At 62.4% G+C, this 41,176-nt stretch carries 39 protein-coding genes and 1 tRNA gene; 30 read left to right on the top strand and 10 right to left on the bottom strand.

From position 1 onward, the window contains the following. Positions 1-187: 187 nt before the first annotated feature. Positions 188-1,765 (top strand): aminotransferase-like domain-containing protein, encoded by a 1,578-nt coding sequence (locus tag HBH1_RS23505; RefSeq protein ID WP_102664588.1) that lies wholly within the window; start codon positions 188-190, stop codon positions 1,763-1,765. Between the two features lie 217 nt (positions 1,766-1,982). Then, complete coding sequence (locus HBH1_RS23500) at positions 1,983-3,311, top strand: tetratricopeptide repeat protein (protein ID WP_102664587.1); 1,329 nt, start codon at positions 1,983-1,985, stop codon at positions 3,309-3,311. Between the two features lie 13 nt (positions 3,312-3,324). Here the strand turns inward: HBH1_RS23500 and HBH1_RS23495 are convergent, their stop codons facing one another. Continuing rightward, entirely contained in the window at positions 3,325-4,248 is a 924-nt protein-coding gene (locus HBH1_RS23495) for a sugar kinase (protein ID WP_102664586.1), read from the bottom strand. An 81-nt stretch (positions 4,249-4,329) separates the two neighbouring features. After that, complete coding sequence (locus tag HBH1_RS23490; RefSeq protein WP_102664585.1) at positions 4,330-5,622, bottom strand: amino acid deaminase; 1,293 nt, start codon at positions 5,620-5,622, stop codon at positions 4,330-4,332. Positions 5,623-5,783: 161 nt separating this feature from the next. Between HBH1_RS23490 and HBH1_RS23485 the strand changes: the two genes are divergently transcribed. The 4 genes from HBH1_RS23485 to HBH1_RS23470 all read left to right on the top strand — a co-directional run bounded on the left by HBH1_RS23485 (position 5,784) and on the right by HBH1_RS23470 (position 10,213). Further along, positions 5,784-6,668 carry a MurR/RpiR family transcriptional regulator gene (locus HBH1_RS23485; RefSeq protein ID WP_006712912.1) on the top strand — a complete coding sequence of 295 codons (885 nt, stop codon included), beginning with the start codon at positions 5,784-5,786 and terminating at the stop codon, positions 6,666-6,668. A gap of 1 nt (position 6,669) precedes the next feature. Next, positions 6,670-8,160: an N-acyl-D-amino-acid deacylase family protein gene (locus HBH1_RS23480; RefSeq protein WP_102664584.1), complete on the top strand. Its 1,491-nt coding sequence runs from the start codon at positions 6,670-6,672 to the stop codon at positions 8,158-8,160. 72 nt (positions 8,161-8,232) lie between these two features. Further along, positions 8,233-8,616, top strand: coding sequence for a RidA family protein (locus HBH1_RS23475; protein WP_006712914.1), 384 nt, complete (start codon positions 8,233-8,235; stop codon positions 8,614-8,616). Positions 8,617-8,860: 244 nt separating this feature from the next. Next, positions 8,861-10,213 carry a GntP family permease gene (locus tag HBH1_RS23470; RefSeq protein ID WP_006712915.1) on the top strand — a complete coding sequence of 451 codons (1,353 nt, stop codon included), beginning with the start codon at positions 8,861-8,863 and terminating at the stop codon, positions 10,211-10,213. An 80-nt stretch (positions 10,214-10,293) separates the two neighbouring features. Here the strand turns inward: HBH1_RS23470 and HBH1_RS23465 are convergent, their stop codons facing one another. Then, positions 10,294-10,818 carry a hypothetical protein gene (locus HBH1_RS23465; protein WP_102664583.1) on the bottom strand — a complete coding sequence of 175 codons (525 nt, stop codon included), beginning with the start codon at positions 10,816-10,818 and terminating at the stop codon, positions 10,294-10,296. A 214-nt stretch (positions 10,819-11,032) separates the two neighbouring features. On the opposite strand from HBH1_RS23465, the gene rpsO reads away from it, so the two are divergent. The 3 genes from rpsO (at position 11,033) to HBH1_RS23450 (ending at position 15,412) form a co-directional block, all read left to right on the top strand. After that, a complete protein-coding gene (rpsO, locus tag HBH1_RS23460; RefSeq protein WP_006712917.1) occupies positions 11,033-11,302 on the top strand; it encodes a 30S ribosomal protein S15 in 270 nt (89 codons plus the stop codon). Positions 11,303-11,632: 330 nt separating this feature from the next. Beyond that, complete coding sequence (pnp, locus tag HBH1_RS23455; RefSeq protein ID WP_102664582.1) at positions 11,633-13,771, top strand: polyribonucleotide nucleotidyltransferase; 2,139 nt, start codon at positions 11,633-11,635, stop codon at positions 13,769-13,771. 348 nt (positions 13,772-14,119) lie between these two features. Then, complete coding sequence (locus tag HBH1_RS23450) at positions 14,120-15,412, top strand: NAD(P)/FAD-dependent oxidoreductase (protein WP_102664581.1); 1,293 nt, start codon at positions 14,120-14,122, stop codon at positions 15,410-15,412. Positions 15,413-15,496: 84 nt separating this feature from the next. On the opposite strand, the gene HBH1_RS23445 is transcribed toward HBH1_RS23450, so the two are convergent. The 6 genes from HBH1_RS23445 to pxpB all read right to left on the bottom strand — a co-directional run bounded on the left by HBH1_RS23445 (position 15,497) and on the right by pxpB (position 20,941). Further along, positions 15,497-16,501: a DUF2891 domain-containing protein gene (locus HBH1_RS23445; protein WP_102664580.1), complete on the bottom strand. Its 1,005-nt coding sequence runs from the start codon at positions 16,499-16,501 to the stop codon at positions 15,497-15,499. A gap of 77 nt (positions 16,502-16,578) precedes the next feature. Beyond that, positions 16,579-17,565, bottom strand: coding sequence for a DUF979 domain-containing protein (locus tag HBH1_RS23440; RefSeq protein WP_102664579.1), 987 nt, complete (start codon positions 17,563-17,565; stop codon positions 16,579-16,581). Continuing rightward, positions 17,562-18,290, bottom strand: coding sequence for a DUF969 domain-containing protein (locus HBH1_RS23435; protein ID WP_102664578.1), 729 nt, complete (start codon positions 18,288-18,290; stop codon positions 17,562-17,564). Before HBH1_RS23435 ends, HBH1_RS23440 begins: the two co-directional genes overlap by 4 nt. Positions 18,291-18,505: 215 nt before the next feature. Then, positions 18,506-19,246, bottom strand: a complete 741-nt coding sequence (gene pxpA, locus HBH1_RS23430; RefSeq protein ID WP_102664577.1) for a 5-oxoprolinase subunit PxpA — start codon at positions 19,244-19,246, stop codon at positions 18,506-18,508. 10 nt (positions 19,247-19,256) lie between these two features. Continuing rightward, positions 19,257-20,291 carry a 5-oxoprolinase subunit C family protein gene (locus HBH1_RS23425; RefSeq protein WP_102664576.1) on the bottom strand — a complete coding sequence of 345 codons (1,035 nt, stop codon included), beginning with the start codon at positions 20,289-20,291 and terminating at the stop codon, positions 19,257-19,259. Beyond that, a complete protein-coding gene (gene pxpB, locus HBH1_RS23420) occupies positions 20,288-20,941 on the bottom strand; it encodes a 5-oxoprolinase subunit PxpB (protein ID WP_102664575.1) in 654 nt (217 codons plus the stop codon). The genes HBH1_RS23425 and pxpB overlap by 4 nt, the downstream gene beginning before the upstream one ends. 211 nt (positions 20,942-21,152) lie before the next feature. Here pxpB and HBH1_RS23415 point away from each other — a divergent pair, with 211 nt between their 5' ends. From HBH1_RS23415 to HBH1_RS23315, 21 genes are all read left to right on the top strand, one after another. Next, positions 21,153-21,680 (top strand): winged helix DNA-binding protein, encoded by a 528-nt coding sequence (locus HBH1_RS23415; protein WP_102664574.1) that lies wholly within the window; start codon positions 21,153-21,155, stop codon positions 21,678-21,680. A 27-nt stretch (positions 21,681-21,707) separates the two neighbouring features. Then, on the top strand, positions 21,708-22,685 hold the full coding sequence (locus HBH1_RS23410) for an NAD(P)H-quinone oxidoreductase (RefSeq protein WP_102664573.1): 978 nt from the start codon (positions 21,708-21,710) through the stop codon (positions 22,683-22,685). A 102-nt stretch (positions 22,686-22,787) separates the two neighbouring features. Beyond that, positions 22,788-23,537 carry a triose-phosphate isomerase gene (gene tpiA / locus HBH1_RS23405; RefSeq protein ID WP_102664572.1) on the top strand — a complete coding sequence of 250 codons (750 nt, stop codon included), beginning with the start codon at positions 22,788-22,790 and terminating at the stop codon, positions 23,535-23,537. A gap of 82 nt (positions 23,538-23,619) precedes the next feature. Next, entirely contained in the window at positions 23,620-23,994 is a 375-nt protein-coding gene (gene secG, locus HBH1_RS23400) for a preprotein translocase subunit SecG (RefSeq protein WP_102664571.1), read from the top strand. A 109-nt stretch (positions 23,995-24,103) separates the two neighbouring features. Beyond that, positions 24,104-24,188: transfer RNA gene (locus HBH1_RS23395), tRNA-Leu, on the top strand. Positions 24,189-24,307: 119 nt separating this feature from the next. Next, a complete protein-coding gene (locus HBH1_RS23390; RefSeq protein WP_006712939.1) occupies positions 24,308-24,667 on the top strand; it encodes an NADH-quinone oxidoreductase subunit A in 360 nt (119 codons plus the stop codon). Between the two features lie 3 nt (positions 24,668-24,670). Then, entirely contained in the window at positions 24,671-25,147 is a 477-nt protein-coding gene (locus HBH1_RS23385) for a NuoB/complex I 20 kDa subunit family protein (RefSeq protein WP_006712940.1), read from the top strand. Between the two features lie 9 nt (positions 25,148-25,156). After that, positions 25,157-25,753: an NADH-quinone oxidoreductase subunit C gene (locus HBH1_RS23380; RefSeq protein ID WP_039876418.1), complete on the top strand. Its 597-nt coding sequence runs from the start codon at positions 25,157-25,159 to the stop codon at positions 25,751-25,753. Next, entirely contained in the window at positions 25,753-27,006 is a 1,254-nt protein-coding gene (locus HBH1_RS23375) for an NADH-quinone oxidoreductase subunit D (protein ID WP_102664570.1), read from the top strand. The genes HBH1_RS23380 and HBH1_RS23375 overlap by 1 nt, the downstream gene beginning before the upstream one ends. 92 nt (positions 27,007-27,098) lie before the next feature. Further along, entirely contained in the window at positions 27,099-27,590 is a 492-nt protein-coding gene (nuoE, locus tag HBH1_RS23370; protein WP_006712943.1) for an NADH-quinone oxidoreductase subunit NuoE, read from the top strand. Beyond that, a complete protein-coding gene (gene nuoF / locus HBH1_RS23365) occupies positions 27,587-28,882 on the top strand; it encodes an NADH-quinone oxidoreductase subunit NuoF (RefSeq protein ID WP_006712944.1) in 1,296 nt (431 codons plus the stop codon). The genes nuoE and nuoF overlap by 4 nt, the downstream gene beginning before the upstream one ends. 83 nt (positions 28,883-28,965) lie before the next feature. Continuing rightward, positions 28,966-31,293, top strand: a complete 2,328-nt coding sequence (gene nuoG / locus HBH1_RS23360; protein WP_102664569.1) for an NADH-quinone oxidoreductase subunit NuoG — start codon at positions 28,966-28,968, stop codon at positions 31,291-31,293. Positions 31,294-31,295: 2 nt separating this feature from the next. After that, the gene (gene nuoH, locus HBH1_RS23355) at positions 31,296-32,366 is read left to right on the top strand and encodes an NADH-quinone oxidoreductase subunit NuoH (RefSeq protein ID WP_006712946.1); all 1,071 of its coding nucleotides are present in this window, start codon (positions 31,296-31,298) and stop codon (positions 32,364-32,366) included. Positions 32,367-32,387: 21 nt separating this feature from the next. Next, complete coding sequence (gene nuoI, locus HBH1_RS23350; protein ID WP_006712947.1) at positions 32,388-32,876, top strand: NADH-quinone oxidoreductase subunit NuoI; 489 nt, start codon at positions 32,388-32,390, stop codon at positions 32,874-32,876. 136 nt (positions 32,877-33,012) lie between these two features. After that, complete coding sequence (locus tag HBH1_RS23345) at positions 33,013-33,672, top strand: NADH-quinone oxidoreductase subunit J (protein WP_077235635.1); 660 nt, start codon at positions 33,013-33,015, stop codon at positions 33,670-33,672. 18 nt (positions 33,673-33,690) lie between these two features. Beyond that, on the top strand, positions 33,691-33,999 hold the full coding sequence (nuoK, locus tag HBH1_RS23340) for an NADH-quinone oxidoreductase subunit NuoK (protein WP_006712949.1): 309 nt from the start codon (positions 33,691-33,693) through the stop codon (positions 33,997-33,999). Between the two features lie 115 nt (positions 34,000-34,114). Next, positions 34,115-36,214: an NADH-quinone oxidoreductase subunit L gene (gene nuoL / locus HBH1_RS23335; protein ID WP_102664568.1), complete on the top strand. Its 2,100-nt coding sequence runs from the start codon at positions 34,115-34,117 to the stop codon at positions 36,212-36,214. 22 nt (positions 36,215-36,236) lie between these two features. Then, complete coding sequence (locus tag HBH1_RS23330) at positions 36,237-37,727, top strand: NADH-quinone oxidoreductase subunit M (RefSeq protein ID WP_102664567.1); 1,491 nt, start codon at positions 36,237-36,239, stop codon at positions 37,725-37,727. Positions 37,728-37,885: 158 nt separating this feature from the next. Then, a complete protein-coding gene (gene nuoN / locus HBH1_RS23325) occupies positions 37,886-39,394 on the top strand; it encodes an NADH-quinone oxidoreductase subunit NuoN (RefSeq protein ID WP_102664566.1) in 1,509 nt (502 codons plus the stop codon). 12 nt (positions 39,395-39,406) lie between these two features. Beyond that, positions 39,407-39,721 (top strand): DUF2818 family protein, encoded by a 315-nt coding sequence (locus tag HBH1_RS23320; protein WP_102664565.1) that lies wholly within the window; start codon positions 39,407-39,409, stop codon positions 39,719-39,721. A 115-nt stretch (positions 39,722-39,836) separates the two neighbouring features. Beyond that, entirely contained in the window at positions 39,837-40,412 is a 576-nt protein-coding gene (locus HBH1_RS23315) for an NUDIX domain-containing protein (protein WP_102664564.1), read from the top strand. 63 nt (positions 40,413-40,475) lie between these two features. On the opposite strand, the gene HBH1_RS23310 is transcribed toward HBH1_RS23315, so the two are convergent. Next, a partial coding sequence (locus HBH1_RS23310; protein WP_199181647.1) for an electron transfer flavoprotein-ubiquinone oxidoreductase occupies positions 40,476-41,176 on the bottom strand: 701 nt, incomplete at its 5' end.

The following is a 41,176-nucleotide window of genomic DNA, read 5'->3' as shown; positions in this document are numbered from 1 at the left end:
GGGGGTAGGCATGGCTTGCTCCGTCGTGGTGGGGATGAGTGCAGTCTAGGGAGTCGCCAGGCAGCGCAACAGGCACAGGAAAATTCGGGCTGCTGCGTAACAGCGGCCGTTTTTTTGCTCTGTTACCGTTGCTTTTCGAATACTCTGTATCTGTTCTGGTTGTTGCCGGAAGAAGATGATGACTGTTATGGATACCAGCCTCCACCTCCCCGATCTCAAGCCCGCGCTACCGCCGGCCATTCCTGAATCTGGTGCTGAATCTGGCGCCGATGTTGGCGCTGATGTTGGCGCTCATGCCGGCGCGCCCACGGTCAGCCCGGAAGGCGCCCGCCAGCCGCTGTACCGGCGCCTGGCGGAGCACTATCAGGGCGCGATCCAGTCCGGCACCCTGGTGGCCGGCGACCGCATGCCCTCGGTGCGCGACCTGATGCGCCAGCACCAGGTGAGCCTGTCCACCGCCTTGCAGACGCTGCGTCATATGGAGGAGGGCGGCTGGCTGGAAGCCCGTCCGCGTTCCGGCTATTTCGTGCGCCAGCCGCGCCGCTCGGCCATCCGCCCGGTGCAGGAGCCCAAGAGCCTGATGGCTATCGATCCCGAGCAGTACGCCGGCATCCATGAAAAGGTGTCGCAATACATCGCCCTGCGCCAGAGCGGTGCGCCGCGCATCGACCTTTCCGGCATGACCTGCGCGCCCGAGCTGTATGCGGTGGAAACCCTGAAGCAGGCCGCCATGCGTGCCCTGCGCGACCGCCCCGAGCTGCTCACCAGCGCCATGCCGCACAACGGCAATGCCACCTTCCGGCAGGCCGTGGCGCGGCGGGCGCTACACCATGGCATGCGCATCGATCACGAAGAAGTGGTGGTCACCCACGGCTGTATCGAAGCGCTCAACCTGGCCCTGCGGGCGGTGGCCGGCCCAGGTGACACCATCGCCGTGGAGTCGCCGACCTATTTCGGCCTGTTGCAGGCCCTGGAAAACCTGGGCATGAAGGCGCTGGAGATCCCGACCAGCCCGCATACCGGCATCTCGGTGGAGGCGCTGGAACTGGCGGTGCGCACCTACGGCAATATCAAGGGCGTGGTGGTGGTGCCCAACCTGCAGAACCCGCTGGGTTGCATCATGCCCGACGAGCACAAGGACAAGCTGGTGCGCCTGTGTGAAGAATTGCGCCTGCCGCTGATCGAAGATGATGCCTACACCGAGTTGGCCGATGGCAACGTGCCGCCGTCCAGTCTCAAGAGCCGTGATCGCAGCGGCAATGTGATCTATTGTGCTTCCCTCAACAAGGTGCTGGCGCCGGGCATGCGCCTGGGCTGGATGAATGGGGGGCGCTGGCATGAGCGGGTCAAGATGCTCAAGTTCACCCATACCCGCGCCAACGAGGAATGGACCCAGGTCACCGCCGCCGACTTCATCGCCAGCCCGGCCTACGACCGCCACCTGCGCCGCCTGCGCCAGTTGCTCAAGGAGCAGCGCGAACGCATGGCCGAATCGATTGCGGCCTATTTCCCCGAGGGCACGCGCCTGAATGTGCCCAATGGCGGCGTCGGCCTGTGGGTGGAGCTGCCGGTGCAGGTGTGCTCGCAGCAGATGTTCGAACGGGCGCTGGCCGAGGGCGTGGGGGTGTCGCCGGGAGCGATCTTTTCCAATTCCAACCGCTATGGGCATTTCCTGCGCATCTGCTGCGGTCATCCTTTTACCCGCGAACTGGACCAGGCGCTGCGCCGCCTGGGCAGCATCGGGCATAGCCTGGCCGGACAGTAGGGCCGTCGGCAAGGTGAAGGTGTCGTCAGGCCGCCCCGGGTGCGGTCCCGGGGCGGCCTTTTTGCATTCCGGGCCGGTGATGAGGCATGGATGGCAGAGAATCAGGCATTGCCCGAAAGGGCGGGCTGCGTCAGACTTGTAAAGAACATGTAAAGACGAAGGCTTGCATTCTCACGCGTGCCGCCTTGATCCGATGTCCTTTCCGGGAGACCAGTCCATGCCTGAACCCCAGCAGCAGACGCAGCACGCCCACCAGAAGCGTTTGCACGCGGCGATCGACGCCCACATGGCCGGGCGCCTGGACGAGGCCCGTGCCGTCTACGAGGCGGTGCTGGAAGAGGATCCCATCGAGCCGGTGGCATTGCACTTCTACGGCATCTGGCTGCATCAGGCCGGGCGCCATGAAGAGGCGCTGGACAAGCTGGAGCTCTCCAGCGCGCTGGAGCCCGACAACGCGGCCTGGCACAACGACCTGGGCAACGTGCTGTTTGCGCTGGGCCAAGTGGAAGACGCCGAGCAGGCCTACGCCGACGCGCTGGCGCTGACGCCGCAAGACCACACCGTCTGGAACAACCTGGGCGCCGCCCTGCTTCAGCAAGAGCGCCGGGAAGACGCCATGGCGGCCTTCGAGCGGGCGCTGGAAATTGCCCCCGAGTTCTTGCCCTCCCTGCTGCACCTGGGCAGCCTGCATGAAGCTGCGGGCGACAAGATGCAGGCCTCGCACTACCAGTGCCGCGCCTACGTGCTGCCGCCGATGGAGGGCAAGTCCTGGGAGATGGTGGGGATTTCCTTCTATTTCCTCGGCCGTCTGGAGGAGGCCGCGCAAGCCTATCGCGCCTGGCTGCAAGAGCAACCGGACAACCCGATCGCAGCCCACATGCTGGCCGCCTGCTCACAGGACGAGGTGCCCGCCCGTGCCTCGGACCGCTACATCGAATCGCACTTCGACCGCTACGCCGAGACCTTCGAGACCAACCTGCTGCAAAGCCTGGCCTATCGTGGCCCCAGCCTGATCGCCCAGGGCCTGGCGCGGCTGCTGGCGCCGTCACGCCAGTTCGCCACCGTCGACATCGGCTGCGGTACGGGTCTGTGCGCGGCCCAGGTGGCGCCGTTCTCGCATCGCATCATCGGCGTCGACCTGGCCGGCAAGATGCTGGAAAAGGCCGCCAGCACCGGGCTCTACGCCCATCTGGAGAAGGCCGAGATCGGCGACTACCTGGCGCGGCATCCGCAATCCTGCGACCTTGTCACCGCCGCCGACACGATGATCTACTTCGGCGACCTGGATCAGGTCTTCGGCGCGGTCGCCGGTGCCTTGCGCAGTGGCGGCTATTTCGCCTTCACGGTCGAGGCGCTGACGGCCCAGGACCCCGCCGAGGCCGGTTATTGCCTGCATGCCAGCGGTCGCTATCGCCACGGGCGCGATTACGTACAGCAGGTACTGCAGGCGCACGGCATGGAGGTGCTGCACGACAGCGACGAGATCCTGCGCGAGGAAGTGCGACAGCCGGTGGCGGGCATGCTGCTGGTGGCCCGCCGCCGCTGATCGGATCGGGTATTCAGGCCGCCGCGTGCAGTGCGGCTTCGACCTGCTTGCGGGTGGGGATGGGTTCCACCGCGCCATAACCGGTGGTGGACAGAGCTGCGGCCACGTTGGCGTAGCGCGCCGCCGCGAAGGGATCGCTGCCACGCATCAGCTCGGCCATGAAGGCGCCACCGAAGCAGTCACCGGCGCCGGTGGCATCCAGCGCCTGTACCGGATAGGGCGCCACCATCCGCCGCTCCTGGGGTGTGGCCACGTAGCAGCCTTCCTTGCCCAGCTTGAAGGCCACCAGTTGCACGCCATAGCCCAGCAGGCGATCCACGATGGCATCGCGGTCTTCCAGTCCGGTCAGCATGGACACATCTTCCCAGCTCGGCAGGCAGATATCGCACAGGCCGAAGGCCTGTTCCATCTTTTCACGGGCGCGCTCCAGCGACCACAGACGCAGGCGCAGATTGGTATCCAGCGAGGTCGGCACGCCGGCGGCACGGGCCTGGGCCATAGCGGCCAGGCCTGCTTCGCAGGCGCTTTCACTGATGGCCAGGCTGATCCCCGACAGGTGCAGGGCAGCCGCGCCGGCGATGCTCTCCAGCGGCAGGTCGGCCGTCTGATACTGGCTGGCCGCCGAGCCGGCGCGGCGGTAGTGGAACTGATGGCCGCTGTCGTCATGGGTGACGAAGTAGATGCCGGTGCTGGCACCCGGGCGCACGGCCACATGCTGCACGTCGACCTGCTCGCGCTGCCACAGGGCCAGCAGGTCCTGTCCGAAATGATCATCGCCGACGGCGCTGACATAGGCCGAGGCCGCTCCCTGGCGGGCGGCGGCGATGGCGAAGTTGGAGGTGTCGCCACCATATCCCTGCAGGAAATTGCGCGGCGACGCGATGCTCTGGTTGAATTCCACCATGGCTTCGCCATAGGCGAGGATCTGCTTGCTCATGTTGTGCTGAAACGAAGACGAAGTACGCAGGAACGAAAATGAATAAGAACCGGGAAGAAAACCCGGATGAACCGGGTGGCCTCAGAAGAAGGTCTGCACGATGTCGGTGACATCGAAGCGGGCATCCACCACCACCAGATGACGCCACTTGTCGAAGGTCAGGCAGGGGTGGGAGATGTCGAAGGCGATCATGTCGCCGACCTTGATGTCGTCGCCTGCGGCGATCTTCAGGTAGGCGTGTTGGTCCATCATGCCGGTCACTTCCCAGTGCGCTGGCGTGGCCTGCGGCTGGGTGTCATGGCCCGGACGGAAGCGCGTCACCGGCGCCGGCAGGCCGGCATCGAAGGCGGCGTCCCGCTTGCCCAGGGCGATGATGGCCTTGTCGCTTTCCGGGATGGATTGCACGTAGGCCCATAGCTGCAGCGCCGGCTGCAACTGGCTGCGCATGCTGTGCGCCACCGGATTGCGCACCTGGATCTGCGCCTGCGCGGCGCGGTAGATGCCCACATCGTGGGTCAGGTAGCAGCCCGGGCGCAGCACCACGTCCAGGGCCGCGCCGATATCGGCCTGGCCGAACTCTTCGGCCACCACGTCGTACCAGGCCGAACCGGCCCCGGTCAGCACCGCCGGACCGTGCGCCAGGCGGCGCGCCAGCTTGCCCTGCGCGGCCAGTTCGCCGATACAGGCCACGGCGCGCTGCAGGAAGCGGCGGATATCGACCTCTTCCTTGAGCACGCCTTCATACACTTCCACCCCGGCCAGGGCGAGGCTGTCCCAGCGTTCGATCTCGGCCAGCACGGCAGCCTGCTGGTCGGCATCGCGCACGCCGGTGCGACCGCCGGCCGGGCCCAGTTCCAGCAGGACGTTCAGGGTTTGCTTGCGTTCGGCGAAGAAGCGGCCGAGCTGCTCCACCAGATCGGCCGAATCGACCAGGCAGAAGAATTCGAATGAGGGGTCGGCCAGCAGCTCCGAAATGATGGCCATGTTGCGCTTGCCCACCAGCTGGTTGGCCATGATCACGCGGCGCACCCCGTGGTGATAGGCCGCCAGGGTCTGGTGCGCAGTGGCCAGGGTGATGCCCCAGGCGCCGGTGTCGAGCTGGCGCGCAAACAGCTTGGGCGCCATGGTGGTCTTGCCGTGCGGGGCCAGCTTGACCTGGTATTGGCCGACAAATTCCTGCATCCACTTCAGGTTGTGGGCGATCTTTTCTTCATACAACACCGCGGCCGGCAGGCTGATGTCCTCGTTGAGCAGGTTCCAGCGCACGCTGCCGGCCTGCTGCGGCGGCAGCGGCTGGGGCAGGGCGCCCAGACCCTTGTTGAGCGGGTCGACGATGCCTGGCTGGTAGGGTCCGTGGTAGTTTGTATCATTCATCGCATTAATTCCTGTGAAATTAGGATTGACGTAATAATAGCCTTGAATTTACTATGTTTATGCCGTGTTAGTAAATAACATAAATTATTTTCGCGGCTCTTTTTGGTGCATCCGGCGTGCGCTTTTTTGGGGCTTGCCGCCGGCCTGAACATTCCACTCCCATGGCGCAGACATTGGACATCATTTCCCGCATCAGCGAGCGTAGCAGCACCTTGCGACTGGCCGAACAGAAGGTGGCCGAGGCCATCCTGGGCGACCTCTCGGCCGCCGCCAGCGCCAGCATCGGTGAACTGGCCGAGAAGGCCGGGGTGTCGGTGGCCAGCGTGACGCGCTTTGCCAAGGCCATGGGTTGCCGCGACGTGCGTGAATTCAAGTTCCTGCTGGCACAGGCGGTGGCAGTGGGGCAGCGTTTCTTCGATGGCGCCAAGACCCTGCCGTCGGAACAGCCGCCGGAACTGGCCGACGTGGTCTATCGCGACATCCATGCGGTGCTGGAGCTGAACCGCGCCATGCTCAACCCCGACATGCTGATGCAAGCCGCGCACCTGCTGCAGGGCGCGCGCATGATCTACTGCTTCGGCATGGGCGGCGGCTCGACCATGATGTCCGACGAGGCGCGCTATCGCCTGGTGCGCCTGGGGCGACCGGTGGCGACCTACCACGACGCAGTGCTGCAGAAGATGGTGGCCGCCACCCTGGACAAGGAAGACGTGTTGCTGGTCTTCTCCACCACCGGCAGCGTGCCGGAACTGCTGGCCAGCTGCGAGGTGGCGCGGGAATATGGCGTCAAGCTGATCGCCATCACTGCCCTCGGTTCGCCACTGGCCAGGCTGGCCGATGTGCTCTTGCCCATCAAGACGCTGGAGACCGACCTGATTTTCAAACCGTCCTCGTCGCGCTACGCCATGATGGCGACGCTGGACATGCTGGTGCTGGAGCTGGCCCTGCTGCACAAGGAAAGCAGCCAGGAACGGCTGCGCCGCCTCAAGTACGTGCTCGACGCACATCGCGGCGGGGGCGACCTGCACCAGCCGCTGGGAGACTGACATGATATCCACCACCCATACCGAGGACGGGGAGCGTCGTTGCGACACCCTGTTCCGTCACGCCCTGGTGATCGACGGTTCCGGCGCCGAGCCCCAGGTGCTCGACGTGGCCGTCCACAAGGGCCGCATTGCCGCCATCGGCCAGCTCGACCACTGGCATGCCGCGCAGGAGATCGATGCCACCGGCCGCGTGCTTTCGCCCGGCTTCATCGACGTGCATACGCATGACGACACCAACGTCATCCGCACCCCGGAGATGTTCCCCAAGCTGTCGCAGGGCGTGACCACGGTCGTGGTCGGCAATTGCGGCATCAGCGCCGCGCCGGTGACGCTCAAGGCCGATCCGCCGGACCCGATGAACCTGCTGGGAAAATCCGAGGCCTTCCACTATCCGACCTTTGCCAGCTATGTCGAGGCCGTCAATGCCGCGCAACCGTCCATCAACGTGGCCGCGCTGGTCGGCCACACGGCCCTGCGCAACAACCATATGGACCGTCTGGACCGCGCTGCCACGCAGAGCGAAATCGACGGCATGCGCGCCCAGTTGCGCGAGGCGCTGGAGCACGGCGCGCTGGGCCTCTCTACGGGTCTGGCCTACGGCAATGCCATCAATGCGCCCACCGAGGAGGTGCTGTCCCTGGCCGAACCGCTGGCCGAATTCGGTGGCATGTATGCCACCCACCTGCGCAGCGAGTTCGCCGACATCCTCGATGCCATGGACGAGGCCTTCCGCATTGGCAAGCACGCCCGCGTGCCGGTGGTGATCTCGCACCTGAAATGTGCCGGCGTGGAAAACTGGGGCCGCAGCAGCGAAGTGCTGCAGGCGCTGGAGGCGGCGGCGCGGCACCAGCACGTGGGCTGCGACTGCTATCCCTATACCGCCAGCTCGTCCACGCTGGATCTGAAGCAGGTGACGGCCGACTACTACATCCAGGTCACCTGGTCCGAGCCGCATCCGGAGCAGGGCGGCAAGATGTTGAAGCAGATCGCCGCCGAGTGGGGTGTGGACCTGCATGCGGCGGCCGGGCGCCTGATGCCGGCCGGCGCGGTCTATCACTGCATGTCCGATGACGATGTCAATCGCATCCTCTCGCATCCGGCCACCGTGGTCGGTTCCGACGGTCTGCCCAACGATCCGCTACCGCACCCGCGCCTGTGGGGAGCCTTCCCGCGCGTGCTGGGCTATTACAGCCGCGAACAGAAGCTGTTCTCGCTGGCCACCGCCGTGCACAAGATGACCGGCCTGTCGGCGCAACGCTTCGGGCTGGACCTGCGCGGCTTCGTGCGGGTTGGCTATCACGCCGACCTGGTGCTGTTCGATGCGGACACCATCCGTGATGCGGCCAGCTTTACCGATCCGATGCAGCCGGCACATGGCATCGAGGGCGTCTGGGTCAACGGCCAGCTGGCCTATCGCGGCCAGGACAAGCAGGCCACCGCTGCACGCTCCGGTCGCTTCCTGGCGCGCAAATTGCAGAAGGAAGCCGCCTGAATACGGTGAAGCCGGGCTTAGGTTTTTTTCGGTTTTTCAAGTTTCAATGTGAATCAAAGTGAAGGAGCAGCAATGAGTATTCAACGATTTGGCGTGGAAGGCGGCAGCGGTACCGGTGGTCAGCATCTGCCATTCGCACGCGCAGTGGCCGCTGACGGCTGGTTGTACGTGTCGGGTCAGGTGGCCATGGAAAACGGCGAAGTCATCGATGGCGGCATCGTGGCGCAATCGCACAAGGCCATCCAGAACGTGCTGGCGATCCTGAAGGAAGCCGGCTACGGACCGGAACACGTGGTGCGCTGTGGCGTCTGGCTGGATGACGCGCGCGACTTCCAGTCCTTCAACAAGGTCTTCAAGGAATACTTCGGCGCCAATCCCCCGGCCCGCGCTTGCGTGGTGTCGAGCATGGTGGTGGATTGCAAGGTCGAGGTCGATTGCGTGGCCTTCAAGCGCTGATGGCCTGGCGGGCTGGCATCGGAGGGGTCGTCAAGTATCCCGATGCAGCCTGCTGATGACACAGGTGCAGCGAATGACCTGGGTCGTATAAATAATCCAAATAATCTAAATCATATAAATCATTTAAGTGATTTGGATGATTTTAAGGTTTCAAGAGTTCTGTTCGATTTGGCAGTTCATGTTTGCCGGCAGGGGTGTGGTATCGCCGGTGGGTGTCTTTTTACCTTCTGAAGAGGAGCAACAGATGGAGGCTGTACAAGGGAGTGCGCTACTGGTCTATGCACTGGTAGCGGTGATTGCACTGATCGTGCTGATCGCCAAATTCAAGATGAATCCGTTCATCGTGCTGATCGTGGTCTCGCTGCTGCTGGGCCTGTCCGTGGGCATGCCGATGGGTAACATCGTCAAGGCCTTCGAAACCGGCGTGGGCAACGCGCTGGGTCACATCGCACTGGTGGTGGGGCTGGGTACCATGCTGGGCAAGATGATGGCCGAGTCCGGTGGCGCCGAGCGCATCGCCAACACCATGATCAAGGCCTTCGGTGAAAAGAACGTGCACTGGGCCATGATGACGGTGGCCTTCATCGTCGGTCTGCCGGTATTCTTCGAAGTCGGTTTCGTGCTGCTGGTGCCGATCGCCTTCAACGTCGCCAAGCGTACCGGTACCAACATGGTGCTGGTGGGTATCCCCATGGTCGCCGGCCTGTCAGTGGTGCACGGTCTGATTCCACCGCACCCGGCCGCGCTGCTGGCGGTGACCGCCTATAGCGCCGATATCGGTCGCACCATCCTGTTTGCGCTGATCGTGGGTATTCCCACGGCCATCATCGCCGGCCCGATCTTCGGCAAGCTGATCTCCAAGGTGGTGATTCCCGATCCGGACAATCCGCTGATCTCGCAATTCGTCGATGACAGCAAGAAGGACCGTGAACTGCCGGGCTTCGGCATCACACTCTTCACCATCCTGCTGCCGGTGGCACTGATGCTCATCGGTAGCTGGGCTGACCTGTTCTTCGCGCCCAAGACCTTCGCCAATGACTTCCTGCGCCTGATCGGCAATTCGGTCATCGCGCTCCTGATCGCCACCCTGGTGAGCTTCTGGACCTTCGGTCGCGCCCGTGGTTTCGGCGCCGACCAGATCCTGAAATTCAGCAACGAATGTCTGGCCCCGATCGCCAGCATCACGCTGGTGGTGGGTGCGGGTGCCGGCTTCGGTCGCATCCTGATGGATGGCGGCGTCTCCAAGGCCATCGTCGGTATCGCCACCGATGCGCATCTGTCGCCGCTGATCCTGGGCTGGTTCGTCGCAGCACTGATCCGCGTGGCCACCGGTTCGGCCACGGTCGCCATGACCACCGCCTGCGGCATCGTCGCGCCCATCGTCTCCACCGTCGGTGGCGTGCGTCCGGAGCTGATGGTGCTGGCCACCGGTGCCGGTTCGCTGATCCTGTCGCACGTCAATGACGGCGGTTTCTGGCTGGTCAAGGAATACTTCAACATGACCGTGCCGCAGACCTTCAAGACCTGGACCGTGATGGAAACGCTGGTCTCGGTGCTGGCCCTGCTGTTCACGCTGGCGCTGGCCACCGTGGTCTGAGTCTGACCGATCGTCCTCGTGACAAGGCCGCCCGCTGCAGTGCAGAGCGGGCGGCCTTTTTCATGGCGGCAGCGGGTGGGTCAGAAGCGCGAGCGGGTGTCGTCGAAGCGCGGATCGGGGCCGTTCTCGACCTTTTCCACGATGCCCTGGTCGGTGAAGTAGACAGTCATCTGCGAATTCCATACGCCGCTTTCCTTGAAACCGTAGTTCCAGGCCTCGAAGGGGATGCGGGCATAGCGTGTCACTTCGGTGGGGCGGCCGACCCGACGCAGCACGTCAAGCTTGGTATCCTGCTTGGGGCGGATGGCGCGGAAGTTTTCGATCGTCCAGACTTGCTGGTAGGAAACCAGGCGATGATCAGGGCCGACGCGGGCCATGTACTGATACTGGCCGAAGGCGCCGGCAGCGTATTCGAAGAGGCGACTGTCGCCATCCGGATACACATTGCTGGGCGCGCCCAGGCGGGCGACTACCTGTTCTTCGCTCTCGCCGGGCGTCACGGGCGGCTGGAACAGCGAGGCACAGCCGCTCAGTGCGGCGCTGGCCAGCAGGGCTGCGGCCAGCAGCGGGCGGCCGCGGCGCAGGAGGGGGGAGAGTTGCTTCATGGTCAATTTCCTCTTGTTGTCATTCCGGTATCGCATCTTCGCCCGGGGATGGATGGGGCGTTCAGGTGTGATCCTGTCTGCGAATGTTGGTTGGAATGGCTTTTTGCTATATAATTTCGCGTCCGGCCGAGTTGGCCGGATTCTCATTTTTTGTTCACGGTATGCAGGGCACATCATTTGACGCTCCGCACACCGCTTGTGAAAGGTAAAAGCAATGTCCATCGAAAAAGCAGCCAAGGCTGCCATTATCTCCGAAAACGCCCGCGGCACGAACGACACCGGTTCTCCGGAAGTGCAAGTCGCGCTGCTGACCGCACGCATCAACGACCTGAACGGCCACTTCAAGGCCCACGTCAAGGATCACCACTCCCGTCGTGGCCTGATCAAGATGGTCAACCGTCGCAAGAGCCTGCTGTCCTACCTGAAGAACAAGGACGCCGACCGTTACCGCGCCCTGATCGAGAAACTCGGTCTGCGTAAGTAATTTGACTTCGCGTCTGGGTCTCCGGGCTCTGCCCCGGGACCACAATGAAATGCCTGCGTCACTCGTTGACGCGGGCATTTTGTTTTTTGCGATTCCGCAAGCTCAGGCGTAGGCCGGGGCGCAACGGAGCGCAACTCCCTCCGGGCAGGAATAGATCATTGTTTCATCGCGGCAGGCTGTTTGTCTGATCAATGCCGCGTTCGTCGTGAGTGACCGGTTTCGCCGGACACTGTGGTGAGGTGAACGACAGCGCCTGAAAATCTGTCGGCAAAAGGAAGTCGCGCACCGCGGACACAGTCGGGGCAGGCTCCATAAAAGAAAGGAAATACCGTGTTCAATAAAGTAAGCAAGACCTTCCAGTACGGTCAGCATCAAGTCACCCTGGAAACCGGCGAAATCGCCCGCCAGGCCTCCGGCGCCGTCGTGGTCTCGGTGGAAGACACCGTGATCCTGGCTACCGTGGTGGCCCGCAAGGAAGCCAAGCCCGGCCAGGATTTCTTCCCCCTGACGGTCGACTACATCGAGAAGACCTATGCTGCCGGTCGTATCCCCGGCGGTTTCTTCAAGCGTGAAGGCAAGCCCTCCGAAAAGGAAACCCTGACCTCGCGCCTGATCGATCGTCCGATCCGCCCGCTGTTCCCGGAAGGCTACCTCAACGAAGTCCAGGTCATCATCCACGTGCTGTCGGTGAACCCTGAAATCGATCCGGACATTCCCGCCATGATCGGTGCCTCGGCTGCCCTGTCGCTGGCCGGCATCCCCTTCAACGGCCCGGTGGGCGCCGCCCGCGTGGCCTACATCGACGGCCAGTACGTCCTGAACCCGACCCAGACCCAGCTGAAGTCCTCGCAACTGGATCTGGTGGTGGCCGGTACCGAAACCGCCGTGCTGATGGTGGAATCGGAAGCCGACCAGCTGTCCGAAGAAGTGATGCTGGGCGCGGTCGTGTTCGGTCACGACCAGTCCAAGGCCGTCATCGAAGCCATCCACGCGCTGGTGCGCGACGGTGGCAAGCCGGAAGTCCAGTGGACCGCCCCGGCCAAGAACGAAGCCCTGATTGCCCGCGTGTCGCAACTGGCCGAAGGCCCGCTGCGCGAAGCCTATCAGACCAAGGACAAGCAAGCCCGTACCGAGAAGCTGAAGGCCGTCTCGGCCCAGGTCAACGAAGCCCTGGTCGCTGAAGCCGCTGCCAACAACGGCGTGGCTGCTGACGCTGCCGAAGTCGGTTCCATCCTGTTCGACCTGGAAGCCAAGATCGTGCGTTCGCAGATCCTGGAAGGCGAGCCGCGTATCGACGGTCGCGACACCCGCACCGTGCGTCCGATCTCGATCCGTACCGGCGTACTGCCGCGTACCCACGGTTCGGCCCTGTTCACCCGTGGCGAAACCCAGGCCCTGGTCATCGCGACCCTGGGTACCGCCCGTGACGAGCAGAAGATCGACGGCCTCTTGGGCGAATACACCGACCGCTTCATGCTCCACTACAACATGCCTCCGTTCGCCACCGGCGAAACCGGTCGCGTGGGTACCCCGAAGCGTCGTGAAATCGGCCACGGCCGCCTGGCCAAGCGCGCGCTGATCGCCGCACTGCCGGCAGCTGACGAGTTCAGCTACTCGGTGCGCCTGGTCTCGGAAATCACCGAGTCCAATGGCTCCTCCTCGATGGCATCGGTCTGCGGCGGCTGCCTGGCACTGATGGACGCCGGCGTGCCGATGAAGTCGCACGTGGCCGGTATCGCCATGGGCCTGATCAAGGAAGGCAACAAGTTTGCCGTGCTGACCGACATCCTGGGCGATGAAGATCACCTGGGCGACATGGACTTCAAGGTGGCCGGTACTGCCAATGGCATCACCGCACTGCAGATGGACATCAAGATCCAGGGCATCACCAAGGAAATCATGCAGGTCGCGCTGGAGCAGGCCAAGGAAGGCCGCCACCACATCCTGGACAAGATGCAGGAAGCCGTCCCGGCCGGTCGTGCCGAGCTGTCCGACTTCGCACCGCGCCTGATCACTATCAAGATCAATCCGGAAAAGATCCGTGACGTGATCGGCAAGGGCGGCGCCGTGATCCGCGCGCTGACCGAAGAAACCGGCACCCAGATCGACATCAGCGACGAAGGTGTGGTCACCATCGCCTCCGTGGATGCATCGGCTGGCCAGGAAGCCAAGCGCCGTATCGAAGAACTGACCGCTTCCGTGGAAGTGGGCAAGGTCTACGAAGGTACCGTCCTGAAGCTGCTGGACTTCGGCGCCATCGTCCAGGTCCTGCCGGGCAAGGATGGTCTGCTGCACATCAGCCAGATCGCCAACGAGCGCGTCAATGCCGTGGCCGACTACCTGAAGGAAGGCCAGCAAGTGCGCGTGAAGGTCCTGGAGACCGACGACCGCGGTCGCCTGAAGCTGTCGATGAAGGCTGCCCAGGCTGAAGAGGGTAGCGAAGCAGCTGCTCCGCAAGACCCGCAGTAAGTCCAGGCTGCGCCGGCGCTGACAAGGCTGCCGGCGGGTCACCGACAGAGAAATCCCCCATGTCGCAAGGCGTGGGGGATTTTTCTTTGGGCGCATGCGCTTGCGTGCTTGCCGGCCGGGACAATCTGTCCCAGTGATTTCGAACCAAAAGTATGAGAACCTGTCCTTCTGCAATGAGGGACATCAAGCTTGCTGCAATGTCCCCGGGTGTCACGGCCGCAAGGGGAGCCGCGTGCCCGTCTGCAGGTGCATCCGAATAGAGAGTAGGGGACATCTGTAGTGCCTGATCCGGCGTGAGCCGGTGGGTACATACAGGCAGAACAACACATTACTTTTGAAAGGAAGGCGATGCCCCATGTCATCATCATCGGTTGTGGATTCGGCGGCCTGGCTGCCGCGCGCGAGCTGGCCAGTGCCGACCTGCGCATCACCATGATCGATCGCAGCAACCACCACCTGTTCCAGCCGCTGCTGTACCAGGTGGCGACGGCCGGCTTGTCGGCGCCGGCCATCAGCGCGCCGATCCGCGCCATCCTGGCGCACCAGAGCAATCTGACCACCCTGATGGCCGCAGTCACCGGCATCGATACCGCCGGCAAGAGCGTCACGCTGGAAGACGGCAGCGTGCTGTCCTATGACCATCTGATCGTCGCGGCCGGCTCCACCCACAGCTATTTCGGACATGATGAGTGGAGCGCGCTGGCGCCGGGTCTGAAGACGCTGGAAGACGCCTTCGAGATCCGCAAGCGCATCCTGATGGCCTTCGAGCGGGCCGAGCGCGAAACCGATGCACGGCGCCGCCAGGAGTGGCTGACCTTTACCGTCATCGGCGGTGGTGCCACCGGCGTGGAAATGGCCGGGACGCTGGTGGAAATCGCCCGGCATACCTTGTCTGGCGAATTCCGCAATATCGATCCGCATTCGGCGCGTGTGGTGCTGGTGGAAGGCTCGGAGCGGGTACTCGGGGCCTATCCACCGGACCTGTCGGAAAAGGCGCGCGAGCAGTTGCAAAAGCTGGGCGTGGATGTGCGTACCGGCTGTCGCGTGGTGCATATCGACGAGACCTGCGTGCGCTATGCCAATTTCGACGGCGAGCAGAGCCTGGCCACGCGCACCGTGATCTGGTCGGCGGGTGTCGCGGCTTCGCCGCTGGGCAAGCAACTCGGGGTCGAGGTGGATCGTGCCGGTCGCGTTCCGGTGTCGCCGGAGCTCAATATCGCCGGACATGAGGATGTGTATGTGATCGGTGACCTGGCGGCCGCGCAGTCCGATGGCAAGCCGGTGCCGGGCGTATCGCCGGCGGCCAAGCAGATGGGGCGGGTGGCGGCGCGCAATATCAGGCAGCGCATCGCGGGACAGAAGCCCGAGACCTTCGTCTATCAAGACTACGGTTCGCTGGCCACCATCGGTCGCAAGGCCGCCATCGCCATGGTCGGCAAGCTGAAGTTCTCGGGCTACCCGGCCTGGTTGTTCTGGCTGTTCGTGCACGTGTACTTCCTGATCGGCTTCCGCAACCGCATCATGGTGATGGCGGATTGGGCCTGGGCCTACTTCACCTTCAAGCGCAGTGCGCGGGTGATCTCGGCGACCATGCCCACGCAGGCCGAAGCGCCCTCATTGCGCAAGGAAGTGGCCGAGTAGTTTTCGCCGCCTCGCAGACACAACGCCCGCGTTTCCATGGCTGGAAGCGCGGGCGTTGTGCTATGTGGAGGTAGGATGTCGGCCTCAGTCTTCCAGCGCCAGCATGGCGAAGCTGGCCAGCCAGTGGCCGCCGCTGTAGTGGCTGCCGACCACCTGATCGATGGAGGCGCCGATGTGACGCTGTACGGAGCTCTCCATGGCAGGGCGTGCCGCGTGGGTGGCGGGCAGGTGTCGCAGCACGGTCTTCATGCACCAGGCGCGGGACAGGTTCAGACCATCCAGGTGGGCGATCTTGGGATCGGTGGGGTCCGAGACATGCGCCGGCTGCATGATCTGCGAGACCTCGGCCACGCGCGGCAGGTAGCGGTCGAACCAGGCGGGGAAGTCCGCTGTGGGAAGCGCCTTGCTCATCAGGAGCGCTTCGGTCAGCGCGCCGGAAATGTACTCGTCACCGCCCGGTTCATAGTGAGCGGGATAGTCGGTGTCCTTGCTGAAATACCGCAGGGCACTGTCTACGATGACCGTTTCCAGTTCGCTGTCCTGCACGTGGCGCGCATAGTCCAGCGAAAGCGCCAGTGCGAAGGCGGTGTTGTAGTGGGTACCCACGCGGATGGGATAGCTGAGCTTGGAGAGATAGTCCAGCAGGCGGCTGCGGATTTCCATGGTCAGCGGTGTCATGGCGCTGCGCCAGGCAGCGGCGCGGGGCAGGGCCGACTGTGCCAGTTCCTGGTCCAGCGCCAGGATCCAGCCGAAGCCATAGGGGCGTTCGAAGGGGCCGCGACCGCCGACGCGGAAGTAATCGGTCTCGCGTTCCATCAGTTCCCGTGTGAAGTGCTCATCGAAGATGTCTTCGATGTCGCTGCGTGCCGGCAGGGCCGGGAAACGTTGCACGCAGCGCAGCAGCAGCCAGAAGCCATGGACCGCCGAGTGCCAGTCGTAGCAGCCGTAGAACACCGGATGCATGGCGCGCGGCGAGAGCACGTCGGCTGCGCCATGGAGCACATGCATGATGTGGTTGGGATATTCCTGGCGCAGATAGGCCAATGGCATGCGGGCGAAGGCATCGGCCCGTTCGAGGGTGAGTTGCATGGGGACTCCTTGAGGCTAGGGGAGGCGACGCCGCCAGCGCCGATGGGTGCATGGCGGCGTCTTGCCCATCGCTGGGATCAGCGGAAGGTGAGGAAGTACATCAGGAACACGTTGACCGTCAGCAGTGTCAGGGCGGTCGGAATCTGTACCTTGATGACCTGGTACTTGTTCTTCAGTTCCAGCAGTGCTGCCGGCACGATGTTGTAGTTGGCGGCCATGGGGGTCATCAAGGTCCCGCAGTAGCCGGAGTACATGCCGATGGCCACCAGCGGTGCCGGGTCGGCATGATGGCCGACGATCAGGAAGGGCAGGGCGATGCCCGCGCTCATCACCGGGAAGGCGGCAAAGGCGTTCCCCATCACCATGGTGAACAGTGCCATGCCCACGCAATAGATCACCACCACCAGAAAGCGGTTGTCCGGATTGACGAACAGGCTCACCACCTGCTGTACCGAGGTGCCGGTCTTGGCGGCCACGAAGACGCCTCCCAGCATGGCCAGCATCAGCGGCAGAATGGCGGCCCAGCCGATCGAGTCCACCAGCCGGCGCGACTGGCGTACCGCCTGCAGCGGCGTGCCACGGGTCAGCACGCAACCGGCAATGAGGGCGCAGATACAGGCTACGCAGAGTGCGGCCAGGGTCAGTTGCTTCTGGTCCAGCAGCATCACGCCGCCAACCGATACGCCCTTGAGCAGCACGGTACAGGCCACCGTGATCACCGGGATCAGCACGGCCGGGAAGAACAGCCAGTTGCCCAGACGCTTGGCCGAGCTCACGCGTTCTTCGTAGCTCGAAGTGGCGTAGCTGCCCATGGAGAGCATGCCGGTGCCGGCGATGAGCGAGATGATGATGACGGTGGCGCCGATGATGCGGTGAGCCAGGGATTTGCCCAGGTTCTCCACCAGCAGGTCGCCGAACAGGAAGACGGCGCCGAACAGGAACCAGAATAGCGCCGTGCTGAGGCGCTTGGGGTTGCCCTTGTCGCGCAGGGTCATCACCACCAGCATCATGACGATGATGCCGATGAGGTAGTAGATGCGGTTGATGGAAATGAGCGTGTTCATGCGGCCACCTTGGCGGAGTCGGTTTGGCCGGCTTTCCAGGCATCCACGTCGCGGCGGATGGAGGCGTCCAGGCGGGTCAGGCGGAACATGTGGATCACCAGCGCCGAGAGAGCGGTGGGGATGGCCCACAGGCCGATGTGCAGCGGTTCGATGTTGGTGATGCCGTTTTCCTTGAGGAAGGCATCCATCAGCAGGACGGCGCCGAAGGCGATAAAGATGTCTTCGCCGAAGAACACGGCGATGTTGTCGCAGGCGGCAGCGTGCGCCTTGATCTTGTCGCGGATGGCTTGCGGCAGGTCTTCGCCATAGGCATTGACGGCGGCACCCTCGGCCATCGGCGCCAGCAGCGGACGCACGGTCTGTGCCTGGCCGCCGAGATAGATCAGACCCAGCGCGGCAGTTCCTTCACGCAGCAAAAAATAGAGCATCAGGATGCGCGCGGAAGTGGCGCTGGCAATGCCCGAAATCCAGGCTTGTGCACGTTCCTTCAGACCGTAGTGTTCGAGCAGCCCGATAATGGGCAGGATCAGCAGGAAGGTCGCCAGGGAACGGCTGTTGACGAACTTCTCGCCGAAGGTTTCCAGCAGCATGCCGAAATCCATGCCGACCGAGAGTCCGGTGGTCAGCCCCGCGACCGTGACCACCAGCAGCGGGTTGAAACGTAGTGCAAATCCGGCCACGACGATCGGTATCCCGATCAGCGGCAATAGTGTCGTGCTCTCCATGAAGACTCCTGGTTGTGAATGAGTTGAACCAGTCGCTGCAAGGGCCATGCCAGCCCGACCGCTGCCTGCCCTGCTGATCTGCGCTGATGGGCGCAGGCGTGGCGTGGCCGCGGTCTCATGGTCTCCCTGCTTCGACATTTTTAATTGTTATGGGGTACTGCAATTTGTCCGGAGGACCGGGCAATTCCTGAGGCGCGCTAGCGCCGATGAGCTATTCAGGCCGCGGCACGCACGGCGATGCGTTCTTCATGCAGGCGGGCGCGGATCTGGCGCGCAAAATCCAGTGCATGCGGACCGTCACCGTGCAGGCAGACGGTCTGGGCGTTCACGCTGACGAGGTTGCCGTCGATGGCCGTGACCTGCTTCTGCTTGACCAGCATGAGGGTCTGGGCGATGGCATCCTGATCGTTCTCGATCATGGCGCCCGGCTTGCTGCGCGCCACCAGACTGCCGTCGGCCTCATAGGCGCGATCGGCGAAGACTTCTTCCACTGCATCGAGGTCGGCATGGCGCGCGGCGGCGATCAGTTCGCTGCCGGCCAGGCCAACCAGGCTCAGTTCGGGATTGAAGGTGCGGATGGCGGCGCAGATGGCGTTGGCCAGTACGGCGTCCTTGGCGGCCTGGTTGTAGAGCGCGCCATGCGGCTTGACGTGGCGCAGGCGGCCGCCTTCGGCGCGCACGATGGCGTCCAGCGCACCGAGTTGGTAGAGCATGCCGCTGACGATGTCTTCGGGGGGCAGGTGCATGGTGCTGCGGCCGAAGTTCTCTCGATCGGGGAAGCTGGGGTGGGCGCCGATGGCGACGTGGTTCTGGATCGCCCAGCGCACGCAGCGGCGCATGGTGGCGGCGTCACCGGCATGCCAGCCGCAGGCAATGTTGGCCGAGCTGACCAGGGTCAGCAGCTCTTCATCGGTGTCGCAGCCTTCGCCGAGATCGGCATTCAGGTCGATGTGCATGGCGTAATCCTCATTTCTTGTAGAGCGTGGCGCGCGACCAGTCCAGCGCCGCCACGGTATCGCGGATGGTATCGAGATAGCGCTGCTGTTGCTCGGCCGCGAGCAGGGCTTGCTCCAGGGGGCAGGGCTCAAGCCGCAGGGTGGCATTGAGCGGTGCTTGTGCCAGCTTCCACAGGTCCGCGCCGATGACCACGCCGATCTTGGGATAGCCCCCGGTGGTCTGGGCATCACCCATCAGGATGATGGGCTGGCCCGAAGGGGGGACCTGGATCACGCCCGGTACCACGCCATGGGAGAGCATGTCGCGGGCGTGCTTGCGCTTGAGTTCTTCACCTTCCAGCCGGTAGCCCATGCGGTTGCTGCTGGGCGTGATGCGCCAGGGCGTGGACCAGAAGGCTTCGCGTGCGGCCTTGGTGAATTCCTCGATCTCGGGGCCGGGCAAGACGCGCAGCGTGATATGCCCGCCGCGCTGATGCGCTGGCAGGTCGCTGCGGCTCCAGTCGGGGGCGCGGACACCGAAGGCCGGGCCGCTGACTGCGCGCAGGGCGGCCTGGTCGTCGCCGACGGCGAGTTTGTCGCCACGCTTGAGGGCGCGTCCCTGATGCCCGCCGAAGCCGGCTTTCAGGTCGGTGCTGCGTGAATCCAGGACCACGGGCACATCGATGCCACCGGCCACGGCCAGGTAGCTGCGCATGCTGTGGCGCGCCGGGTGCTGCGGCAGGTCGGATGCCACCGGGGCCAGGCGCAGCACGCTGCCGGCGCTGACCGGCAGGCTCCAATAGGCCGATATCGGTTTGCCGTCGAGCGTGGCACCGATATCGTCGCCACCCAGTGCAATGCGGGTGGCGCGACCGAAGCGCAGTTCGCAGAGGCCCATGGTGATCTCGATGCCGGCGGCGCCGGGCGCATTGCCGACCAGCAGGTTGGCGCTGGCCAGGGCCAGTGCGTTGAGGGCGCCACCGGGATGGATGCCCTGGCTGCGATGGCCGGGCCGTCCGAGGTCTTGTACCGAGGCGAGCATGCCGGGTTGGAGGATCTCGATCATGCGTCGATCCTTTCCACGGTGAAGCGCACATGGTCGCCCGGACGCAGCAGCGTCGGCGGTTCCTGGGCCGGGTCGAACAGGTGCAGGGCGGTCTGGCCGATCACCTGCCAGCCGCCGGGCGAGGGCATCGGGTAGATGCCGGTCTGCTCGCCGCCGATGCCCACCGAACCGGCAGGAATGGTCATGCGCGGGGTGGTGTGGCGTGGCGTGGCCAGTTCCGGGGCCAGGCCACCCATGTAGGCAAAGCCCGGCATGAAGCCGAGGAAATAGACCACGTAGTCACCTGCGCTATGGCGGGCGATGACCTCCTCCCTGGACAGGCCGGTGTGGCGCGCCACGTTCTCCAGGTCCGGCCCGGCATCGCCGCCATAGACCACCGGGATCTCGACCACGCGACCCTGGTAGCGGCTGGCATGCAGGCCAGGCCAGGCTTGCGTGATGCGCTCGCGCAAGGTGTCCAGGTCACGCACCGGGCGGTGCAGGAACAGGGTCAGGTTGTTCATGCCGGGGACCACTTCGCTGACTTCGTCCCATTGGGCGGCCAGCTGGGCCAGGTTCCAGATGCGCTGCTGCTGGGGCAGGCTCGCAGGCGCGGGCAGGCTGCAGAGCAGCGCGCTGTCGCCTAGCGGATGAATCTTCGGGGGCTGCATGTTCTTGTTGTTGCTCGGTATGGATGAAGCGATCGGCCCATGGTGGCGTCGGCGCGTGAATCGGTGGCAGTTCTTGTCGGCTTGCAAATAAAAAGGGACTGCCTGGATGTCGATATTACCTTCCGCGCAAAATACAGACAATGTGTCGATAAATTATTTATTTTGCTTTGCGATATAGTGTTGCCATTTTGTCGTGACTGAACTTGCCCTGATGAACCAGCCCAACCCACCTTCCACCTCACCCCAGATCGTCTCTTCCCAGCATCTGGTTTCCGAGCGCAGTGCCGAGATGTCCGAGCTGGAATACGGACTGATCATGGCGGGCAACGCCTTCAACCGCTGGATGGTGCGCTGCATGTCGGCCGCCGGCGCCAAGGACATGACGGCCATTGAAGTCTCCCTGCTGCACCATGTGAACCACCGCGAGCGCAAGAAGAAGCTGGCCGACATCTGCTTCGTGTTGAACGTCGAAGATACCCACGTGGTCACCTATGCATTGAAGAAGCTGGTGAAGGCCGGTCTGGTGCAGAGCGAGAAGGCCGGCAAGGAACTGCTGTTTTCCACCACGCCCGAGGGGCAGGCTCTGTGCATGCGCTACCGTGAGGTGCGCGAGCGCTGCCTCATCGAGACCCAGGCCGAAAGCGGCGTCTCCAATCACGACATCGGTCAGGCGGCCCAGCTGTTGCGCAATGCCTCCGGGCTTTATGACACGGCTGCGCGCGCCGCGGCGTCGCTCTGAACCCACTATCGATCAAGGACAGGACCCATGCGAGCAATCGAAATCAAGGAATTTGGCGGCCCCGAGGTATTGCAGCCCTGCGAGCGCCCGGTGCCGGAGTTGAAGCCCGGTGAAGTGTTGATCAAGGTGCATGCCGCCGGCGTGAACCGTCCGGACGTGTTCCAGCGTACCGGCAACTATCCGGTATCGCCGGGCGCCTCTGACCTGCCTGGCCTGGAAGTGGCCGGCGAGATCGTGGCCGGTGAGCTGGGCGACAGCGGCTTCAGGCTGGGCGACCTGGTCTGCGCGCTGGTGCAGGGTGGTGGCTATGCCGAATACTGTGCGGCCCCGCTGGCGCAGTGCCTGCCGGTGCCGAAGGGCTTGAGCGCCCTGGAGGCGGCCGCGCTGCCGGAAAACTACTTCACGGTCTGGAGCAATGTCTTCGACCGGGGCCAACTGTCAGGCGAGGAAACCCTGCTGGTGCAGGGCGGTTCGTCCGGGATCGGTGTCACGGCCATTCAGATCGCCCGGGCCCTTGGGCATCGCGTGTTCGCCACCGCCGGCAGTGCCGACAAGTGCCGGGCCTGCGAAGAGCTTGGTGCGGAGCGCGCCATCAACTACAAGACCGAGGATTTCGAGGCCGTGGTCAAGGAATTGACCGGCGGGCGTGGGGTGGATGTCATCCTGGACATGGTCGGTGGGGATTACCTGCCACGCGAGATCAAGGCGCTGGCCGACGATGGTCGGCTGGTCTTCATCGCCCAGCTGGGTGGCACCAAGGGGCAGCTCGACATGGGGCAGGTGATGCGTCGCCGCCTGACCATCACCGGTTCGACCTTGCGCCCGCGCCCGGTGGCGTTCAAGGCCGCCATTGCGGCCAATCTGCGTCAGCACGTCTGGCCGCTGATCGAAGCCGGCAAGATCAAGCCGGTGATCCACCAGCGCTTCCCGCTGGAACAGGCGGCCCAGGCGCACGCGATGATGGAATCGAGTGCCCACATCGGCAAGATCATGCTGGAACTGTAGGCGCGCAGGTGAAGCTCGGGCGGTCCGGTTTGACCGCCTTTACAGCAACCGGCTACAATACGAGGTTATCCAAATTGACACCCATCTCGTAGAACACAGCCTATGCGTCGCAAACTTGTAGCCGGTAACTGGAAAATGAACGGCAGCCTGGCTGCCAATGCGGCCCTGGTGGCCGGCATCAAGGAAGGCCTGCCGGCCGCTGTCTGCGACGTCGCGGTATGTGTTCCGGCACCTTATCTGGCACAGGTGCAGGGCGCCGTCGCCGGTTCGGCCGTGGCGCTGGGTGCGCAGGACATGTCGGCCCACGCCTCCGGTGCCTATACCGGTGAGGTGTCGGCATCGATGCTGCTGGAATTCGGTGTGCAATACGTCATCCTCGGTCACTCCGAGCGTCGCGCCTATCATGGTGAATCCGACGCGGCGGTGGCGGCCAAGACGGTGGCGGCGCTGAACGCCGGCCTGGTACCGGTGGTCTGCGTGGGGGAGACGCTGGAGCAGCGCGAAGCCGGCCAGACCAATGAAATCGTGGGCGGTCAGCTCGATGTGGTGCTGACGGCCTTGAGTGTTGAGGATGCGGCGCGCATCGTGGTGGCTTACGAGCCTGTCTGGGCCATCGGCACCGGCAAGACGGCAACGCCGGAAATGGCGCAGGAAGTCCATGCGATGTTGCGTGCACGCCTGGGTGCCAAGAGTGCCGAGGCAGCCGCCAAGGTGCGCATCCTGTACGGTGGCAGCATGAAGCCGGACAACGCGCAGCAATTGCTGGCCATGGTCGATATCGATGGTGGTCTCATCGGCGGCGCGGCACTGAAGGCAACGGATTTTCTGGCCATCGTCAACGCGGCGGCCTGAAGGGTAGAGTAAGGGGTTTGTCAGTTGTGGAAGGGATACTTCTGCAGCGGGCAATTGAAACATCAAGAGTGGACTTGTTTAAATGAATACTTTGTTTTTGGTTGTGGTTGTAGTTCAGGTGCTGGCGGCGCTGGCGATCATCGGTCTGGTGCTGTTGCAGCACGGTAAAGGCGCCGACATGGGTGCAGCCTTTGGCTCCGGCGCGTCCGGCAGCCTGTTTGGTGCTACCGGGTCGTCGAACTTCCTGTCCAAGTCGACCGCCGTGGCAGCCGGCATCTTCTTCGTCGCGACCCTGGGTCTGACTTTCATCGGCAATCATCACGTGGCGCAAAGCGGCGGCGTGATGGATAATCTGCAGGCGCCGGCCGCTCCTGCCCAACAAGCTGCGCCGGCCGCTCCTGCTGCTCCGGCTGATGCCGCCAAGCCGGCTGACCAGTTGAATCAGATTCCGAAATAAGCCTTTGCGTATTCTGGAATAATCCCGGAATAAACATAGAAGAATCTTTCTTTTTAGCTGATTGTGCATTGAACAAGAGTAACAAATGAAGGTACAATAGCAGTCTCAGGCCGACGTGGTGAAATTGGTAGACACGCTATCTTGAGGGGGTAGTGGCGAAAGCTGTACGAGTTCGAGTCTCGTCGTCGGCACCATAGAAATGAAATGAAAAGCCAGCGAAGGTCCTAGTGCCTGAGCTGGCTTTTTGTCGAGGAAGTTTCTGATTGATATTGAGAATCATTCCCATCGATAAACCAACGCATAGCGGCCAATCGTGAACCTCGAAAATTACTTCCCAGTCCTCCTGTTTATTCTTGTCGGCATCGGTGTCGGTGTCGCTCCCCAGCTCCTCGGTCGTCTTCTCGGTCCGCACAAGCCGGACGCTCAAAAAACTTCTCCTTACGAATGCGGTTTCGAAGCATTCGAAGATGCGCGCATGAAGTTCGATGTGCGCTACTACCTGATCGCCATCCTGTTCATCCTGTTTGATCTGGAAACCGCCTTCTTCTTCCCTTGGGGCGTGTCCATGCGTGAGCTGGGCTGGCAAGGTTTCGTCACGATGATGGTCTTCATCGCTGAATTTGTTGTCGGATTTTGGTACATCTGGAAAAAGGGTGCCCTGGATTGGGAGTAAGCCATGTCTATTGAAGGCGTATTGAATGAGGGGTTTGTTACCACCTCGCTGGATAAGGTAATCAACTGGACCCGTACCGGATCCCTGTGGCCCATGACCTTCGGTCTGGCCTGCTGCGCGGTTGAAATGATGCACGTCGGTGCTTCGCGTTACGACCTGGACCGCTTCGGTGCGGTGTTCCGTCCGTCGCCGCGCCAGTCCGACCTGATGATCGTGGCCGGCACCCTGTGCAACAAGATGGCGCCGGCACTGCGCAAGGTCTATGACCAGATGCCGGAACCGCGCTGGGTCATTTCCATGGGCTCCTGTGCCAATGGTGGTGGCTACTATCACTACTCCTACTCGGTGGTGCGCGGTTGCGATCGCATCGTGCCGGTGGACGTGTACGTTCCGGGTTGCCCGCCGACGGCTGAGGCGCTGCTGTATGGCGTGATCCAGCTGCAGAACAAGATCAAGCGCACCAACACCATCGCGCGCTAAGAGGGCAGTATGACGACAAAATTGGAAACTCTCGAAGCCGCCCTGCGTAATGCGCTTGGAGGGTATCTTCAGAATCTGACCGTGGCCCTCGGTGAAGTCACCGTGGTGGTCAAGGCGGCCGACTATCTGTCGGCCATGCGCGTTCTGCGCGACCACGCCGACACCCGCTTCGAACAGCTGCTCGATCTGTGCGGCGTGGACTATTCGACCTATGGCGACGGCGCCTGGGAAGGCCCGCGCTTTGCCGTGGTGTCGCACCTGATGTCGATTGCGCACAACTGGCGCGTGCGTGTGCGCGTGTTCGCACCGGATGACGACCTGCCCATCGTGGCCTCGGTGGACCCGATCTGGAACTCGGCTGGCTGGTACGAACGCGAAGCCTTCGACTTCTACGGCATCCTGTTCGACGGCCATCCCGACCTGCGCCGCATTCTGACCGACTATGGCTTCATCGGCCACCCGTTCCGCAAGGACTTCCCGGTGTCGGGCTATGTCGAAATGCGCTACGACGCCGAACAGAAACGCGTCATCTATCAACCCGTGACGATCGAGCCGCGCGAAATCACCCCGCGCATCATTCGTGAAGAAAACTACGGGATCAAATAATGGCAGAGATCAAAAACTATACGCTGAACTTCGGTCCCCAGCACCCGGCCGCGCACGGTGTGCTGCGTCTGGTGCTGGAGCTGGACGGTGAAGTCATCCAGCGCGCCGACCCCCATATCGGCCTGCTGCATCGTGGCACCGAAAAGCTGGCCGAGCAGAAGACCTTCCTGCAGTCCGTGCCCTACATGGACCGCCTGGACTACGTCTCGATGATGAGCAACGAGCACGGTTACGTGCTGGCCATCGAACGTCTGCTGGGTCTGGAAGTGCCGCTGCGCGCGCAGTACATCCGCGTGATGTTCGACGAGATCACCCGCTTGCTGAACCACCTGATGTGGATCGGCGCGCACGCGCTGGACGTGGGCGCGATGGGCGTGCTGCTGTATGCCTTCCGCGAACGCGAAGACCTGTTCGACTGCTACGAAGCCGTCTCCGGCGCCCGCATGCACGCGGCCTACTATCGCCCGGGTGGTGTCTATCGTGACCTGCCGGACAGCATGCCGCAGTACAAGGCATCGATCGTGCGCAATGACAAGGCCATCCGCGAGCTGAACGAAAACCGTCAGGGTTCGCTGCTGGACTTCATCGAAGACTTCACCAATCGTTTCCCGACCTACGTCGACGAATACGAGACCCTGCTGACCGATAACCGTATCTGGAAGCAGCGTCTGGTGGGCGTGGGTGTGGTCTCGCCGGAACGTGCGCTGCAGATGGGCTTCTCCGGTCCGATGCTGCGTGGTTCGGGCATCGCCTGGGACCTGCGCAAGAAGCAGCCGTACGAGGTCTACGACCTGATGGACTTCGATATCCCCGTGGGCAAGAACGGTGACTGCTACGACCGTTACCTGGTGCGCGTGGCTGAAATGCGCCAGTCCAACCGCATCATCAAGCAGTGCGTGGAATGGTTGCGCAACAACCCGGGTCCGGTTATCACCGACAACCACAAGATCGCTCCTCCCAAGCGTGCGGACATGAAGTCCAACATGGAAGACCTGATCCACCACTTCAAGCTGTTCACCGAAGGTTTCCGCGTGCCTGCCGGCGAAGCGTATGCCGCCGTCGAGCATCCGAAGGGTGAGTTCGGTATCTACCTGGTCTCGGATGGTGCCAACAAGCCGTACCGCCTGAAGATCCGTGCGCCGGGCTTTGCCCACCTGCAGGCCCTGAACGAAATGGCCAAGGGTCACATGATTGCCGACGCGGTCACCATCATCGGTACCCAGGACATCGTGTTCGGGGAAATCGACCGGTAAGTCGAACGAGAGTAAGAGTCAAGGCGGGCTTCGATGAGAAGCCCGTCAGGTTTGGGGAATATCCAATAACCGCGCAGTAATGATGCGCATGGATGGCCAACGATATGCTGTTAAGTCAAGAAGCCCTTAAGAAGATCGATCGCGAACTCGCGAAATACCCGGCGGATCAACGCCAGTCTGCGGTCATGTCCGCACTGCGTATCGCCCAGGTGGAACATGGCTGGTTGCCGGCCGAGTTGCAGCAGGAAATCGCCGACTACATCGGCATGCCCGCCGTGGCTGTGCAGGAAGTCGCGACCTTCTACAACATGTTCAACACCAGCCCGGTGGGCAAGCACAAGATCACCGTGTGCACCAACCTGCCGTGTCTGCTGTCGGGTGGCGAACGTGCCGCCCATCACCTGAAGCACAAGCTGGGCATCGATTATCGTGAAACCACGGCCGACGGCCAGTTCACGCTGATGGAAGGCGAATGCATGGGCGCCTGCGGCGACGCACCGGTCATGCTGGTCAACAACCATCAGATGTGCAGCTGGATGTCCAACGAAAAGATCGACGCGCTGCTGGAGGAACTGAAGAAATGACCTGCCTGCACGACCGCCACATCAAACCGCTGATCCTCGCCGACCTGAATGGCGAGAACTGGCACCTCGAGGATTACGTCAAGCGCGGGGGCTATGAGTCGCTCAAGCGCATCCTCAACGACAAGATCACGCCCGAACAAGTCATCGCCGACCTCAAGGCCTCCGGCCTGCGTGGTCGCGGTGGCGCAGGTTTCCCGACCGGCCTGAAGTGGAGCTTCATGCCGCGTCAGTTCCCGGGTCAGAAGTACCTCGTCTGCAATACAGATGAAGGCGAGCCGGGTACCTTCAAGGACCGTGACATCATTCGTTACAATCCGCACGCGCTGATCGAAGGCATGATCATCGGCGGTTACGCGATGGGTATCACCGTCGGCTACAACTACATCCACGGCGAGATCTTCGCCGAGTACGAGCGCTTCGAGGCTGCTCTGGAAGAGGCGCGCGCCGCCGGCTTCCTGGGTGACAACATCCTCGGTACCGGCTTCAGCTTCCAGCTGCATGCGCACCATGGTTACGGTGCCTACATCTGCGGCGAAGAAACGGCGCTGCTGGAATCGCTGGAAGGCAAGAAGGGGCAGCCGCGCTTCAAGCCGCCGTTCCCTGCCAGCTTCGGCCTGTATGGCAAGCCGACCACCATCAACAACACCGAGACCTTTGCGGCCGTGCCGTTCATCTTCCAGGTAGGCCCGCAGGCCTACGCCGAGATGGGCAAGCCCAACAACGGCGGCACCAAGATCTTCTCGATCTCGGGCGACGTCGAGCGTCCGGGCAACTACGAGATTCCGCTGGGCACACCGTTCTCCACCCTGCTGGAACTGGCAGGTGGCATGCGCGGCGGCAAGAAGATCAAGGCAGTCATTCCTGGCGGCTCGTCCGCTCCGGTGATCCGTGGCGATGTCATGATGGATACCACCATGGACTACGACGCCATCGCCAAGGCCGGCTCGATGCTGGGTTCGGGCGCGGTGATCGTGATGGACGAGACCCGTTGCATGGTCAAGTCGCTGCTGCGCCTGTCCTACTTCTACTACGAAGAATCCTGCGGCCAGTGCACGCCGTGCCGCGAAGGCACCGGCTGGATGTACCGCATGGTGGAGCGTATCGAGAACGGTCACGGCAAGATGGAAGATCTGGACGTGCTCAACTCGGTGGCTGACAACATCCAGGGGCGCACCATCTGTGCGCTGGGTGATGCAGCGGCCATGCCGGTACGCGCGTTCGTGAAGAATTTCCGCGAAGAGTTCGAGTACCACATCGAGCACAAACACTGCCTGGTTCCGGCATACATCTGAACAGGGCAGGGGATGCCGGGCGGAATGCGATGAGCCTTCCGCCGGTATCGTTGGCAAAGAATATTTAGCTTGGGCAAACAGCCATGGTTGAAATCGAAATAGACGGCAAGAAGGTTGAAGTGCAGGAAGGCAGCATGGTCATGGACGCTGCCAACAAGATCGGCACGTACATCCCTCACTTCTGCTATCACAAGAAACTGTCCATCGCGGCCAACTGCCGCATGTGCCTGGTCGAGGTCGAAAAGGCCCCGAAGCCGCTGCCTGCCTGCGCCACGCCCGTGAACAACGGCATGATCGTGCGCACCGCCAGCGACAAGGCCGTCAAGGCCCAGAAGGGCGTGATGGAATTCCTCCTGATCAACCACCCGCTGGATTGCCCCATCTGCGACCAGGGCGGTGAGTGCCAGCTGCAGGATCTGGCCGTCGGTTACGGCGGTTCTTCCTCGCGCTACCAGGAAGAAAAGCGTGTCGTGGAGCCCAAGGACGTCGGTCCGCTGATCTCCATGAAGGAAATGAACCGCTGCATCCACTGCACCCGCTGTGTGCGTTTCGGCCAGGAAGTGGCCGGCGTGATGGAGCTGGGCATGCTGGGTCGCGGTGAACACTCCGAGATCACTACCTTCGTCGGCAAGACCGTGGACTCCGAGCTGTCGGGCAACATGATCGACCTGTGCCCGGTCGGCGCCCTGACCTCCAAGCCGTTCCGCTACAGCGCCCGTACCTGGGAACTGTCGCGTCGCAAGTCGGTGAGCCCGCACGACAGCGTCGGCGCCAACCTGATCGTCCAGGTCAAGGGCGGCAAGGTCATGCGCGTGCTGCCCTTCGAGAACGAAGAGGTCAACGAGTGCTGGATCTCCGACAAGGACCGTTTCTCCTATGAGTCCCTGGACAGCGCCGAGCGCCTGACCAAGCCCATGCTGAAGCAAGACGGCAAGTGGCAGGAAGTGGATTGGCAGACCGCGCTGGAATACGTTGCCCACGGCCTGCGCAACATCCGTCATGAACATGGTGCCGATGCCATCGCCGCACTGGGTACCCCGTACTCCACGCTGGAAGAACTGAACCTGCTGCAGAAGGTGGTGCGCGGTGTGGGTTCGGACAACGTCGACTTCCGCCTGCGTCAGTCCGACTTCGCCCTGGATGGCCAGATCAAGCCGTGGCTGGGCATGTCCATCGTCGAGTTCTCGCAGCTGAACCGCGTCTTCGTGATCGGTTCCTTCCTGCGCAAGGACCACCCGCTGCTGTCGGCCCGCCTGCGCCAGTCCGTCAAGAGCGGTGCCAAGCTCAGTGTGCTGCACGCGACAGACGACGACCTGCTGATGCCGGTTGCCAACAAGATCATCGCCGCTCCTTCGGCATGGCTGTCCGCCCTGGCCGAAGTGGCCGTGGCCGTGGCCGAAGCCAAGGGCGTGGCCGCGCCCGCCGCCTATGCCGGCGTGACCGCCTCCGATGCCGCCAAGGCCACCGCCGCCAGCCTGCTGTCGGGCGAAGGCCGTGCCGTGTTCCTGGGCAATGCCGCCGTCCAGCATCCGCAAGCTGCACAACTGCATGCTGCGGCCCAATGGATCGCTGAACAGACCGGTGCCAAGCTGGGTGTGCTGACCGAAGGCGGCAACGCCGTCGGTGGTTACCTGGCCAACGCCGTGCCGACCCCGGGCAAGGGTGCCAACGCTGCCGCCGTGTTCGCACAGCCGCGCAAGGCCTACCTGCTGCTGAACGCCGAGCCGGAACTGGACAGCCATGACCCGCAAGCTGCGCGTGCTGCGCTGGACCAGGCCGAGATGGTCGTGGTCATGTCGGCCTTCAAGCATGGTGCCGACTACGCCGACGTCCTGCTGCCGATCGCTCCGTTCACCGAAACCTCCGGCACCTTCGTCAACGCCGAAGGCCGTGCACAAAGCTTCAACGGTACCGTCAAGCCGGCCGGCGATGCGCGTCCGGGCTGGAAGGTCCTGCGCGTGCTGGGTAACCTGCTGGAACTGGAAAACTTCGACTACGAGACTTCCGAATCCATCCGCGATGAGCTGCTGGGCAAGGAAACCGACCTGTCGGCCCGCCTGAACAACACCGCCTCCGTGCAGCTGCAGGCAGTTGCTGCGGCCACCGGTACCGTGGAACGCGTGGCCGATGTGCCCATCTACTTCGCCGATGCCGTTGCCCGTCGTTCCGCACCGCTGCTGGAAACCCGCGATGGCCAGGCGCCCAAGGCATGGCTGTCGGCTGCACTGGCGACCAAGCTGGGCGTGGCCGAAGGCGACCAGGTCAAGGTCAAGCAAGGCTCCGGCAGCGCTGCGCTGACTGCAGCTATCGATAAGAAACTGCCGGAAAACGTGGTCCGCGTCGCTGCTGCGCACGCCTCCACCGCTGCACTGGGCGGCATGTTTGGCGCAATCGTCGTGGAGAAAGCGTAAAAATGGATCACCTGATCGCCCAAATCAACAACGTAGGCCCGGCCTACCTGGGTCCGACCCTGTTCACCCTGGTGTGGACGCTGGTCAAGATCCTGGTGGTGATGGTGCCGCTGCTGGTGTGCGTGGCCTACATGACCTACTGGGAGCGCAAGCTGATCGGCTGGATGCACGTGCGTCTGGGCCCGAACCGCGTCGGTCCTGCCGGTCTGCTGCAGCCTATCGCTGACGCCGTCAAGCTGATCTTCAAGGAAATCTCGACCCCGTCCAAGGCCAACAAGGCGCTGTTCTACCTGGCCCCGGTGATGACCATCATGCCGGCGCTGGCCGCCTGGGCCGTGGTGCCGTTCTCGCCCGAGCACGTGCTGGCCAACGTCAACGCCGGCCTGCTGTACCTGATGGCCATCACCTCGATGGAAGTCTACGGCATCATCATCGCCGGCTGGGCCTCCAACTCGAAGTACGCCTTCCTGGGTGCCATGCGCGCTTCGGCACAGATGGTGTCCTACGAAATCTCCATGGGCTTCTGCCTGGTGGTGGTGCTGATGGTCTCGGGCAGCCTGAACATGACTGACATCGTCATGGGCCAGACCACCGGTCATTTCGCCAGCATGGGTCTGAACTTCCTGTCCTGGAACTGGCTGCCGCTGCTGCCGATCTTCGTGATCTACTTCGTCTCCGGCGTGGCCGAGACCAACCGTCACCCGTTCGACGTGGTGGAAGGTGAATCCGAAATCGTGGCCGGTCACATGATCGAATACTCGGGCATGTCCTTCGCCATGTTCTTCCTGGCGGAATACGCCGCGATGATCCTGATCTCGATCCTGACCGCACTGCTGTTCTTCGGTGGCTGGTCGGCTCCGGTATCGGCGCTGGACTTCATCCCGGGCTGGATCTGGCTGGGCTTGAAGACCTTCTTCTTCCTGTCGCTGTATGTGTGGATTCGTGCATCGTTCCCGCGCTACCGCTATGACCAGATCATGCGTCTGGGCTGGAAAGTGTTCATTCCGCTGACCCTGGTGTGGCTGGTGGTCGTGGCGATCTGGATTCAGTCGCCGTGGAATATCTGGAAATAAGTTGGAAGGCTGAGGCTAAAAATGGAAGCTATTAAGGATTTTTTCGGCAGCCTGATGCTCCGCGAGCTGTTCAAGGGCCTGGCCCTGACCGGTCGCTACCTGTTCAAGCGCAAGATCACGGTGCAATTCCCCGAGGAAAAGACACCGATGTCGCCGCGTTTCCGTGGTCTGCACGCACTGCGTCGCTATCCCAACGGTGAAGAACGCTGCATCGCCTGCAAGCTGTGCGAAGCGGTCTGCCCGGCGATGGCCATTACCATCGAATCCGAGCAGCGTGCCGACGGTACCCGTCGCACCAGCCGCTACGATATCGACCTGACCAAGTGCATCTTCTGCGGTTTCTGCGAAGAATCCTGCCCGGTCGACTCGATCGTTGAAACGCACATCCTGGAATACCACGGTGAAAAGCGGGGCGACCTGTACTACACCAAGGAAATGCTGCTGGCAGTGGGAGACCGTTACGAAAACGAAATCGCCGCCGCCCGCGCCGCTGACGCCGCCTACCGTTGATCGGTACTGCCGGGCCACCTGAGGGCGGCCGGGCAGGGTGGTGGAAGGCTGGCAGGAATCTGTTGGATGTATTGCGATGGGATGGCCGTAGCTGCGGTCCCCCGTGCTGATTGAATGAACCAACTTCTGGTTGATTATGGAATTTAAAACTGTCTTGTTCTACGTGTTCGCGGTGATCCTGGTGATTGCCGCCGTACGCGTCATCACGGCCCGCAACCCGGTGCATGCCGCGCTGTTCCTGGTGCTGTCCTTCTTCTCGGCAGCCGGTCTCTGGATGCTGCTCAAGGCCGAATTCCTGGCCATCGTGCTGGTGCTGGTCTACGTCGGCGCGGTGATGGTGCTATTCCTGTTCGTGGTGATGATGCTCGATATCAACCTGGACAAGCTGCGCGAAGGCTTCTGGGGTTACTTCCCGCTGGCTGCCACCATCGGCGTGATCATTGTGCTGGAGATGGCCGCGGTCCTGCTGCGCAGCTTCTGGGTGTCCGAATCGCAGGTGCCGGCCGCCTCCGACACGCTGGGTCAGACCAAGCCGCTGGGCAAGCTGATCTTCACCGAATACGTGTACGCCTTCGAAATCGCCGCCGTGATCCTGCTGGTGGCCATCGTTGCCGCAGTGGCACTGACCCTGCGCAAGCGCAAGGACAGCAAGTACTTCGACCCGGCCCAGGCGGTCAAGGTCAAGGCATCGGACCGCGTGCGTCTGGTCAGCATGCCTGCCGAATCCACCCGCAACGCGCCGGCCACCGATGCCGCCGTCGTGGCCGACAAGCCGGCCGCCGGTCAACAATCTTAAGAAGGGCGAACAAGAATCATGGCAATCACGCTCTCCCACTACCTGATCATCGGCGCGATCCTGTTCGCGATCTCGATCGTCGGTATTTTCCTGAACCGCAAGAACATCATCGTGCTGCTGATGGCGATCGAACTGATGCTGCTGGCGGTCAACATGAACTTCATTGCTTTCTCGCATTACCTCGGTGACGCGGGCGGACAGATCTTCGTGTTCTTCATCCTGACCGTGGCCGCGGCTGAGTCCGCGATCGGTCTGGCGATTCTGGTGGTGCTGTTCCGTAACCTGGATACCATCAACGTGGAAGACCTCGATAGCCTCAAGGGCTGAGTCGGCATCCGCAGCATCCTGTTTTTGCGTTCTGGTTTGGATTTCATTTAAAGATGGGAGGCCCCCTTGCAGCAGATGGTGCAAGCGGGGCAGCCAATAAGCGATAAGGTTCATCATGGCTGGGCAACTTAACCCACATCTTCTTCTTGCTGTACCCCTGGCGCCGCTGGCAGGCTCGGCCATTGCCGGTCTGCTGGGTACCAAATTCTTCGGCAACGTGGTTGGCCGCAAGGTGTCGCACACCGTGACCATCCTCGGCGTGCTGATCGCCGCCATCATCTCGATCCAGACCCTGCTTGCAGTGCTGGACGGCGCCACCTACAACGGTACGCTGTACAACTGGATGACGGTGGCAGGTCTCAAGCTGGAGATCGGCTTCATGGTCGACAGCCTGACCGCGATGATGATGTGCGTGGTGACCTTCGTCTCCCTGATGGTCCACATCTACACCATCGGCTACATGGCCGAGGATGAGGGCTACAACCGCTTCTTCTCCTACATCTCGCTGTTCACCTTCTCCATGCTCATGCTGGTCATGAGCAACAACTTCCTGCAACTGTTCTTCGGTTGGGAAGCGGTGGGTCTGGTGTCCTACCTGCTGATCGGTTTCTGGTACACCCGTCCGACCGCCATCAAGGCCAACATGAAGGCCTTCCTGGTCAACCGTGTCGGTGACTTCGGCTTCATCCTGGGTATCGGCCTGCTGCTGGCCTACGCCGGTTCGATGAACTACAACGAAGTCTTCGCCAAGCGCGCCGAACTGGCCACGCTGACCCTGCCGGGTACCGACTGGATGCTGCTGACCGTGGCCTGCATCTGCCTGTTCGTGGGTGCGATGGGTAAATCGGCGCAGTTCCCGCTGCACGTCTGGCTGCCGGACTCGATGGAAGGTCCGACCCCGATTTCCGCGCTGATCCACGCCGCGACCATGGTGACGGCCGGTATCTTCATGGTGACCCGCATGTCGCCGCTGTTCGAACTGTCCGATACCGCACTGTCCTTCATCCTCGTGATCGGTGCCATTACGGCGCTGTTCATGGGCTTCCTGGGCACCATGCAGAATGACATCAAGCGCGTCGTGGCCTACTCCACGCTGTCGCAGCTGGGTTACATGACGGTCGCACTGGGTGCGTCGGCCTACTCGGTGGCCGTGTTCCACCTGATGACCCACGCCTTCTTCAAGGCATTGCTGTTCCTGGGTGCGGGTTCGGTCATCATCGGCATGCACCACGATCAGGACATGCGCAACATGGGCGGCCTGCGCAAGTACATGCCCATCACCTGGATCACCTCGCTGCTGGGTTCGCTGGCCCTGATCGGTACCCCGTTCTTCTCCGGCTTCTACTCCAAGGATTCGATCATCGAAGCTGCGGCCGAGTCGCACCTGCCGGGTTCGGGCTTCGCCTACTTCGCCGTGCTGGCCAGCGTGTTCGTGACCGCCTTCTACTCGTTCCGCATGTACTTCATGGTCTTCCATGGCAAGGAACGTTTCGGCCAGGCCCATGCACATGACGAGCATCACGCACCGGCTGCCGCTCATGGCGTGCATGACGACCACGCTCATGACGCGCATGATGCCCATGACGATCATGGTCACGATGAACATCACCATGGTCTGGCTCCTGGACAGAAGCCGCACGAGTCGCCGCTGGTGGTGACCCTGCCGCTGATCCTGCTGGCCATCCCCTCGGTCATCGTCGGTTTCTTCGCGATCTCGCCGATGCTGTATGGCGATTTCTTCAAGGGCGTGATCTTCTTCGGTGAAAACCACAAGGTCATGGAAGAGCTGGCCCACGAATACCACGGTCCGGTGGCCATGGTGCTGCATGCCTTCACCAGCGCGCCGCTGTGGCTGGCCATTGCAGGTGTGGTCGTGGCCTACTACTGCTACATGATCAACCCGCGTGTTCCGGCCTGGTTCAAGGAAAAGTTCAGCATCATCTACACCATCTTGGACAACAAGTACTACATGGACAAGTTCAACGAAGTCGTCTTCGCTGGCGGTGCCCGCCTGCTGGGCAGCGGCCTTTCCACCGTGGGCGACCGCGGCCTGATCGACGGCCTGTTCGTCAACGGCAGCGCCAAGGTTGTTGGCTGGTTCTCGAAATTCACGCGTCTCTGGCAGTCCGGTTACATCTATCACTATGCATTCGTGATGATCATCGGGGTGCTGGGTTTCCTGGTGTGGTTCATGCCGTTCCCGTTCGCCAAATAAGCTGTCCGAGTCAATAACAACCATGATGCAGTCAACATTTCCCATCCTGAGCGTCGCGATCTGGGTTCCGATCGTCTTCGGCATACTCGTCCTGGCATTGGGCCGCGACAGCAATCCGGCGCTGAGCCGCTGGCTGGCGCTGTTCGGTTCGCTGGTCGGCCTGGTCGTTACTTTCCCTCTGATCCAGCATTTCGATCCGCTGGCGCACGGTTACCAGTTCGTCGAAAAGACCCCCTGGATCGACCGCTTCAACATCAGCTACTTCCTCGGACTGGACGGTATCTCGCTGTGGTTCGTACCGCTGACCGCCTTCATCACGGTCATCGTGGTGCTGGCCGGCTGGGTGGTGATCCAGAAGCGTGTCGCCCAGTACATGGGTGCCTTCCTGATCCTCTCGGGCATCATGATCGGCGTCTTCTCCTCGCTGGATGCGATGCTGTTCTACGCCTTCTTCGAAGCGACCCTGATCCCGATGTTCATCATCGTGGGCGTCTGGGGCGGTGACAACCGCGTGTACGCAGCCTTCAAGCTGTTCCTGTACACGCTGCTGGGTTCGCTCCTGATGCTGATCGCGCTGATCTACCTGTACTACGTGTCCGGTGGCAGCTTCGAGATCCCGACCTGGCATCAGGTGCCGCTGTCGATGCTGGAGCAGAAGATCCTGTTCTTCGCCTTCCTGGCCGCCTTCGCCGTGAAGGTGCCGATGTGGCCGGTGCACACCTGGCTGCCGGATGCCCACGTGCAGGCGCCGACCGGCGGCTCCATCGTGCTGGCGGCGATCATGCTGAAGCTGGGCGCCTACGGTTTCCTGCGCTTCTCGCTGCCGATCCTGCCTGACGCCAGCCATGCATTGTCCGGCTTCATGATCTTCCTGTCGCTGGTGGCCGTGATCTACATCGGTCTGGTGGCACTGGTGCAGCAAGACATGAAGAAACTGGTGGCCTATTCGTCGATCGCCCACATGGGCTTCGTCACCCTGGGCTTCTTCATGTTCAACGACATGGCAGTGCAGGGCGGCATCGTGCAGATGATCTCGCACGGTTTCGTCTCCGGCGCCATGTTCATGTGTATCGGCGTGCTGTACGACCAGATGCATACCCGTGAGATTTCGCAGTACGGTGGTGTGGTCAACAAGATGCCGCGCTTCGCCTTCTTCTTCATCCTGTTCTCGCTGGCCAACTGCGGCCTGCCGGCCACCTCCGGTTTCGTCGGCGAGTTCATGGTGATCCTGGGTGCGGTGAAGTTCAACTTCTGGATCGGCCTGCTGGCGGCCACCGCCCTGATCCTGGGTGCGGCCTACTCGCTGTGGCTGGCCAAGCGCGTCATCTTCGGCGCCGTGACCAACCACCACGTGGCCGAGCTGGTCGATGTGAATGCCCGCGAGTTCTTCATCCTGGGTCTGCTGGCCATCGCTACCCTGGTCATGGGTATCTATCCCGGCATCATCACCGACAGCATCCAGACTTCGGTGACCGACCTGTTGAAGCACGTGGCGGTCTCCAAGATCAACTGATCTGCGCAACAAAGATGTGAAGGGCGGGGCGCTTGCGTCCCGCCAGCCAGAAAGCTGGGCAACAACGAGTAACGAGACGAGCCGGTGTGACATTGCCGGTCGGGCGGCGCGACCGGAAGTCGCGACACAAGCGGGCGAACACAAGCGGTAGTAACTAAATGAATAACATGAATCTGATCCCTGTCTATCCGGAAATATTTCTGCTGATCGCGACTTCCGCGATCCTGCTGATCGATATGTTCCTGCCGGAAAGCAAGCGCGTCATCACCTATCTGCTGTCCCTGGCGGCGCTGGTGGTGTGCGCGGTATTGACCTTTGTCGATCTCAACAACGGTGCGACGGTCTACACGTTCAACAACATGTTCGTGTCCGATCCGCTGGCCAATCTGTTGAAGCTGTTCACCTACCTGGGTGTGGGTGTGACGCTGATCTACTCGCGCCAGTACAACACTGCGCGCGGCATCACCGGTGGCATGCTGGGCGGCGAATACTACGCCCTGGCGCTGTTTGCCCTGCTGGGCCAGATGGTCATGATTTCCGGCAACAGCTTCCTGTCCATCTACCTGGGCCTGGAACTGATGTCGCTGTCGCTGTACGCGCTGGTGGCCCTGCGTCGTGACCACGCCGCTTCCACCGAAGCCGGCATGAAGTATTTCATCCTGGGCGCGCTGGCTTCCGGCTTCCTGCTGTACGGCATGTCCATGCTGTATGGTGCGACCGGTGGCGCGCTGGAATTGAACGAAGTGTTCCGTGCCATCGTCTCCGGCACCGTCGACCGCACCCCGCTGGTGTTCGGCATCGTGTTCGTGGTGGCTGGCCTGGCCTTCAAGCTGGGTGCCGTTCCCTTCCACATGTGGGTGCCGGACGTCTACCAGGGTTCGCCGACTCCGGTGACCCTGCTGCTGGGTGCCGCTCCCAAGCTGGCCACTTTCGCCATCACCTTCCGTCTGCTGGTCGAAGGCATGCTGCCGCTGGCTGTGGACTGGCAGCAGATGCTGATGGTGCTGGCCGTGCTGTCCATCATCCTGGGTAACGTCACCGCCATCGCGCAGACCAACATCAAGCGCATGCTGGCCTACTCGACCATTTCGCATATGGGCTTCATGCTGTTGGGCATGATGTCCGGCGTGGTCGATGGCAACCTGTTCTCGGCCGTGAACGCCTACAGCTCGTCGCTGTTCTATGCGGTGACCTATGTGATCACCACGCTGGGTTCGTTCGGCGTGATCATCCTGCTGTCGCGCTCCGGTTTCGAGGCCGATACCCTGGAAGACTTCAAGGGTCTGAACCAGCGCAGCCCCTGGTTTGCTGCCGTGATGATGATCATGATGTTCTCGCTGGCCGGTATTCCTCCGCTGGTGGGCTTCTACGCCAAGCTGTCGGTGCTGCAGGCCGCCATGGCCACCGGCCAGATCTGGCTGCCGGTGCTGGCCGTGATCTTCTCGCTGATCGGTGCCTTCTACTACATCCGTGTAGTCAAGGTCATGTACTTCGATGAGCCGACCGATACCGCCAAGATCGTCGCCACACCGGAAATGCGCGTGGTGCTGAGCTTGAACGGTATCGCTGCCCTGGCCATCGGCCTGTGGCCGGGTCACCTGATGGATGCCTGCACCAATGCCATCGTGAGCACGCTGGCGACCTTCCTCAGCAAGGTCGTTGCGTAAGGAAGCAGGGAAATGAACGTTTCCCTGTTCAGCTGGATCGTGATCCTGTTGGCCGCCTTCGCGGCCAATTTGCCTTTCTTCAACCAGCAACTGTTCGGCCTCATCCCGCTCAAGCGTGATGCCGCCTGGGTCAAGCCGGTCTGGGTGCGGCTGATTGAGCTGGTGGTGCTGTATTTCGGCGTCGGCGTCGTGGCACATTTCCTGGAAGCAGGTATCGGCAACGTCTTTTCGCAGGGCTGGGAATTCTATGCCATCACCGGCTGTCTGTTCCTGGTGTTGGCCTATCCCGGTTACGTGATGCGCTACCTGCGCAAGCAGCACGCCTGAACCTGCCAGCAAGAGGCGTCGATCCTGGATCGGCGCCTTTTTTCCATCGTGGCCGCCATCCTCGTCCGGCAGCCAACCCCACTTCATTCCACCACTTTCACACCACGCTCACATCATGGACGCCCATCTCAAAGAGACGCAGAAAGACAGCCGCCAGGTCTACGAAGGTCATTTCCTCAAGGTTCAGAAGGACACCATCGTGCTGCCCGATGGCAAGGAAAGCACGCGGGAATACATCAAGCATCCCGGCGCCGTGACGGTGCTGCCCTTGTTCGACGACGGCAGCGTGCTGATGGAGCGCCAGTTCCGTTATCCGCTGGATCGTGTCTTCATCGAAGTGCCGGCGGGGAAGATCGATCCGGGCGAAGATACGCTGGAGTGTGCCAAGCGCGAGCTCAAGGAAGAGACCGGCTATACGGCTACCGAGTGGCAGTACGTCTGCACCATTCACAATGCCATCGCCTATTCTGACGAACATCTGGTGCTCTACCTGGCACGTGGACTGAAGGAAGGGGAGCGCGAACTGGATGAGGGCGAGTTCCTGGATGTCTACAAGGCGCCGCTTGCCGATTTGCTGGAACAGGTGCGCAACGGCCAGATTACCGACGTCAAGACTGTCATCGGCCTGTTCTGGCTGGAGAAGATCGTCAACGGTAGCTGGACGCCGCCGCAACGCCCGGCCGGCGTCTGACGACGGCAACATGCAAAAAGCCGCATCCGAGGATGCGGCTTTTGTTCTGATGGGGCAGGGTGCTTACATGCCCGAGTAGTTCGGCCCGCCACCGCCTTCAGGCGTGACCCAGACGATGTTCTGCGTCGGGTCCTTGATATCGCAGGTCTTGCAGTGCACGCAGTTCTGGGCGTTGATCTGCAGGCGGTCGGTGTTGTCCTCGTTCTTGACGAATTCATAGACACCTGCCGGGCAGTAGCGTGCTTCCGGGCCGGCGTACTTGGCCAGATTGATCTGGACCGGCACGGCCTTGTCCTTCAGCGTCAGGTGCGCGGGTTGGTCTTCACCATGGTTGGTATTGGAGATGAAGACCGAAGACAGGCGATCGAAGGTCAGCTTGCCATCCGGCTTGGGATAGGCGATCGGCGCAAAGTCGGCGGCCGGGCGCAGGCATTCGTGGTCGGCATGCGTATGGCGCAGGGTCCAGGGTGCCTTGCCACCGAACAGTACCTGATCAATCCCCACCAACAGCGTGCCGGCCACCAGACCCTTGCTCATCGAGGGCTTGAAGTTGCGGGCCTTGTGCAGTTCTTCCTTCAGCCAGGAAGCCTCGAAGGCGGCCGGGTAGGCCGACAGCTCGTCCGACTGGCGATTCTCGCCCAGGGCATTGAATGCCGCATCCGCTGCCAGCATGCCGCTCTTGATCGCCGCATGGCTGCCCTTGATGCGCGAGGCATTGAGGAAGCCGGCATCGCAACCCAGCAGCGCACCACCGGGGAACACCA

The organism is Herbaspirillum sp. BH-1 (assembly GCF_002870055.1).
Lineage (GTDB): Bacteria > Pseudomonadota > Gammaproteobacteria > Burkholderiales > Burkholderiaceae_D > Herbaspirillum > Herbaspirillum frisingense.
The sequence above is the reverse complement of the archived record's forward strand: the minus strand, read 5'-3'. Positions and strand labels throughout refer to the sequence as shown.

Bases quoted from the DNA above. Each gene is read 5' to 3' on its own strand.
- secG (WP_102664571.1), top strand. From the start codon at position 23,620: ATGAATACTTTGTTTTTGGTTGTGGTTGTAGTTCAGGTGCTGGCGGCG.
- HBH1_RS23380 (WP_039876418.1), top strand. From the start codon at position 25,157: ATGACGACAAAATTGGAAACTCTCGAAGCCGCCCTGCGTAATGCGCTT.
- pxpB (WP_102664575.1), bottom strand. From the start codon at position 20,941: ATGCAGCCCCCGAAGATTCATCCGCTAGGCGACAGCGCGCTGCTCTGC.
- HBH1_RS23500 (WP_102664587.1), top strand. From the start codon at position 1,983: ATGCCTGAACCCCAGCAGCAGACGCAGCACGCCCACCAGAAGCGTTTG.
- nuoN (WP_102664566.1), top strand. From the start codon at position 37,886: ATGAATAACATGAATCTGATCCCTGTCTATCCGGAAATATTTCTGCTG.
- HBH1_RS23330 (WP_102664567.1), top strand. From the start codon at position 36,237: ATGATGCAGTCAACATTTCCCATCCTGAGCGTCGCGATCTGGGTTCCG.
- rpsO (WP_006712917.1), top strand. From the start codon at position 11,033: ATGTCCATCGAAAAAGCAGCCAAGGCTGCCATTATCTCCGAAAACGCC.
- nuoF (WP_006712944.1), top strand. From the start codon at position 27,587: ATGACCTGCCTGCACGACCGCCACATCAAACCGCTGATCCTCGCCGAC.
- nuoK (WP_006712949.1), top strand. From the start codon at position 33,691: ATGGCAATCACGCTCTCCCACTACCTGATCATCGGCGCGATCCTGTTC.
- HBH1_RS23465 (WP_102664583.1), bottom strand. From the start codon at position 10,818: ATGAAGCAACTCTCCCCCCTCCTGCGCCGCGGCCGCCCGCTGCTGGCC.
- HBH1_RS23410 (WP_102664573.1), top strand. From the start codon at position 21,708: ATGCGAGCAATCGAAATCAAGGAATTTGGCGGCCCCGAGGTATTGCAG.
- HBH1_RS23320 (WP_102664565.1), top strand. From the start codon at position 39,407: ATGAACGTTTCCCTGTTCAGCTGGATCGTGATCCTGTTGGCCGCCTTC.
- HBH1_RS23415 (WP_102664574.1), top strand. From the start codon at position 21,153: ATGAACCAGCCCAACCCACCTTCCACCTCACCCCAGATCGTCTCTTCC.
- HBH1_RS23470 (WP_006712915.1), top strand. From the start codon at position 8,861: ATGGAGGCTGTACAAGGGAGTGCGCTACTGGTCTATGCACTGGTAGCG.
- HBH1_RS23495 (WP_102664586.1), bottom strand. From the start codon at position 4,248: ATGAGCAAGCAGATCCTCGCCTATGGCGAAGCCATGGTGGAATTCAAC.
- HBH1_RS23450 (WP_102664581.1), top strand. From the start codon at position 14,120: ATGCCCCATGTCATCATCATCGGTTGTGGATTCGGCGGCCTGGCTGCC.
- HBH1_RS23315 (WP_102664564.1), top strand. From the start codon at position 39,837: ATGGACGCCCATCTCAAAGAGACGCAGAAAGACAGCCGCCAGGTCTAC.
- tpiA (WP_102664572.1), top strand. From the start codon at position 22,788: ATGCGTCGCAAACTTGTAGCCGGTAACTGGAAAATGAACGGCAGCCTG.
- HBH1_RS23385 (WP_006712940.1), top strand. From the start codon at position 24,671: ATGTCTATTGAAGGCGTATTGAATGAGGGGTTTGTTACCACCTCGCTG.
- HBH1_RS23490 (WP_102664585.1), bottom strand. From the start codon at position 5,622: ATGAATGATACAAACTACCACGGACCCTACCAGCCAGGCATCGTCGAC.
- nuoL (WP_102664568.1), top strand. From the start codon at position 34,115: ATGGCTGGGCAACTTAACCCACATCTTCTTCTTGCTGTACCCCTGGCG.
- nuoE (WP_006712943.1), top strand. From the start codon at position 27,099: ATGGCCAACGATATGCTGTTAAGTCAAGAAGCCCTTAAGAAGATCGAT.
- HBH1_RS23445 (WP_102664580.1), bottom strand. From the start codon at position 16,501: ATGCAACTCACCCTCGAACGGGCCGATGCCTTCGCCCGCATGCCATTG.
- HBH1_RS23485 (WP_006712912.1), top strand. From the start codon at position 5,784: ATGGCGCAGACATTGGACATCATTTCCCGCATCAGCGAGCGTAGCAGC.
- HBH1_RS23440 (WP_102664579.1), bottom strand. From the start codon at position 17,565: ATGAACACGCTCATTTCCATCAACCGCATCTACTACCTCATCGGCATC.
- HBH1_RS23480 (WP_102664584.1), top strand. From the start codon at position 6,670: ATGATATCCACCACCCATACCGAGGACGGGGAGCGTCGTTGCGACACC.
- HBH1_RS23345 (WP_077235635.1), top strand. From the start codon at position 33,013: ATGGAATTTAAAACTGTCTTGTTCTACGTGTTCGCGGTGATCCTGGTG.
- HBH1_RS23425 (WP_102664576.1), bottom strand. From the start codon at position 20,291: ATGATCGAGATCCTCCAACCCGGCATGCTCGCCTCGGTACAAGACCTC.
- nuoG (WP_102664569.1), top strand. From the start codon at position 28,966: ATGGTTGAAATCGAAATAGACGGCAAGAAGGTTGAAGTGCAGGAAGGC.
- nuoH (WP_006712946.1), top strand. From the start codon at position 31,296: ATGGATCACCTGATCGCCCAAATCAACAACGTAGGCCCGGCCTACCTG.
- HBH1_RS23505 (WP_102664588.1), top strand. From the start codon at position 188: ATGGATACCAGCCTCCACCTCCCCGATCTCAAGCCCGCGCTACCGCCG.
- nuoI (WP_006712947.1), top strand. From the start codon at position 32,388: ATGGAAGCTATTAAGGATTTTTTCGGCAGCCTGATGCTCCGCGAGCTG.
- HBH1_RS23375 (WP_102664570.1), top strand. From the start codon at position 25,753: ATGGCAGAGATCAAAAACTATACGCTGAACTTCGGTCCCCAGCACCCG.
- pxpA (WP_102664577.1), bottom strand. From the start codon at position 19,246: ATGCACATCGACCTGAATGCCGATCTCGGCGAAGGCTGCGACACCGAT.
- HBH1_RS23435 (WP_102664578.1), bottom strand. From the start codon at position 18,290: ATGGAGAGCACGACACTATTGCCGCTGATCGGGATACCGATCGTCGTG.
- HBH1_RS23475 (WP_006712914.1), top strand. From the start codon at position 8,233: ATGAGTATTCAACGATTTGGCGTGGAAGGCGGCAGCGGTACCGGTGGT.